Source organism: Geodermatophilus sp. FMUSA9-8, assembly GCF_037034165.1.
GTDB lineage: Bacteria > Actinomycetota > Actinomycetes > Mycobacteriales > Geodermatophilaceae > Geodermatophilus > Geodermatophilus nigrescens.
Genome location: NZ_JBAGKE010000008.1, coordinates 171,146 through 228,816 on the forward strand (window position 1 = coordinate 171,146; position 57,671 = coordinate 228,816).

Annotated in this window: 50 protein-coding genes and 2 pseudogenes (2 of these 52 running past the window's edge); 29 read left to right on the top strand and 23 right to left on the bottom strand. The window is 75.6% G+C overall.

All coding sequences use genetic code 11. The annotated features are described in order from the left end of the window. Nucleotides 1-360, top strand: the final stretch of a protein-coding gene (locus WA616_RS17245) for an HDOD domain-containing protein (protein ID WP_336031743.1). The gene continues 456 nt to the left of window position 1, outside the view; 360 of the gene's 816 nt are visible here — the last part of the coding sequence; its start codon lies off the left edge, out of view; the stop codon is at nucleotides 358-360. A gap of 10 nt (nucleotides 361-370) precedes the next feature. Here WA616_RS17245 and WA616_RS17250 read toward each other — a convergent pair whose 3' ends face one another. Next, nucleotides 371-1,663, bottom strand: a complete 1,293-nt coding sequence (locus WA616_RS17250; protein ID WP_336031745.1) for a PP2C family protein-serine/threonine phosphatase — start codon at nucleotides 1,661-1,663, stop codon at nucleotides 371-373. Between the two features lie 131 nt (nucleotides 1,664-1,794). Here WA616_RS17250 and WA616_RS17255 point away from each other — a divergent pair, with 131 nt between their 5' ends. After that, the gene (locus WA616_RS17255; protein WP_336031746.1) at nucleotides 1,795-2,166 is read left to right on the top strand and encodes a thioredoxin family protein; all 372 of its coding nucleotides are present in this window, start codon (nucleotides 1,795-1,797) and stop codon (nucleotides 2,164-2,166) included. Here WA616_RS17255 and WA616_RS17260 read toward each other — a convergent pair. Genes WA616_RS17260 through WA616_RS17275 form a run of 4 tightly spaced genes read right to left on the bottom strand, consistent with a single transcriptional unit; the run spans nucleotide 2,163 to nucleotide 6,101 of the window. Beyond that, complete coding sequence (locus tag WA616_RS17260) at nucleotides 2,163-2,783, bottom strand: LutC/YkgG family protein (protein WP_336031748.1); 621 nt, start codon at nucleotides 2,781-2,783, stop codon at nucleotides 2,163-2,165. The genes WA616_RS17255 and WA616_RS17260 overlap by 4 nt on opposite strands. Then, nucleotides 2,780-4,303 carry a LutB/LldF family L-lactate oxidation iron-sulfur protein gene (locus tag WA616_RS17265; RefSeq protein WP_336031750.1) on the bottom strand — a complete coding sequence of 508 codons (1,524 nt, stop codon included), beginning with the start codon at nucleotides 4,301-4,303 and terminating at the stop codon, nucleotides 2,780-2,782. Before WA616_RS17265 ends, WA616_RS17260 begins: the two co-directional genes overlap by 4 nt. After that, nucleotides 4,300-5,073, bottom strand: coding sequence for a (Fe-S)-binding protein (locus WA616_RS17270; RefSeq protein ID WP_336031752.1), 774 nt, complete (start codon nucleotides 5,071-5,073; stop codon nucleotides 4,300-4,302). Before WA616_RS17270 ends, WA616_RS17265 begins: the two co-directional genes overlap by 4 nt. Continuing rightward, the gene (locus WA616_RS17275) at nucleotides 5,070-6,101 is read right to left on the bottom strand and encodes a LacI family DNA-binding transcriptional regulator (protein WP_336031754.1); all 1,032 of its coding nucleotides are present in this window, start codon (nucleotides 6,099-6,101) and stop codon (nucleotides 5,070-5,072) included. The genes WA616_RS17270 and WA616_RS17275 overlap by 4 nt, the downstream gene beginning before the upstream one ends. A 159-nt stretch (nucleotides 6,102-6,260) precedes the next feature. Between WA616_RS17275 and WA616_RS24530 the strand changes: the two are divergent. From WA616_RS24530 to WA616_RS17325, 12 genes and pseudogenes are all read left to right on the top strand, one after another. Continuing rightward, nucleotides 6,261-6,548: pseudogene (locus WA616_RS24530) on the top strand (ATP-binding cassette domain-containing protein); the annotation flags it as partial. 35 nt (nucleotides 6,549-6,583) lie between these two features. Further along, nucleotides 6,584-6,847: pseudogene (locus tag WA616_RS24535) on the top strand (ATP-binding cassette domain-containing protein); the annotation flags it as partial. Next, the gene (locus WA616_RS24540; protein WP_442902010.1) at nucleotides 6,842-7,861 is read left to right on the top strand and encodes a sugar ABC transporter ATP-binding protein; all 1,020 of its coding nucleotides are present in this window, start codon (nucleotides 6,842-6,844) and stop codon (nucleotides 7,859-7,861) included. The pseudogene WA616_RS24535 and the gene WA616_RS24540, both read left to right, overlap by 6 nt. Then, a complete protein-coding gene (locus tag WA616_RS17285; RefSeq protein WP_336031761.1) occupies nucleotides 7,858-8,934 on the top strand; it encodes an ABC transporter permease in 1,077 nt (358 codons plus the stop codon). Before WA616_RS24540 ends, WA616_RS17285 begins: the two co-directional genes overlap by 4 nt. Further along, on the top strand, nucleotides 8,924-9,937 hold the full coding sequence (locus WA616_RS17290) for an ABC transporter permease (RefSeq protein ID WP_336031764.1): 1,014 nt from the start codon (nucleotides 8,924-8,926) through the stop codon (nucleotides 9,935-9,937). Before WA616_RS17285 ends, WA616_RS17290 begins: the two co-directional genes overlap by 11 nt. Before the next feature lie 54 nt (nucleotides 9,938-9,991). Beyond that, nucleotides 9,992-11,080, top strand: coding sequence for a rhamnose ABC transporter substrate-binding protein (rhaS, locus tag WA616_RS17295; protein ID WP_073419248.1), 1,089 nt, complete (start codon nucleotides 9,992-9,994; stop codon nucleotides 11,078-11,080). A gap of 68 nt (nucleotides 11,081-11,148) precedes the next feature. After that, entirely contained in the window at nucleotides 11,149-11,511 is a 363-nt protein-coding gene (locus WA616_RS17300; RefSeq protein WP_336031766.1) for an L-rhamnose mutarotase, read from the top strand. Next, nucleotides 11,508-12,692: an L-rhamnose isomerase gene (gene rhaI, locus WA616_RS17305; protein WP_073419250.1), complete on the top strand. Its 1,185-nt coding sequence runs from the start codon at nucleotides 11,508-11,510 to the stop codon at nucleotides 12,690-12,692. Before WA616_RS17300 ends, rhaI begins: the two co-directional genes overlap by 4 nt. Before the next feature lie 96 nt (nucleotides 12,693-12,788). After that, nucleotides 12,789-14,825: a bifunctional aldolase/short-chain dehydrogenase gene (locus tag WA616_RS17310; RefSeq protein WP_336031769.1), complete on the top strand. Its 2,037-nt coding sequence runs from the start codon at nucleotides 12,789-12,791 to the stop codon at nucleotides 14,823-14,825. Beyond that, complete coding sequence (locus tag WA616_RS17315) at nucleotides 14,822-16,294, top strand: rhamnulokinase (protein WP_336031772.1); 1,473 nt, start codon at nucleotides 14,822-14,824, stop codon at nucleotides 16,292-16,294. Before WA616_RS17310 ends, WA616_RS17315 begins: the two co-directional genes overlap by 4 nt. A 66-nt stretch (nucleotides 16,295-16,360) precedes the next feature. After that, nucleotides 16,361-17,197, top strand: a complete 837-nt coding sequence (locus tag WA616_RS17320) for an SDR family oxidoreductase (protein WP_336031775.1) — start codon at nucleotides 16,361-16,363, stop codon at nucleotides 17,195-17,197. Between the two features lie 55 nt (nucleotides 17,198-17,252). Next, nucleotides 17,253-18,569: a hypothetical protein gene (locus WA616_RS17325; protein WP_336031778.1), complete on the top strand. Its 1,317-nt coding sequence runs from the start codon at nucleotides 17,253-17,255 to the stop codon at nucleotides 18,567-18,569. Nucleotides 18,570-18,636: 67 nt separating this feature from the next. On the opposite strand, the gene WA616_RS17330 is transcribed toward WA616_RS17325, so the two are convergent. The 7 genes from WA616_RS17330 to WA616_RS17360 all read right to left on the bottom strand — a co-directional run bounded on the left by WA616_RS17330 (nucleotide 18,637) and on the right by WA616_RS17360 (nucleotide 26,315). Continuing rightward, nucleotides 18,637-19,893, bottom strand: a complete 1,257-nt coding sequence (locus WA616_RS17330) for a DUF3500 domain-containing protein (protein ID WP_336031779.1) — start codon at nucleotides 19,891-19,893, stop codon at nucleotides 18,637-18,639. Next, nucleotides 19,883-20,734: a fumarylacetoacetate hydrolase family protein gene (locus WA616_RS17335; protein ID WP_073419255.1), complete on the bottom strand. Its 852-nt coding sequence runs from the start codon at nucleotides 20,732-20,734 to the stop codon at nucleotides 19,883-19,885. Before WA616_RS17335 ends, WA616_RS17330 begins: the two co-directional genes overlap by 11 nt. After that, on the bottom strand, nucleotides 20,734-21,909 hold the full coding sequence (locus WA616_RS17340; protein WP_336031781.1) for a glycoside hydrolase family 1 protein: 1,176 nt from the start codon (nucleotides 21,907-21,909) through the stop codon (nucleotides 20,734-20,736). The genes WA616_RS17335 and WA616_RS17340 overlap by 1 nt, the downstream gene beginning before the upstream one ends. A gap of 23 nt (nucleotides 21,910-21,932) precedes the next feature. Continuing rightward, entirely contained in the window at nucleotides 21,933-23,561 is a 1,629-nt protein-coding gene (locus WA616_RS17345; protein ID WP_336031782.1) for an FAD-dependent monooxygenase, read from the bottom strand. A gap of 174 nt (nucleotides 23,562-23,735) precedes the next feature. Further along, nucleotides 23,736-24,641, bottom strand: coding sequence for an alpha/beta hydrolase (locus tag WA616_RS17350; RefSeq protein ID WP_336031783.1), 906 nt, complete (start codon nucleotides 24,639-24,641; stop codon nucleotides 23,736-23,738). Nucleotides 24,642-24,711: 70 nt separating this feature from the next. After that, nucleotides 24,712-25,269, bottom strand: coding sequence for a quercetin 2,3-dioxygenase (locus tag WA616_RS17355; RefSeq protein WP_336031785.1), 558 nt, complete (start codon nucleotides 25,267-25,269; stop codon nucleotides 24,712-24,714). Between the two features lie 233 nt (nucleotides 25,270-25,502). Further along, a complete protein-coding gene (locus WA616_RS17360) occupies nucleotides 25,503-26,315 on the bottom strand; it encodes an IclR family transcriptional regulator (protein ID WP_245794338.1) in 813 nt (270 codons plus the stop codon). 167 nt (nucleotides 26,316-26,482) lie between these two features. On the opposite strand from WA616_RS17360, the gene WA616_RS17365 reads away from it, so the two are divergent. The 9 genes from WA616_RS17365 to WA616_RS17405 all read left to right on the top strand — a co-directional run bounded on the left by WA616_RS17365 (nucleotide 26,483) and on the right by WA616_RS17405 (nucleotide 41,996). Continuing rightward, complete coding sequence (locus WA616_RS17365; RefSeq protein WP_336031788.1) at nucleotides 26,483-28,090, top strand: ABC transporter substrate-binding protein; 1,608 nt, start codon at nucleotides 26,483-26,485, stop codon at nucleotides 28,088-28,090. A gap of 74 nt (nucleotides 28,091-28,164) precedes the next feature. Then, nucleotides 28,165-29,106, top strand: coding sequence for an ABC transporter permease (locus tag WA616_RS17370; RefSeq protein WP_336031791.1), 942 nt, complete (start codon nucleotides 28,165-28,167; stop codon nucleotides 29,104-29,106). Continuing rightward, a complete protein-coding gene (locus WA616_RS17375; protein ID WP_336031793.1) occupies nucleotides 29,103-31,115 on the top strand; it encodes a dipeptide/oligopeptide/nickel ABC transporter permease/ATP-binding protein in 2,013 nt (670 codons plus the stop codon). Before WA616_RS17370 ends, WA616_RS17375 begins: the two co-directional genes overlap by 4 nt. After that, the gene (locus tag WA616_RS17380; RefSeq protein WP_336031795.1) at nucleotides 31,112-32,128 is read left to right on the top strand and encodes an ABC transporter ATP-binding protein; all 1,017 of its coding nucleotides are present in this window, start codon (nucleotides 31,112-31,114) and stop codon (nucleotides 32,126-32,128) included. The genes WA616_RS17375 and WA616_RS17380 overlap by 4 nt, the downstream gene beginning before the upstream one ends. Beyond that, nucleotides 32,125-34,773: a family 78 glycoside hydrolase catalytic domain gene (locus WA616_RS17385; protein WP_336031798.1), complete on the top strand. Its 2,649-nt coding sequence runs from the start codon at nucleotides 32,125-32,127 to the stop codon at nucleotides 34,771-34,773. The genes WA616_RS17380 and WA616_RS17385 overlap by 4 nt, the downstream gene beginning before the upstream one ends. Beyond that, nucleotides 34,770-35,690 carry an alpha/beta hydrolase gene (locus tag WA616_RS17390; protein WP_336031801.1) on the top strand — a complete coding sequence of 307 codons (921 nt, stop codon included), beginning with the start codon at nucleotides 34,770-34,772 and terminating at the stop codon, nucleotides 35,688-35,690. The genes WA616_RS17385 and WA616_RS17390 overlap by 4 nt, the downstream gene beginning before the upstream one ends. Further along, nucleotides 35,687-38,305: a glycoside hydrolase family 78 protein gene (locus WA616_RS17395; RefSeq protein ID WP_336031804.1), complete on the top strand. Its 2,619-nt coding sequence runs from the start codon at nucleotides 35,687-35,689 to the stop codon at nucleotides 38,303-38,305. The genes WA616_RS17390 and WA616_RS17395 overlap by 4 nt, the downstream gene beginning before the upstream one ends. Then, nucleotides 38,302-39,777: a glycoside hydrolase family 43 protein gene (locus tag WA616_RS17400; protein WP_336031807.1), complete on the top strand. Its 1,476-nt coding sequence runs from the start codon at nucleotides 38,302-38,304 to the stop codon at nucleotides 39,775-39,777. The genes WA616_RS17395 and WA616_RS17400 overlap by 4 nt, the downstream gene beginning before the upstream one ends. Next, a complete protein-coding gene (locus tag WA616_RS17405) occupies nucleotides 39,774-41,996 on the top strand; it encodes a glycoside hydrolase family 3 C-terminal domain-containing protein (protein ID WP_336031808.1) in 2,223 nt (740 codons plus the stop codon). Before WA616_RS17400 ends, WA616_RS17405 begins: the two co-directional genes overlap by 4 nt. A 78-nt stretch (nucleotides 41,997-42,074) precedes the next feature. On the opposite strand, the gene WA616_RS17410 is transcribed toward WA616_RS17405, so the two are convergent. The 7 genes from WA616_RS17410 to WA616_RS17440 form a co-directional block, all read right to left on the bottom strand. Beyond that, nucleotides 42,075-42,422 (bottom strand): type II toxin-antitoxin system PemK/MazF family toxin, encoded by a 348-nt coding sequence (locus WA616_RS17410; protein WP_073419267.1) that lies wholly within the window; start codon nucleotides 42,420-42,422, stop codon nucleotides 42,075-42,077. Then, entirely contained in the window at nucleotides 42,409-42,639 is a 231-nt protein-coding gene (locus WA616_RS17415) for a ribbon-helix-helix domain-containing protein (RefSeq protein WP_073419268.1), read from the bottom strand. Before WA616_RS17415 ends, WA616_RS17410 begins: the two co-directional genes overlap by 14 nt. 130 nt (nucleotides 42,640-42,769) lie before the next feature. Further along, nucleotides 42,770-44,440, bottom strand: coding sequence for an MDR family MFS transporter (locus tag WA616_RS17420; protein ID WP_336031814.1), 1,671 nt, complete (start codon nucleotides 44,438-44,440; stop codon nucleotides 42,770-42,772). Between the two features lie 80 nt (nucleotides 44,441-44,520). Further along, nucleotides 44,521-45,123: an acyl-CoA-like ligand-binding transcription factor gene (locus WA616_RS17425; RefSeq protein WP_336031818.1), complete on the bottom strand. Its 603-nt coding sequence runs from the start codon at nucleotides 45,121-45,123 to the stop codon at nucleotides 44,521-44,523. A 158-nt stretch (nucleotides 45,124-45,281) separates the two neighbouring features. After that, nucleotides 45,282-45,851, bottom strand: a complete 570-nt coding sequence (locus WA616_RS17430) for a hypothetical protein (RefSeq protein ID WP_336031819.1) — start codon at nucleotides 45,849-45,851, stop codon at nucleotides 45,282-45,284. Between the two features lie 29 nt (nucleotides 45,852-45,880). Beyond that, nucleotides 45,881-46,699 (bottom strand): IclR family transcriptional regulator domain-containing protein, encoded by an 819-nt coding sequence (locus WA616_RS17435; RefSeq protein WP_336031821.1) that lies wholly within the window; start codon nucleotides 46,697-46,699, stop codon nucleotides 45,881-45,883. A 9-nt stretch (nucleotides 46,700-46,708) separates the two neighbouring features. Continuing rightward, complete coding sequence (locus WA616_RS17440; protein ID WP_336031822.1) at nucleotides 46,709-48,202, bottom strand: amidohydrolase family protein; 1,494 nt, start codon at nucleotides 48,200-48,202, stop codon at nucleotides 46,709-46,711. A 214-nt stretch (nucleotides 48,203-48,416) separates the two neighbouring features. On the opposite strand from WA616_RS17440, the gene WA616_RS17445 reads away from it, so the two are divergent. The 5 genes from WA616_RS17445 to WA616_RS17465 are packed head-to-tail and all read left to right on the top strand — an operon-like array spanning nucleotide 48,417 to nucleotide 52,644. After that, nucleotides 48,417-49,607 (top strand): CaiB/BaiF CoA transferase family protein, encoded by a 1,191-nt coding sequence (locus tag WA616_RS17445; RefSeq protein ID WP_336031823.1) that lies wholly within the window; start codon nucleotides 48,417-48,419, stop codon nucleotides 49,605-49,607. After that, nucleotides 49,604-50,428 carry a citryl-CoA lyase gene (locus WA616_RS17450; protein ID WP_336031825.1) on the top strand — a complete coding sequence of 275 codons (825 nt, stop codon included), beginning with the start codon at nucleotides 49,604-49,606 and terminating at the stop codon, nucleotides 50,426-50,428. The genes WA616_RS17445 and WA616_RS17450 overlap by 4 nt, the downstream gene beginning before the upstream one ends. Further along, nucleotides 50,421-51,299 carry an extradiol ring-cleavage dioxygenase gene (locus WA616_RS17455; RefSeq protein ID WP_073419275.1) on the top strand — a complete coding sequence of 293 codons (879 nt, stop codon included), beginning with the start codon at nucleotides 50,421-50,423 and terminating at the stop codon, nucleotides 51,297-51,299. Before WA616_RS17450 ends, WA616_RS17455 begins: the two co-directional genes overlap by 8 nt. After that, on the top strand, nucleotides 51,296-51,655 hold the full coding sequence (locus tag WA616_RS17460) for a hypothetical protein (RefSeq protein ID WP_336031826.1): 360 nt from the start codon (nucleotides 51,296-51,298) through the stop codon (nucleotides 51,653-51,655). Before WA616_RS17455 ends, WA616_RS17460 begins: the two co-directional genes overlap by 4 nt. A gap of 17 nt (nucleotides 51,656-51,672) precedes the next feature. Continuing rightward, complete coding sequence (locus tag WA616_RS17465) at nucleotides 51,673-52,644, top strand: zinc-binding alcohol dehydrogenase family protein (protein ID WP_336031829.1); 972 nt, start codon at nucleotides 51,673-51,675, stop codon at nucleotides 52,642-52,644. Here the strand turns inward: WA616_RS17465 and WA616_RS17470 are convergent. Further along, entirely contained in the window at nucleotides 52,641-53,234 is a 594-nt protein-coding gene (locus tag WA616_RS17470; RefSeq protein ID WP_336031832.1) for a helix-turn-helix domain-containing protein, read from the bottom strand. The two genes, WA616_RS17465 and WA616_RS17470, sit on opposite strands and share 4 nt — an antisense overlap. 68 nt (nucleotides 53,235-53,302) lie before the next feature. Here WA616_RS17470 and WA616_RS17475 point away from each other — a divergent pair, with 68 nt between their 5' ends. Beyond that, nucleotides 53,303-54,976 (top strand): bifunctional NAD(P)/FAD-dependent oxidoreductase/class I SAM-dependent methyltransferase, encoded by a 1,674-nt coding sequence (locus WA616_RS17475; RefSeq protein ID WP_336031833.1) that lies wholly within the window; start codon nucleotides 53,303-53,305, stop codon nucleotides 54,974-54,976. On the opposite strand, the gene WA616_RS17480 is transcribed toward WA616_RS17475, so the two are convergent. The 3 genes in view from WA616_RS17480 to WA616_RS17490 are tightly spaced (at most 55 nt apart) and all read right to left on the bottom strand, a layout consistent with a single transcriptional unit that may run on beyond the window. Further along, complete coding sequence (locus tag WA616_RS17480) at nucleotides 54,943-55,728, bottom strand: esterase/lipase family protein (RefSeq protein WP_336031834.1); 786 nt, start codon at nucleotides 55,726-55,728, stop codon at nucleotides 54,943-54,945. The two genes, WA616_RS17475 and WA616_RS17480, sit on opposite strands and share 34 nt — an antisense overlap. Nucleotides 55,729-55,783: 55 nt before the next feature. Next, the gene (locus WA616_RS17485; RefSeq protein ID WP_336031835.1) at nucleotides 55,784-56,806 is read right to left on the bottom strand and encodes an acetamidase/formamidase family protein; all 1,023 of its coding nucleotides are present in this window, start codon (nucleotides 56,804-56,806) and stop codon (nucleotides 55,784-55,786) included. After that, nucleotides 56,803-57,671, bottom strand: partial view of an APC family permease gene (locus tag WA616_RS17490; RefSeq protein WP_336031836.1) — the 3' portion only. 574 nt of this gene lie beyond the right edge of the window; only the last 869 of its 1,443 coding nucleotides appear in the window; its start codon lies beyond the right edge, outside the window; it ends in the stop codon at nucleotides 56,803-56,805. Before WA616_RS17490 ends, WA616_RS17485 begins: the two co-directional genes overlap by 4 nt.

Below are 57,671 nucleotides of genomic sequence, written 5' to 3' on the forward strand. Positions count from 1 at the left end.
GAGGACCCGGAGGGCCGTCCCGCGCTCGTGGCCGGGGCGGAGGACGCGCCCGCCCGCCGGCTGGCCGAGACCCGGCGCTACGGCATGCACGCCGAGCGGCTGAGCGCCGTCGCGCTGCGGCACTGGGGGTTCCCGCCGCGGATGGTGACCGCGCTGGAGAGCGCCGACGACCTCACCGCCCCCGAGGGCGCCCTGCTGCGGGTCGCCGCCGAGGTGGCCGCCCGGCTCTCGGGCCGGCCGCACCGGCCGGTACCGGTCGGGCGGCTGTGCGGCGGGCTGCTGGAGGAGGAGCCGCTGACCCTGGTCGTCGACCGGGTGCGGGCCGAGGCCGAGGAGCTGCGGCTGGCCCTGCTGGGCTGACCCGGCCCGGTCAGAGCACGCGGACGGCGAGCACGGCGACGTCGTCGTCGGTGCGGTCGGGCAGGACCCGGGTGAGCAGCCGGTCGCACAGCGCGTCCGCCGGCAGCCGGGACAGCCCCGCCAGCGCCTCGGCGACCGCGGCCAGGCCCTCGTCGATGTCCCGCCGGCCGACCTCCACCAGCCCGTCGGTGACCAGCACCAGCGTCTCGCCGGGCTCCAGCACCACCTCGTGGTCGCGGCGGGTACCCGGCTCGTCGGCGCCGAGCAGCCGCTCGGGCGGCGTGGCCAGCATCCGCACCCCGCCGGCGGCGTCGAGCACCAGCGGCGGCAGGTGGCCGGCCGACGACCAGCGCAGCACCCGGCGCGGTGCGGCGCCGTCGGGCGGCAGCAGGTGGGCGACCAGCGCGGTGGCCAGCGTGCCCACGTGCAGGCCGGCGAGCACCCGGTCGACCCGGTCGAGGGTGCCGGCGGGGCCGTCGGGGGAGTCGTAGGCCAGCGTCCGCACGGCGCTGCGCAGCTGCGCCATCGCCGCGGCCGCCTCCACCCCGTGGCCGACGACGTCACCGATGACGAGCACCGTGGCGCCGTCGGGGCGGCCGAAGGCGTCGTACCAGTCGCCGCCGACGAGGTCCTGGGACACCGCGGCCCGGTAGCGGACGGCGAGCTCCAGCCCGGCGGGCTGCGGCGGCGGGGTGAGCAGGCTGTGCTGCAGCGTCTCGGCCACCCGCAGCTGCCGGCCGAACAGGCGGGCGTTGTCCAGCGCGAGCCCGCCGCGGCGGGCCACCTCGACGGCGAGCGCGACGTCGTCCGGCCCCGCCGGCGGGCGGTCCCCGCACCGCACGAGGGAGAGGACGCCGAAGCCGGAGCCGCGGGCCTGCAGCGGGACGAACAGGCTCGAGCGCGGGTCCAGCCGGTCCCAGGCAGCGCGCACCGGGCCCTCCGGCAGCGACTCCGGGCCGAGGTCGGGCTCGAGCGCGGTGAGGTGGACCGGCTCGCCGGACAGCAGCGCCGAGGCCAGCGCGGACTGGTCGCGCGGAGCGGTGACCCGCCCGGCGAGGTAGGTGTCGACGGCGTCGAGCAGGCCGGGGTCGCGGTGCGCCCGGGCCGAGCTGCCGGGGGCGCCGTCGCCGGCGAGGAGCGTGACGGTGGCCCAGTCGGCCAGCCGCGGCACCACCAGGCGGGCGAGCTGGTCGGCGGCGGTGCCGGTGTCCAGGCTCTGGGTGAGGCACTCGGTGACCTCGGCCAGGTAGCGCAAGCGGTCGCGCTCGACGCCGGCCGCGCCGTCGTCGGTCGGTTCCCTCACCCCGGCTCCGTCCCGGCCCGCGGTCCCCGCACGTGCCGGGTACGGAGGGTACGGCAGCCCGCACCGACCGGAACGAGATCGTGCCCCGCGCCGTCCCCCGGGCCACACTGGACGCGGACGGGAGGTGCGCCATGACCACCGAGGTGCTCGACGCGGACGGCTACGCCGGCGCGGTGGCCGGGCCCGGCATCGTGCTGGTCGACTTCCGCACGGACCGCTCGGGCAGCAGCCGGGCGTTCAGCGCGGTGTTCGACGCGGCCGCCGCGCGCCACCCGGACCTGCGCCTGGCCGCCGTCGACACCGCCGCCGAGGAGGCGCTGACGGCGGAGCTCGGCGTGCGGTCGGCGCCGACGCTCATGGCCTACCGCGACGGCGTGCTGGTGTTCGCCGAGCCCGGCTGGCTCCCGGCCGACTCCCTGGACCTGCTGGTCGACACGATCCGCGCGCTCGACATGCCGGCCGTCCGCGCGGTCTATCCCGAGCCGCTGCGCCAGGAGCACTAGCCGGCGAGCACGACCACCAGCGTCCGGGGGCCGTGGACGCCCTCGACGCGCTGCAGCTCGATGTCGCTGGTCGCCGACGGGCCGCTGACCATCGTGAGCGGCGCGACCGGGTCGAGCCGGCCCAGCGCGTCGGGCACGTCGGGCACCACCTGCGCGGCCTCGACCACGCACACCAGGACGTCGGGCAGCAGCGACAGCGCCCGCCGCCCCGACAGCAGCGCGCCGTCGAGCACCAGCGTGCCGGTCTCGGCCACCGCCGTCGCCACGCCGGTCAGGGTCGCGGCGAAGGCGGCGAGCTCGACCGGCGGCCGGCCGTCGTCCTCCGTCGCGCCGTCGGGCCGCCAGGCGGCCGGCACCCCGGGGGCGACGACGACGCCCGCCGGGTCCCAGCCCCCGCCCAGCGCCGCGTCCAGGCCGCGGGCGACGGTCGCGCCGATCTCCGCGGGCGCGCAGCGCAGCACCGTGGCGCGGTAGTCCTCCACCCGCTCGGCGAGCAGGTCGAGCAGCTCGCCGGCCGGCAGGTCGCGCGGCGCCGGCACCGGCGGGACGGCCACGGACGGGCGCTGCTCGCCCAGCGCCGTCCGGATCCGGCCGAGCACCTCCTCGCGCGCGCTCACGACCGGTGCTCCTCGTTCCACTGCTGCACGAACGTCCTCCCCGGCGGGGTGGGCAGGTCGCGGGTGCGGGTCCAGGCGCTCGCCGGGGGCGGCAGCGCGGCCGGCAGCGTCGGCCTGCCGCGGGACAGCAGCCGGCCGAGCCCGGCGGCGCGCTGGGCGAGGTGCCACAGCCGCGGGCTGCTCATGACCCGCGCCAGTCCCCGGAAGGCGACCGCCTCCGCGGTGGGCCGCGACCGCTCCTCGGCGACCGCCTCGACGTGCTCCGCGCGCAGGTGCACGAGGATCGACGGGATGTCGATCGCCACCGGGCAGACGTCGTAGCAGGCGCCGCACAGCGACGACGCGTACGGCAGCGAGGCGTTGTCCTCGACGCCGGTCAGCTGCGGGGACAGCACCGCGCCGATCGGGCCCGGGTAGACCGAGCCGTAGGCGTGCCCGCCGGTGCGCTCGTACACCGGGCACACGTTCAGGCAGGCCGAGCAGCGGATGCAGTGCAGCGCCTCGCGGCCCACCTCGTCGGCGAGCACCGCCGTGCGGCCGTTGTCGAGCAGCACGAGGTGGAACTCCTGCGGCCCGTCGCCGGGCGTCACGCCGGCCCAGGTCGAGGTGTAGGGGTTCATCCGCTCGCCGGTCGAGGAGCGGGGGAGCAGCTGCAGGAAGACGCCGAGGTCCGCCCAGCGCGGCACGACCTTCTCGATGCCCATGACGGTGATGAGCGTCTGCGGGAGCGTCAGGCACATCCGGCCGTTGCCCTCGCTCTCGACCACCGACAGCGTGCCGGTCTCGGCGACGGCGAAGTTGGCCCCGCTGACGGCCACCCGCGCGCGCAGGAACCGCTCGCGCAGGTGGGCGCGGGCGGCCATCGCCAGCTGCCGGGGGTCGTCGGTCAGCCCGGGGGAGGCGCCGGGACCCTGGAGGTGCGGCAGGGTCCGGCTGAAGATCTCGCGGATCTCCGAGCGGTTCTTGTGGATCGCCGGCACCAGGATGTGGCTGGGGGAGTCCTCGCCCAGCTGCACGATCAGCTCGGCCAGGTCGGTCTCGACCGCCTCGATGCCCGCGGCCTCCAGCGCCTCGTTGAGGCCGATCTCCTGGGTGGCCATCGACTTGACCTTGACCACCTCGGAGCTGCCGGTGGCCCGCACGAGGTCGGTGACGATGCGGTTGGCCTCGGCGGCGTCGCGCGCCCAGTGCACCGTGCCGCCGCGCGCGGTCACCTGCCGCTCGAGCTCCTCGAGGTGCTCGTCGAGCCGGGCCATGGTGGCGGCCTTGAGCGCCTTGCCGGCCTGGCGGAGCTGCTCCCAGTGCGGCACCTCCGACACGACGGCGGCGCGCTTGCCGCGGATCGTGGTCGTGGCGCGGCCGAGGTTGGCGCGCAGCTGCCCGTCGCGCAGGGCGGTGCGGGCGGCGTCGGGGAAGGGCCGGTCGCCGCGCAGGTGGCCGACGCCGGGCGGCGCGGTGGGCAGGCCGAGGAACGTGGTGCCCGACCGCGGGGCGCCGGGGGCCAGCGGGGAGGCGGTCACGCGGGCACCGCGGGGGCGGTGGTCTGGGTGGGGGACACGTGCTCCTCCGTCGAGGCGAGGATCTCGGCCAGGTGCACCGTGCGGGTGCCCGAGCGCAGCCGCGACAGCCCGCCGCCGATGTGCATCAGGCAGGACGCGTCACCGGCGGTGCAGACCTCGGCGTGCGTGGACAGCACGGCGGCCATCTTGTCGGTGAGCATCGCCGTCGAGGTGTCGGCGTTCTTCACCGCGAACGTGCCGCCGAACCCGCAGCAGGACTCCGCGCCGGGCAGCTCGACGAGGTCGAGGCCGCGCACCGCGCGCAGCAGCTGCAGCGGCCGGTCGCCCACCTTCAGCATCCGCAGCGAGTGGCAGGTCGGGTGGTAGGTGACCCGGTGCGGGTAGTAGGCGCCGACGTCGGTGACGCCGAGGACGTCGACGAGGAACTGGCTCAGCTCGTACGTGCGCGCGGCGAGCGCCTCCGCGTCGTCGGCCAGGGCGTGCTCCCCGGCCCGCCGGGCGACCATCGCCTGCTGGTGGTGGATCGAGGCCACGCAGGACCCGGACGGGGCGACGACGGCCTCGGCGCCCGCGAAAGCCCGCACGTGGTTGGCCACGATCGGCACCGCCTCGCGCCGGTAGCCGGTGTTGACGTGCATCTGCCCGCAGCAGGCCTGCGACGGCGGCACGACCACCTCGTGGCCCAGCCGCTGCAGCAGCGTCGCGGTGGCGCGCGCGACCTGCGGCACCATCGTGTCCACCAGGCAGGTGGCGAACAGCGCGACCCTCACGGGGTCCCCTCTCTGTCGCGGAAGACCATGCTCGACTCGCGCACCACCAGCGTGGGCTCGACGACCTCCTGCACGTGCGCGTGCTCCCCGCCGCGGGCCTCGTCGAGCAGCAGCTCGGCCGCCCGCGAGCCCAGCGCCTGGCGCGGCTTGCGCACGCTGGTGAGCGGCACGGCGGCCGAGGCGGCGAAGTCGATGTCGTCGTAGCCGACGATCGCGAAGTCGTCGGGCACCCGCACGCCCTGGCGCACCATCTCCTGCAGCACCCCGAGGGCCATGAGGTCGTTGGCGCAGATCGCGGCGGTGGGCCGGCGCGCGGCGGGCATGCCGACGATGCGCGCGGCGGCCTCGCGGCCGGCGTCGACGGTGAGCTGCTCGGGGGAGAAGACGACGAGCGCGTCGTCGCCGCCGGTCGCCTCCCGGACGGCGGTCTCGATGCCCGCGTGGCGCTCCTGCACCTGCGGCAGGCCCGAGGCGCCGCCGATGAAGGCGATCCGCCGGTGCCCGCGCTCGAGCAGGTGCTCGGCGGCCAGCCGGCCGCCGAGGACGTCGTCGACGGCGACGGCGCACTGGTCGGGCCCGGGCGCCCGCCGGTCGACGAGCACCACCGGGACCCCGCGCCGGCGCAGCGTCTGCAGGTTGGGCGAGAGCTCCGCCGTCGGGGTGATGAGCACGCCCTGCACCCGCTGCTCGGCGAGCACGTCGAGGTAGGCGCTCTCCTTCTCCGGCCGGTCGTCGGAGTTGCACAGGATGACCGCGAGGCCGGCGGAGTTGGCGACGTCCTCGACGCCGCGGGCGACGTCGGTGAAGAACGGGTTGGCGATGTCGAGCACCACCAGGCCGATGGTCCGGCTGTGCCCGGCGCGCAGCTGGCGGGCCGACTCGTTGCGCACGAACCCGAGCGCGGCGATCGCGTCGAGGACCCGCTCGCGGGTGGCCGCGCTGACGACGTCGGGCCGGTTGAGGACGTTGCTCACGGTGCCCACCGACACCCCGGCGTGCTCGGCGACGTCGCGGATGCTCGCGGCCACGGCGCCTCCTCGCGCTGGTCGGACGGGGTGACGGGGGACACCCGCCGGCAGAGATGGTCGCTCCTACGCTGAAACGTGTCAAACAGCGCGCCACGGTGCCGGATCGCGGTCAGGCAACGGCCTCTGGTCGGGCGTTGACACGTTCTCGACCCGACCCCTATGGTCTGCGCCACAGGTCGTCTGAATCGTTTCACAACGGAGGTGGTCGTCGTGGACCACGCCCCGGCGCCAGCGGCGCCGCCGGCGGAGGGCCGGGTCGTCCTGGCCCTGGAGGACGTCGGCAAGAGCTTCGGCGCGGTCGCCGCGCTGCGCGGCGCGCAGCTCGAGCTGCGCGCGGGGGAGGCCCACGCGCTCGTCGGCGAGAACGGCGCCGGCAAGTCGACGCTCGTCAAGATCCTCGCCGGCGTGCACGGTCCCGACACCGGCCGCGTGCTGCTCGACGGGCAGCCGGTCACCTCGCCGACCCCGCCGCCGCGCGGGCCGCCGGCATCGCGGTCATCTACCAGGAGCCGACGCTGTTCCCCGACCTGTCGGTCGCGGAGAACATCTTCATGGGCCGCCAGCCGCTGCTGTCCGGCCGCCGGATCGACCGCCGCGGCCTCACCCGGCGGTGCCGGGCGCTGTTCGACCGCCTCGGCGTCGCCCTCGACCCCGACCGGCCGGCGCGCGGCCTGTCGATCGCCGACCAGCAGATGGTCGAGATCGCCAAGGCGCTGTCCTTCGACGCGCGGGTCCTGGTCATGGACGAGCCCACCGCCGCGCTGTCCGGCGTCGAGGTCGAGCGGCTGTTCGCCGTCGCCCGGTCGCTGCGCGACTCGGGTGCGGCGGTGCTGTTCATCTCCCACCGGTTCGACGAGGTCTTCGACCTGTGCGACCGGATCACCGTCATGCGCGACGGCCAGTGGGTCTCCACCGACCTCGCCCGCGACCTCACCGTCGACGCCGTCGTGCGCCGGATGGTCGGCCGCGAGGTCTCCTCGCTGTTCCCCAAGGTCGACGTGACCCCCGGCGAGGTCGTGCTCGAGGTGCGCGGCCTGACCCGCCGCGGCGTGTTCTCCGACGTCTCCTTCGACGTGCGGGCCGGCGAGATCGTCGCCCTGGCCGGCCTCGTCGGCGCCGGCCGCAGCGAGATCGTGCGCGCCGTCTTCGGCGTCGACCCCTACGACGCCGGCACCGTCCGCGTCGCCGGCAGGGAGCTCAAGGGCGGCAGCCCCGCCGTCGCCATGGCCGCCGGCCTCGCGCTGGTCCCCGAGGACCGCCGCCAGCAGGGCCTGGTCATGGAGCTCTCGGTGGAGAAGAACGCTACCCTCACCCGGCGCTGGAAGCTCGCGAAGGCCGGGCTGCTCAGCTCCCGCACCGAGCGCGCGCAGGCCGCCGAGTGGTCGAAGCGGCTGCAGGTCAAGGCCGGGAAGCTCTCCGACCCGGTGTCCACGCTGTCCGGCGGCAACCAGCAGAAGGTCGTCCTGGCCAAGTGGCTGTCGACCGAGCCGCGCGTCCTCGTCGTCGACGAGCCCACCCGCGGCATCGACGTCGGCACCAAGTCCGAGGTGCACCGGCTGCTGTCGCAGCTGGCCGCCGAGGGACTGGCCGTGATCATGGTGTCCAGCGAGCTGCCGGAGGTGCTCGGCATGGCCGACCGCGTCCTCGTCGTCTCCGAGGGCCGCCTCGTCGACGACATCCCCCGCGCCCGCGCCGACGAGGACAGCGTGATGCTGGCCGCGACCGGCCAGGGCAGCTCCCTCGCGGGAGGTGCCCGGTGAGCGCGCCCCTCACGAAGCCCGCGCCGCTGCCCGAAGAGCTCGCCGCCCCCGAGCGCACCGGCCGCCGCGGCTCGGCGCTCGTCCAGCGCCTCGTCGTCGTCCGCGAGCTCGGCATCGTCGCCGCGCTGGTCCTGCTGGTCGTGGCCACGGTCGTCGCCAACCCGCGGTTCCTGTCGGGGCAGAACGTCCGGGACCTGCTGCTGTCCGCGGCGATCCTCACGGTGCTCGCCGCCGGCCAGACGATGGTGATCATCACCCGCAACGTCGACCTGTCGGTCGGCTCGGTGCTCGGCCTGTCGGCCTACGCCTCGGGCACGCTGATGGTGGTCGCGCCGGGCACGCCGGTCGTCGTCGTGGTGCTCGCCGGCATGGCCGTCGGCGCGGTGTGCGGCCTGCTCAACGGCGCGATCGTCGCCGTCGCCGGGGTGCCCTCGCTGGTGGTCACCCTGGGCACGCTCTACGCCTTCCGCGGCCTGGACTCGCTGTGGGCGTCGAGCGCCGACCGGCTGCAGATCAACGCCGCCGACCTGCCCGGCGGGTTCAAGGCGCTCGGCACCGCCCGCCTGCTCGGGGTCCCGGTGCTCTTCCTCGTCGCCGTCGTCGTGGTGCTGGTCGTCGGCTACTACCTGCGCACCTTCCGCAGCGGCCGCGAGCTCTACGGCATCGGCTCCGCCCCGGAGGCGGCGCGGCTGTCGGGCATCCCGGTCGGCCGCCGCGTGCTCACCGCCTTCGTCGTCAACGGCGCCCTCGCGGGCCTGGCCGGCGTGCTCTACGCCGCCCGGTTCCAGACGCTGGACACCACCGCCGGCACCGGCCAGGAGCTGTTCGTCGTGGCCGCCGCCGTCGTCGGTGGCGTGGCCATCTTCGGCGGCAGCGGCTCGGTCTACGGCGCCGCGCTCGGCGCGCTGCTGCTCACCACGATCGGCACCGCGCTCCCGCAGCTGGGCCTCGACCCGTTCTGGCGCGACGCCGCCGTCGGCGGGCTGATCCTCGCCGCCATCGCCCTCGACCGGGCGCTGCAGCTGCGCCTGGCCGCCCGTCTCCGGGGGAGGAACGCCCGCCGTGACCGTTGAGACCCCGCCCGCGCCGGCCCCGGCCGCCGCGGCGCCCGCCCGCCGCGGGCCGACCCTGCCCAGCGGCAGCGTCATCACCACGTTCCTCGTGCTGTTCCTGGTGGTCGCCGCCTTCTCCGTCGAGGGCTTCGCCAGCACCCGCAACGCCGGCTTCCTGCTGCTCGACGTCGTCGTCATCGCGCTCATCGCGCTGCCGCTGACGCTCGTCGTGGTCACCGGCGAGATCGACCTGTCGGTGGCCAGCACCGTCGGCCTGTGCAGCGCGGTCATGGGCCAGCTGTGGGTGGCCGGCCTGCCGCTCGAGGCGATCGTCCCGCTGGTCCTCGTGCTCGGCGGCGTGCTCGGCGCGGTCAACGGCTTCCTCGTCACGCGGCTCGGCCTGCCCTCGCTGGCGGTCACCATCGGCACCCTGGCGCTCTACCGCGGCCTGGCGTTCGTCGTCCTCGGCGACCAGGCGGTGGCCGACTTCCCGCGGGCCTGGACCACCTGGGCGATCAGCTCGATCGGCTCCACCGGCATCCCGACCGTCGTCGTCCCGCTGCTGGTGCTCGTCGCGGTCACGGCCGTCGTCCTGCACGCCACCCCGATCGGCCGCTCGCTCTACGCCATGGGCAACAGCGAGGACGCCGCCCGGTTCAGCGGCATCGACGTCGCCCGCACCAAGCTCTGGCTGTTCGTCGTCACCGGCGTCGTCAGCGCCCTGGGCGGCGTCTACTGGACGCTGCGCTACGGCAGCGCCCGCGCCGACAACGCCACGGGTCTCGAGCTGCAGGTCATCGCGGCGATCCTGCTCGGCGGCGTGTCCATCTTCGGCGGCAGCGGCGGCCTGCTCGGCGTCATCGCCGGCGCGCTCCTGCTGGCCTCGGTCCGCAACGCGCTGCAGCTGGTCAACGTGCCCTCCGACGTCCTCAACATCGTCACCGGCGTCCTGCTGATCACCGCGGTCGTCGCGCCGCAGGTCGCCGCCCGGCTGAAGGGCCGGCGACGCCGGGCCCCCGCCTGACCCCCAGATCCGCACCACCGCACCACCCCCATCCACCCGAAGAGAGGGACCCCGATGTCGCTGTTCCTGACCAGCCGCCGCGTGCGCGGAGGACTGACCGGCCTGGCGGTGGCCGCCATGGTGCTCACCACGGCCGCCTGCGGCGGCACCACCCGCGGCGAGGACGAGGGCAGCTCCGGCGGCGGCGACGCCGCCGGCGCCTCGGCCGACCCCGACGCCGAGATCCCCGCGGACCTCGCGATCGCCTTCCTGCCCAAGCAGCTGAACAACCCGTACTTCGACGTCGCCGCCACCGGCTCCGAGCGGGCCGTCGGCGAGATCGAGGGCGAGTTCAGCCAGGTGGGCCCGTCCGAGGCCAGCGCCTCCTCGCAGGTCAGCTACATCAACACGCTGACCCAGCAGGGCGCCGACGTCATCCTGACCTCGGCCAACGACCCGAACGCCATCTGCAGCGCGCTCGACCAGGCCCGCAGCGGCGGCGCCAGCGTCGTCACCTTCGACTCCGACACCGACCCCGAGTGCCGCGACCTGTTCATCAACCAGGCCACCGCCGAGGGCATCGCGCAGACGCAGATCGACACGATGGCCGAGCAGATCGGCGGCACGGGCCAGGTGGCGATCCTGTCGGCCACCGCCAACGCCACGAACCAGAACACCTGGATCGAGCTCATGACCGAGTACGCCGCCCAGGAGTACCCGGACATGGAGATCGTCACGACGGTCTACGGCGACGACGAGGACGAGAAGTCCTTCCAGGAGACCCAGGGCCTGCTGCAGACCTACCCCGACCTCAAGGGCATCATCTCGCCCACCACGGTCGGCATCTCCGCCGCGGCGCGCTACCTGTCCGGCTCCGAGTACAAGGGCCGGGTCGCGCTGACCGGCCTCGGCACCCCGAACCAGATGCGCGAGTTCGTCCAGGACGGGACCGTCACCGCCTTCGCGCTGTGGAACCCCGAGGACCTGGGCTACCTCGCCGCGTACGCCGGTGCCGCGCTGGCCGCCGGCCAGATCACCGGCGAGGAGGGCGAGACCTTCACCGCCGGTGACCTCGGCGAGTACGAGATCGGCGCCGACGGCGTCGTCGTCCTCGGCGAGCCCACCGTGTTCAGCGCCGACAACATCGACGACTTCGACTTCTGAGTCGTCTCCCCGCCGCCGCTGGCCCCCGGCGGGCGGCGGCGGGGACCCCCTCCCGAGAGGACCCCCGCGTGCCCCGCGCCGTGTTCACCCTCCAGGTCCGCCCCGACCGGCTGGCCGAGTACCGCGAGCGGCACGCGGCCGTCTGGCCGGACATGCTGCGCGCGCTGCGCGACGCCGGCTGGCACGACTACCGGCTCTACCTCCGCGACGACGGCCTGCTCGTCGGCGTCGTGGAGACCGACGACCTCGCCGCCGCCCAGGCCGCCGTGGACGCCACCGAGGTGAGCGCCCGCTGGGAGGCCTCCATGGCGCCCTTCTTCGTCACCGGCGACGGCTCCGGCAAGGCCGAGCTGTCCCTCGTCTTCGACCTCGACGCCCAGCTGACCGCGCTCGGCGAACCCACCACCGCCGCTCCAGGAGACCCCTCGTGACCGACCCCGGCACCCCCGACCGCAGGGCCGCCGCCCTCGCCGCGCTGGCCGAGCAGACCATCGAGCTGCCCTCCTGGGCGTTCGGCAACTCCGGCACCCGGTTCAAGGTCTTCGGCCAGCCCGGGGTGGCCCGCGACCCGTTCGAGAAGATCGAGGACGCCGCGCAGGTGCACCGCTACACCGGCGCCGCGCCGCGGGTGTCGCTGCACGTCCCGTGGGACCTCGTCGACGACTTCGGCAAGCTCGCCGCCCACGCCGCCGACCTCGGCGTCTCGATCGGCGCCATCAACTCCAACCTGTTCCAGGACGACGACTACCGCCTCGGGTCGCTGACCCACCCGGAGAAGCGGGTGCGCGACAAGGCGATCGCGCACCACACCCAGTGCATCGACGTCATGCGGGCAACCGGCTCCACGGACCTGAAGCTGTGGCTGCCCGACGGCACCAACTACGCCGGCCAGGACGACCTGCGCGGCCGCCAGGACCGGCTCGCCGACTCCCTGCAGCAGATCTACGCCCAGCTCGACCCGGGCATGCGGCTGCTGCTCGAGTACAAGTTCTACGAGCCCTACTTCTACGCGATGGACATCCCCGACTGGGGCACCTCGCTGCTGCACTGCCTGGCCCTCGGCGAGCAGGCGACCGTCGTCCTCGACACCGGCCACCACGCGCCGGGCACCAACATCGAGTTCATCGTCATGCAGCTGCTGCGGGCCGGCCGCCTCGGCGCGTTCGACTTCAACTCCCGCTACTACGGCGACGACGACCTCATCGTCGGCTCTGCCGACCCGTTCCAGCTGTTCCGGATCATGAACGAGATCGTGGCCGCCGACGCGCTGCGCCCCGACTCCGGCGTCAACTTCATGCTCGACCAGTGCCACAACATCGAGCCGAAGATCCCCGGCCAGATCCGCTCGGTGACCAACGTGCAGGAGGCCACCGCCAAGGCGCTGCTGGTCGACCGCGAGGCGCTGGCCGCCGCGCAGCAGTCCGGTGACGTGCTCGGCGCGCACGGCGCGCTGACCGACGCCTTCTCCACCGACGTCCGCCCGCTGCTCGCCGAGCTCCGCGAGAGCAAGGGGCTCGACGCCGACCCGTACGCCGCCTACGCCCGCTCCGGCCACGCCGAGCGCATCGCCCGCGAGCGCGTCGGCGGCACCCAGGCCTCCTGGGGCGCCTGAGCAAGGACCCGACCGCCCCCCACGCCACGCTCCGCGCGCCGCGGGTCCCTGCGGCCGGGCCGTTCCAGCACGTTCCCACCGGAAGGAAGCACCCCCGTGACCAACCCCGTCGTCCGGAAGCTGCTCGAGCGCAGCAACCGGCTGGGCGCCGACCCGCGCAACACCAACTACGCCGGCGGCAACACCTCCGCCAAGGGCACCGAGACCGACCCGGTCACCGGGCAGCCGGTCGAGCTGCTGTGGGTCAAGGGCTCCGGCGGCGACCTCGGCACCCTGAAGGAGAGCGGCCTCGCCGTCCTCCGGCTGGACCGGCTGCGCTCGCTGGCCGACGTCTACCCGGGCGTCGAGCGCGAGGACGAGATGGTCGCCGCGTTCGACTTCTGCCTGCACGGCCGCGGCGGCGCCGCCCCCTCCATCGACACCGCGATGCACGGCCTGGTCGACGCCGCGCACGTCGACCACCTGCACCCCGACTCGGGCATCGCCCTGGCGACGGCGGCCGACGGCGAGGCGCTGACCCGCGAGTGCTTCGGCGACCGCGTCGTCTGGGTGCCGTGGCGCCGTCCCGGCTTCCAGCTCGGCCTCGACATCGCCGCCATCAAGGAGAAGAACCCGCAGGCCATCGGCTGCGTCCTGGGCGGCCACGGCATCACCGCGTGGGGCGCGACCAGCGAGGAGGCCGAGGCCAACTCCCTCGACATCATCCGCACCGCGGAGCGCTTCCTGGCCGAGAAGGGCCCGGCCGAGCCGTTCGGCGCCGTCGTCCCCGGCTACGAGGCGCTGCCCGAGGACGAGCGCCGGGCGAAGGCGGCCGCGCTCGCGCCGGTCATCCGCGGGCTGGCCTCCACCGACAAGCCGCAGGTCGGCTCCTTCACCGACTCCGACGTCGTCCTGGAGTTCCTGTCCCGCGAGAAGCTCGCCCCGCTCGCGGCGCTCGGCACCTCGTGCCCCGACCACTTCCTCCGCACCAAGGTGCGGCCGCTGGTCGTCGACCTGCCGGCCACCGCGCCGGTGGAGGACGTCGTCGCGCGGCTCAAGACCCTCCACGAGGAGTACCGCGCCGAGTACGCCGCCTACTACCAGCGTCACGCGACGCCGGACTCGCCGGCCATGCGCGGCGCCGACCCGGCGATCGTGCTGGTGCCCGGCGTCGGCATGTTCAGCTTCGGCGCCAACAAGCAGACCGCGCGGGTGGCCGGCGAGTTCTACGTCAACGCCATCAACGTCATGCGCGGCGCCGAGGCCGTCTCCACCTACGCGCCCATCGACGAGAGCGAGAAGTTCCGCATCGAGTACTGGGCGCTGGAGGAGGCCAAGCTGCAGCGGATGCCCAAGCCGAAGCCGCTGGCCACCCGGGTCGCGCTCGTCACCGGCGCGGCGAGCGGCATCGGCAAGGCCATCGCCGAGCGGCTGGCCGCCGAGGGCGCGTGCGTCGTCGTCGCCGACCTCGACCTGCAGAAGGCCACCGACGCCGCGGCCGGGATCGGCGGTCCCGACGTCGCGATCGGCGTGGCCGCCGACGTGTCCGACGCCGGGGCCGTGGCCGCCGCGTTCCGCGAGGCGGTGCTCGCCTTCGGCGGCGTCGACCTGGTGGTCAACAACGCCGGCCTGTCGATCTCCAAGCCGCTGCTGGAGACCACCGAGCGCGACTGGGACCTGCAGCACGACGTCATGGCCAAGGGCAGCTTCCTCGTCTCCCGCGAGGCGGCCCGGATCATGATCGAGCAGGGGATGGGCGGCGACGTCGTCTACATCTCCTCGAAGAACGCCGTGTTCGCCGGCCCGAGCAACATCGCCTACTCCTCGACCAAGGCCGACCAGGCCCACCAGGTCCGGCTGCTGGCCGCCGAGCTCGGCGAGCACCAGATCCGGGTCAACGGCATCAACCCCGACGGCGTCGTCCGCGGGTCGGGCATCTTCGCCGGCGGCTGGGGCGCCCAGCGCGCCGCCGTCTACGGGGTGCCGGAGGAGGAGCTCGGGCAGTTCTACGCCCAGCGCACGCTGCTCAAGCGCGAGGTGCTGCCCGAGCACGTCGCCGACGCCGTGTTCGCCCTCACCGGCGGGGAGCTCAGCCGGACCACCGGCCTGCACGTCCCGGTCGACTCCGGCGTCGCCGCCGCGTTCCTCCGGTGAGCCCGCGGGAGCTGACCCTCGCGGCCGTCGACCTGGGCGCCTCCAGCGGCCGGGTCATGGCCGCGCGGGTCGGCCCCGGCCGGCTCGACCTCACCGAGGTGCACCGGTTCCCCAACCGGCCGGTGCGCACCGCGGGGACGCTGCAGTGGGACGTGCTCGGCCTGTACGCCGGCGTGCTCGACGGCCTGCGGGCGGCCGGGCACGAGGCGGACGGGCGGGGCCTGGACGGGATCGGCATCGACAGCTGGGCGGTCGACGTCGGGCTGCTCGACGCCGACGGCGCGCTGCTCGGCAACCCCGTGCACTACCGCGACGCCCGGCACGAGACGGCGGTGCCGGCCGTGCACGCGCTCGTCCCGCCCGACGAGCTGTACCGGGTCAACGGGCTGCAGCACCTGCCGTTCAACACGGTGTTCCAGCTCGCCGCGATGCGCGGCACGGCGCGGTTCGCCGCCGCCCGGCAGGCGCTGCTGGTCCCCGACCTGCTGGCCCACTGGCTCACCGGGGCGCGGGTCGCGGAGGTCACCAACGCGTCCACCACCGGGCTGCTCGACGCCACCACCCGGCAGTGGGCGACCGGCCTGCTCGACCGGCTGGACCTGCCGCGCGACCTGCTCCCGGCCCTCGTGCAGCCGGGGGAGGAGATCGGCCGGCTCACCGCCGAGGTGCGCGCCGAGACCGGGCTGGGCGAGGTGCCGGTGCTCGCCGTCGGCTCGCACGACACCGCCTCGGCGGTGGTCGGCGTCCCGGCGCGCGGCGACCGGTTCGCCTACGTCTCCTGCGGCACCTGGTCGCTGGTCGGCGTGGAGCTGGACGGGCCGGTGCTCACCGAGGCCGGCCGGACGGCCGGTTTCACCAACGAGCTCGGCGTCGACGGCACCGTCCGGTACCTGCACAACGTCATGGGGCTGTGGCTGCTGCAGGAGTCGCTGCGCACCTGGGCCGCCGCCGGGCTCCCGGCCGACCTGCCCGAGCTGCTCGCCGCCGCGGCGCGGGTGCCCGCGTTCACCGCGGTGGTCGACGCCGACGACCCGCGCTTCCTCCCGCCCGGCGACATGCCGGCCCGCATCGCGCAGGCCTGCGCCGACACCGGGCAGACGCCGCCGCAGAGCCAGGCGGAGACCGTCCGCTGCATCGTCGACAGCCTCGCGCTGGCCTACCGGCGCACCGTCCGGAGGGCCGTCGAGCTGTCGGGCCGCGACGTCGACGTCGTCCACCTGGTCGGCGGGGGAGCGCGCAACGCGCTGCTGTGCCAGCTCACCGCCGACGCCTGCGGGCGGCCGGTGCTCGCCGGGCCGGTGGAGGCCGCGGCGCTGGGGAACGCGCTGGTGCAGGCGCGGGCGCTCGGCGGGCTCGAGGGCGGGCTGGGGGAGATGCGCGAGCTGCTGCGCGCCACCCAGTCCCTGGTCGAGTACCGGCCGTCGGGCACCGACGCCGGGTGGGCCGCCGCGGAGGCGCGCCTGTCCTGAGCGGGAAGGCGGGGCCGGGCCGGGCGGTTGCACGCGGCGTCCGGCCCCGACCGTCAGGAGACGCCCGTGACCCTCGCCGTGACCGGATCGACCGGGCAGCTGGGCGGGCGGGTCGCGCGCCGGCTCGCCGACGCCGGGGTGGAGCAGCGGCTGCTCGTCCGCGACACCTCGCGCGCGCCCCGGCTGCCCGGCGCCACCGCCGTCGCCGCGCCCTACGCCGACGGGGACGCGGTCCGGGCCGCGCTGGACGGCGCCGGCACGGTGCTCATGGTCTCGGCGTCGGAGACGCCCGACCGCGTGGAGCAGCACCGGACCTTCGTCGACGCCGCGGCCGACGCCGGGGTTGCCCACCTGGTCTACGTGTCGTTCCTCGGCGCCGCCCCGGACGCCACGTTCACCCTGGCCCGCGACCACTGGGCCACCGAGGAGCACGTGCGCGCCCGCGGGCTGTCCGCGACGTTCCTCCGCGACTCCCTCTACGCCGACTTCGCGCCGGTGCTCGTGGGCGAGGACGGCGCCATCCGCGGTCCGGCCGGCGACGGGCGGGTGGCGCCGGTCGCCCAGGACGACATCGCCGACGTCGCCGTCGCGGTGCTGCGCGACCCCGCCGCGCACGCCGGCCGCACGTACGACCTCACCGGCCCGGAGGCGCTCACCTTCGCCGGGCTGGCCGCGACGCTGTCGGCCGCGACCGGGCGGGACGTGCGCTACGTGCCCGAGACGCTCGAGGAGGCGTACGCCTCGCGGGCCTCCTACGGCGCGCCGGACTGGCAGGTGGAGGCGTGGGTGTCCACCTACACCGCCGTCGCGGCGGGCGAGCTGGACGTCGTCAGCCCCGCCGTGCCCGACCTGCTCGGCCGGCCGGCGCGCACGCTGGAGCAGGTGCTGCGCGCACGCGGATGACGCAGGGGCTCGGCGGTCGGGGCGTCAGGGGCACCGGCGCGGGTAGACGACGCCCGTGCGCCTGCCCGGTCCCTCGGACCTCCTCGACCTGCCCTGGACGCTCGCCGACTCGGTCCGCTCGCTGAGCGCGGCCCTGCCGCGCGCGGAGACGCTGCTGCCGCTGGCCGACGACGTCCTGCGCCGCACCCGCGCCCTGCTCGAGGGCGCCGCGCCGGCGGTGTCCCGCGCGGCGGCGGTCGGCCCGGAGGCGGTGGAGGTGGCGGCCGACCTCGTGCGGCGGTTCGCCGCGGTCGCCACGCCGGAGCGGGTCGCGACCGTGGGCGCGCTGGTCGACCGGCTCGGCGCCGCGCTCGCCCCGGAGCGGGTCGAGGCGGTCACCCGGACCGTGGACACGCTGCGCTCGCGCGCCGACGTCGTGCCCCGGCTCCTCGACGCCGTCGACGGCCTGCTGTCCTCGGGCCGGCTGGACCGGCTCGCCGACGGGCTCGACCGGCTGCTGGACGCCGACCTGCTGCCCCGCGTCGACCGCCTGCTCGACCACCTCGCCGACGAGCGGGTGGAGCGCGCCCTGGACCTCGCGGGCGACGACCGCGTCGTGCGGGCCCTCGAGCTCGTCACCGGTGACCGGGTCGAGCGGACCCTGGACGTGCTCACCGACCCGCGGGTCGACCGGAGCCTCGACGTCCTCACCGACCCCCGGGTGGACCGCACCCTGGATCTGCTGACCGGCGACCGGGTGCAGCAGGCCCTCGACCTCGCCGCCGACCAGCGCGTGCGCACGCTGCTGGCCCTCGCGGCCGACGAGCGGGTGCTGCGCCTGCTGGGCCGGCTCGACGACCTGCTGGCCGCCGACCGCGTCCCGCGGCTGGTGGACCGCGCCGGCGCGCTGCTGGAGGACGAGCGCCTCGCGCGGCTGGGCGCCCGGGCGGACGCGCTGCTGACCGACGAGCGCCTCGACCGCGTCGAGGAGGTGCTCGACGGGGGGACCGTGGACGCCGTCCTCGACCTCGTCACCCGGCTGGACCGCGAGCTGACCGACGACGCGGCCCGCGCGCTGGGCACCCTGCTCGGCCGCCTGCCCGGCCTGCTCACCGAGGAGCGGGTCGCCGTCCTCGCGGCGCTCGCCGACCAGGCGCCGCGGCTGCTGCGCGGCCTGGAGGCCGGCACCCTGCCGACCACCGCCGACCTCGGGCGGGTGCCGACCGACCTGCACGCCCTGCTCGAGCTCGTCGACGACGTCCACCAGGTGGTGTCGGGCCTGCCCGGCGCCGGCCGCGCCCGCGACCGCGGCGACGACCCGCACCCGCAGGTCGAGGACCCCCGCCCGCCCGACGACGCGCCGCAGACCCGGGACGCGCAGCCGCAGGCCTGATCACCCGTCCTGGCTCACCGTGGTGCGTCCTGGCTCGCCGCCCACCGTGAGCCAGGACGCGGCACGATCAGCCGGCCTGATCGTGCCCGGCCTGCCACTGCCGCACCCAGGCGCGGCCGTAGTCGTTGCCGTGCGGGGTGCGCAGCACGGTGTGGACGTGGAACGGCTGCGGAGTGGCGTGGTCGAGGAAGACGCCGCAGTGGTGGTCGAGCTCGGCGATCACCACCGGCGACTGCACCCGGTAGTAGAAGACGTCGCCGGGCGCGTGCCCGCCGATCCAGGAGAACCACGTGTCGTCGAGGTGCGCCCCGACCTCGCGCAGCCGCGCCGCCCGCGGGCCCTCGGGGAGCAGCCGCACGAACGTCGACACCAGGTGCAGCACCCGGGCGCGGGCGTCCGCCGAGAGGTCCGCGCCGCGCACGCCCTCGGCCGGGATCACCCGGTTGTCCTGGAACGCGCCGGCCAGGTGCCGCTCGTCGCCGGGGTGCACGCGGCCGGGCGGCATCGCCGGGTCGACCATCCGCTCGTAGACGGTGGCGGCCGCCCGCTGCTCCGGCGTCAGCGCGGCCATGACCGACAGGCCGGCCTCGATGCGGTCGGCGAACAGGCCGGCGACCCCGGCGTGCGGGCCCTCGTCGATCTCGTCGGGTTCGGCGCCGACGAACACCGGCGAGACCACCATCCGGCCCTCGACGACCAGCACGTTGACCGCGCAGTGGTGGCCGTAGAGCTGCCAGCCCCACGGCGCGCGGAGGTCGGGGGCGCCGTAGAGCGCGAGGTTGTAGCTCCACTCGCCGAGCACGGTGGGCAGGTCGACGACGTCGCCGAGGAAGCCGTTGACCAGCATCGCGGCGTGCACGAGGCCCGCGCCCTCGGGCGACAGCGACGCGCGCACGAGGCCCAGCGCCGCCTCGCGCACCTCCTCGGGCTGGGACTCCAGGCGCAGGCCGGTGTCGAACTGCATGAACTCCGGGTTGGCCCAGGTCTGCCACTCGGGCGCGTCGACGGGGAAGCACACGCGCGCGCGGTCCTCGGCCGACAGGAGGGAGAGCAGGGACCCCGCGGCGGCCACCATCGCGGCCACCGGCGCCTCCTCGCCGGGGCGCGCGGGCTCTAAACGGTGCACCTCCGGGCGCAGCGTGCCGTCCTCGGTCACCCCGCGGAACGGCGCCAGGTACAGCGGCGTCCAGCCCTCGACCAGGCCGCCGGTGAACGTCCCGGGCGTGCGGGCGTGCTCGCGGTAGGCGTACGGGTCCATCCCGCGGACCTCCGCCAGCCGCGGGTGGTCGTGCGGGAACAGGTACCGCCGGAACTCACCGGGCACGGCGCGCCCCGCTCCCCACGATGCGGTTGGTGAGCACGCCGAGCCGCTCGACCTCGACCTCGACGACGTCGCCGGGCTGCATGAGCCACGGGGGCGTGCGGGCGTAGCCGACGCCGGACGGCGTGCCGGTGGCCAGCAGGTCGCCCGGGCGCAGCGTGAACGTGCGCGAGACGAGGGCGAGGGTGTCGCCGACCGTGTAGACCATCTCGTCGGTGCGCCCGTCCTGGACGGTCTCCCCATTGACCCGGGTCCGGACCCGCAGGCCCTCGCGCAGGTCGCCCACCTCGGCGGCGGGGACCAGCGGCCCGAGCGGGCCCGACTCGTCGCCGTTCTTGCCGAGGATCCACTGGCTGGTCAGCTTCTGCGCCCGCCGCGAGGTGACGTCGTTGAAGGTGGAGTAGCCGACGACGGCGGCCAGCGCCTCCTCCGGCGTCGCGTCGGTCAGCGTCGAGCCGACGTAGGCCACCACCTCGCCCTCCCAGTCGAGGCCGTCCTCATCGGCGGGCACCGGGATCTCCGCCCCGTCGACGGTGAGCGACTGCGTCCAGCGGGCGAACAGCGTCGGGTACGGCGGCACGCCGTCGCCGGCGAAGGAGCCTTCCGCGACGTGCTTCAGGTAGTTCAGCCCGATGCAGACCACCCGGGCGCCGGGCAGCACGGGCGGCACGAACTCCACGTCGCCGACCGGGACCGGCTCCCCGTCCACCTGGCGCGCGAGGTGCCCGGCGGCGTCGGCCCAGAAGTCCTCCAGCCCGGCGAGCACCGTCACCGTCGCGCCGTCCTCCGAGAGCGCCGCCACCTCCACCGGCCCGCCGTCGCGGCGGATGCCCACGACCCGCATCAGGCGAGCCCGTTGCGGCGGGCGACCTCGCCGAGCCAGATGAGGCTCGGCTTGGGCGTGCGGGCGAAGGTCCGCCGGTCGACGGCGACCAGGCCGAAGGTGGGCCGGTAGCCGAGCATCCACTCGAAGTTGTCCAGCAGCGACCAGTGCAGGTAGCCGCGGACGTCGGCACCGCCCTCGACCGCGCCGGCCAGGGAGGTCAGCGCGTCGCGGGTGAAGGCGATGCGGTCGTCGTCGTCGGCGGTGGCGATGCCGTTCTCGGTGACCAGCAGCGGCAGGCCGGGCAGCACCTCGGCGGCGCGGGCGACGGCGGCGCCCAACGCCTGCGGCCGGCGCTCCATCCCGTGGGCCAGCGTCTGCAGCTCCGGGGCGGGCGCGACCAGGCCGCCGCCGTCGAAGCGGGCGGCGGTGTAGACCTGCAGGCCCAGGAAGTCGTCGTCGCGGGCCACCTCGAGGAACTGGTCCTCGAACGCGGCGCGCTCCTCGCGCATCCGCTCCTCCCCGCCGGGCTCCGCGAGGTGCTCGCGGCCGACGAGCGTCATGCCGGCGGCGCGTACGTTCCCGCGGAGCACGTCCATCGCCCGGCCGTGCAGGCCGAGCAGGGCCTCGGCGACGCCCTGGTCGGGCCGGGGGAGGCCGCGGATCTCCTCGCCCCGCATCGCCATCGCGCCCATCACCGGCTGGGCCGCCATGAGGTTGGGCTCGTTGAGCGTGCAGACGTACTCGGCGTCGGCGAGCACCGGCAGCGCGTACTCGGCGAAGCGGGCGAGCCGGTCACCGGTCTTCTGCCCGGTCCAGCCGCCGTCGCGCAGCAGCCAGCGCGGCTGGGTGAAGTGCACGAGCGTCACGACCGGCGCCAGGCCGCGGTCGCGGCAGCCGTCGAGGACCCGGCGGTAGTGGTCGAGGGCCGCGCGGGAGAACTCGCCCTCCTCCGGCTCGATGCGGCTCCACTCGAGGCTGAACCGGTAGGCGGTGAGTCCCGCGCCGGCGACCAGGTCGAGGTCCTCGGGCCAGCGGTGCCAGGAGTCGCAGGCGTCGCCGCTGGGCTCGGCGAACGGCGAGTGCGGCGAGTGCTCGGCCTCCCAGTGGTCGTTGTTGACGTTGCCGCCCTCGACCTGGTGGGCGGCGGTGGCGGCACCCCAGAGGAAGCCCTCCGGGAACTGTGCGGCGGTCATGGGCGGATCTCCTTCGGGGAGGGTCAGCGGAGGGCGGGGACGGCGGCGCCGAGCACGCGGGCCAGCAGCGCGTCCGGGTCGGGGACGGACGCGCCGCGCCAGGCGACGTGCTGGTCGGGCCGCACGAGCACCAGGTCGGCGTCCACCAGGTCGCGCAGGCCCGGCTCGCCGGCCAGGTCCACGACGGCGAGCGGCACGCCGCGGGCGGCCGCGGCGGCCGCGAGGGCGCCGGGGTCCGCTGCGGGGTCGAGCCGCAGGAGCGTGAACCCGTCGCCGAGCCGGTCGAACAGCGAGTCGCCGCCGGCCAGCCAGGCGTGCGGCAGCCGCGCGCCGGGGTGCGCCGACGGGGTGAAGGTCGCGAGCGCGGGCCCGGGCACCGGCCGGCCGTCGGGGACGACGACGGGGGAGTCGGGGTAGTCGTAGCCGAGGACCAGGCCGAGGCTGTGGAACTCGGGGTCCTTGACCTGCAGCGCCTCCGCCAGCGCGGCGCGCAGCTCCACGCCGGTCGGGCCGTCGTCGTCCAGGTCGCGGCCGGTGAAGGCGGGGGCGAGGAACGCCTCCTGGCTGCCGGCGGCGTCGATGGTGCGCCGTGCGACCGGCCGGCGCTCGGGCTCGTAGCTGTCGAGCAGTGCGGCGGGCGCCCAGCCCTGCAGCACGGCGGCGAGCTTCCAGCCGACGTTGACCGCGTCGCCGACGCAGGTGTTGAAGCCGTGGCCACCCCACGGCGGGTTGAGGTGCGCGGCGTCGCCGACGAGGAACACCCGCTCGCCGCGGTAGCGGTCGGCGAGCAGCATCCGCGCCTGCCACGGGTCGGTGGCCAGCACCTCGACGTCGATGTCGTCCCCGACCATCGCGCGCACCAGCGCGGCGGCGTCGGCGTCGCCGGCCACCGTGTCGACGCCCTGGACGATCGCCCACCAGGTGCCGTCGAGGTCGAGGCGGCCCATGAGCCCGCCGCGCTCGGTGCCGATCACCCAGTGGTGCACGCCGTGCGCGCACAGCGGCCGCTCCTCCAGCGCGCGCGAGCGGAAGGTGACGCTGAGGTTGGGCAGCGCGCCGGATGAGCCCTCGTAGCGCACGCCGATCGCGCGGCGGGAGACGCCGGCGCTGCCGTCGCAGCCGAGCACGTACCCGGCGGTCACCTCGGCGGTCCCGCCGTCGCGTCCCTCGACGACGGCGCGCACCTCGTCGGGGCCGTCGGTGACGGCGGTGACCCGGGAGCCGAGGAGCAGCGTGACGGCGGGCAGTTCCGCGGCGGCCTCGCGCAGCAGCCGCTCGACCTCCGACTGCGGCGCCTGCTGGCCGGCCTCGGCGGCGATCTGCCGCGGCCGGGTCCACAGCCCGAACGCCTCCGGGAAGCGGGTGATCTCGTGGCCGAACAGCCCGGTGCAGAAGACGACGTCCTGCGCGTACGAGACCGGCAGCGGCGCGGCGGCGCGCAGCCGGTCGGCCAGGCCCCAGCGGCGCAGGTGCTCCATGGTCCGGACGCTGGTGGTCTTGGCGCGGGGGCGCAGCGGGTCCAGCGCCGTGCGCGGCTCGACGACGAGGACCTCGATCCCGCGCCGGCCCAGCTCGATCGCCGCGGCCAGGCCGCTGGGACCGCCGCCGGCCACGAGGACCGGGACCCGCGGGGGGACGTGCGCTTCGGTCACGGGGGACTCCTGTCGAACAGCGGTGCGGGAGCAGCCTCTGGCGCGATGGAGGCCGAGGAGGGGGGCCGCCGGGCTCGGGGGGCCGCGTCCGGACGGGGACGAGCATCCGTGGCGCGGGTCACCCTGCCGAGTGCCGATTCCATTGACCGGCAAGCGGACCCCGGCCGTTCCGGATCAGCCGCCGAGCAGCCGCGCGCGGAGGAAGGCGACGGTCCGGTCGAGGGCGTCGGCCGCCGCCTCGGGGGCGTCGAGCCACATGTGGTCGGCGCCGGGGTAGGTGTGCAGCGCGACGTCCGCGCCTGCCGCGCGGAGGGCGTCGGCGAGTCGCTCGGACTGCACGCACGGGACGAACCGGTCGGCGCGGCCGTGCAGCAGCAGGAACGGCGGCGCCCCGGCCGACACGTGGGTGAGCGGGCTCGCCTCCGCCGCGGCGTCGGGGGCGTCCGCGGGCGCGGCGCCGAGCAGCTGCGCCTCGCGGGTGCCGGCGTCGGCGGGGTCCGCGCCGGCGTCCCCGGCGAAGCCCACGAGGTCGGTCGGCGGGTACCAGGCGGCCACCCCGACGACGGCGCTGGACGGGCCCGTCACGCCGACGTCGCCCTCCAGCTCCGGGTCGGTGACCAGGCCGAGCAGCGCGGCGAGGTGCCCGCCGGCCGACTCGCCCCACGCGGCCGGCCGGTCGCCGTCGATCCCGAGCTCGTGCGCCCGGGACCGCAGCCAGCGGACGGCGGCCTTCGCGTCGGACAGCTGTGCCGGCCACACCGCCTCGCCGGAGAGCCGGTAGTCCGCGCTGGCGACGGCGATCCCGGCGGCGGCCACGCGCTCGAACAGCGTCCGGCCGGGGAAGGCCGGCCCGCCGGAGCGCCGGCTGCCGAGCCGCCAGCCGCCGCCGTGCAGGAAGAGCACGACCGGGTGCGGGCCGTCGCCGGCCGGCAGGTACAGGTCGAGCTCGAGCGGGCGGGCGCCGGGGAGCGCCGCGTAGGGGACCCCGGGGAGGAGGCGGGTGCCGTCCGGGCCGGGCAGGGCCGGCGGCAGCGGGGCGGCGTGTGCCGGCGGGGGCAGCGGCAGGGCGGGCGTGGGCACGGGGCCTCCTCGGGACGCGCGACGGGCGCGGCTCCACGCAGGAGCCGCGCCCGGTGAGGGGATGCGGGACTCAGCCCTGCTCGGGCCAGGTGTAGTCGCGCAGGAACCGCATCCGGTGCTGCTGCGCCGCCGCCTGCATGCGCGGGAAGTCCGGGACGAACGGCGGCTGGTCCGTCGCCGGGGAGTCGGTCGGGGTGCCCATGTGCTGGAAGAACCGCTCGAAGCCGCCCGACAGCGTGCCCATCATCCGGGCGTCCTCGACGATCTGGTACGCGTGGGCGAAGCCGGCGGGGACGTAGCCGAAGTCGCCGGGGGTGAGCAGCTGGGACTGCTTGCCGCCCTCGGCGTCCTCGAAGAACAGCCGCACCTTCCCGTCGAGGACGAAGAACGTCTCGTGCGTCGCGTCGTGCGAGTGCGTGGGGATGACGTCGCCGGCGGGGGAGTCGCTGACGACGATCCCGAACTGGTTCTCCGTCTCGTCACCGGAGAGCAGCACGGTGAACAGGTCGCCGAAGAGCTTCGCGTGCTCCCCCTCGCCGCGCCGGAGCACGTAGGGGACGGGCTTGCCGGGCAGGACCCCCTGCCACTGCGGCCCCTTCTCCGGGTCGATCAGGTACTCGAAGCTCATCTGCACTCCCGGGTCGGGTCGACGCTGACCGGTCGAGCATCCGTGACCCCGGTCACCCGACCAACGGCCGTGCCATTGAGCGGCACACGTCGCTGTGGCTCCCGCGATCATGGAGCCGGCGTGAGGACGCGCCGGCGCCCGCCGGGGTGTCGCCACCGCAGCTCCATGATCGCGGAGGTACGGCCCGCGGCGGGACAGCGCGGCGGGGAGGGGTCGCAGCCTGAGGTGCTCGCTCAGCGGCCCGGACCGAGGGGGCGGCGCGCGCCCAGGCCGCGGGAGATCGCGCGGGCGGCGGTGCGCACCGCGGGCCCGAGCACCCGCGCATCGGCGCCCTCCTGTGGCACGACCACCGAGACGGCGGCGGCGAGCCGGTCGGCGGCGTCGAACACCGGCGCGGCCACCGACACGATCGGCCGCGGCACCTTCCGGCGGAAGTGCGCCATGCCCTCGCGGCGGACGTCGGCCAGCGTGCGCCGCAGCGCCGCCTCCGACACCGGCGTGCGCTCCGGCTCGTGCAGCAGCGGCCGGGACAGGTACTCCTCCTGCACGTCGGCCTCGGCGTAGGCGAGCAGCACCAGGCCCACGCCCGTGGAGTGCAGCGGCAGCCGGCCGCCCACGCTGTAGAGCACCGGGATCGCCGCGTGCGCCGACAGCCGCTCGAGCAGCACGGCGTCCCCGCCCTCCCGGACGGCGAGCAGCACGTGCTGGCGGGTGACCTCCTCCAGGTCACCGAGGAACGGCATCGCCACCTGGCGCAGCCCGCGGGCCCGCGGGGCCAGCGAGGCGACCTCCCACAGCCGCAGGCCCACCGTGAACCGGCCCTCGGCGTCGCGCTCCAAGGCGCCCCACGCGACGAGCCGGCCGGCCAGCCGCAGCGCCGAGCTGGTCGGGATGCCGCTGCGCCGGGCCAGCTCGCCGAGGGTCAGCGACGGGTGGGCTGCGTCGAACGCGGACAGCAGCGCCAGCGCCCGGTCGACCACCGGATCGCCCTGCGGCGGGCGCTTGCCCCGCACCCGGGGCACGTCCCCGGGCGACGTCTCCGACACCTGTCGGCCACCTCCCCGTCAGCTGAGGCGCGCACCACACTCGCGTGCCATTGGCCGGAATTGTGCCTGACGCCACAGGGGAGACGTCCGCATCGTCTTGGGGCAGTCGGGCGGAGCAGCCCGCACGGCCGCCGGTCGGCCGTCCAGACCCCTCGCGTCCGTCGAGGATGAGGAGCCAGGACACGATGAATCGATTCACCACGCGGACCTCCCGGCAGACCCGGCCGGCGACCGTGCGGATCGGCGCCGCGGTGCTCGCGACGGCGACCGCGGCCACGCTCGCGGCCTGCGGCGGCAACGGCAGCGGCGGGGGTGGCGGCAGTCAGAGCGCCGACGGCACGCTCACCATCGCCTTCGACGCCGACGCCGCCCCGACCGGGTACGACCCGCTGCTGTACTCCCAGCGCCAGTTCGAGTTCTTCGCGTCGCTCTACGACTCGCTGTTCGTCACCCAGCCCGACGGGTCGGTGGAGCCGAGCCTGGTGACGGAGTTCTCCAACAACCCCGAGAACACCCAGACCACCCTCACCCTGCGCGAGGGCGTCACCTTCACCGACGGGTCCCCGCTGGACGCCGAGGTGGTCAAGGCCAACCTCGACCGGCGCAGCGACCCCGACCTGGAGGCGTACGGCTCCCTGGCGCCGGGCCAGGCGTCGGAGATCACCGACGTCACGGTCCAGGACCCCCGCACGGTCGTCATCACCTGGGCGCAGCCGCAGGCGACGCCCGAGCAGAACCTGGCCGACACGACCGGCGTCATCGTCGGACCCACCGGCGTCGCCGACCCCTCCTCGCTGGAGACCACCCCGGACGGCTCGGGCGCCTACGTCCTCGACGAGGACGCGACCACCCGGGCGAGCACCTACACCGTGGTCAAGAACGACGACGCCTGGGCCGCCGACGAGTGGGTCTGGGACACCATCGAGTACGACGTCATCACCGACCCGCAGTCGCTGGCCAACGCGGTCGTCTCCGGCCAGGCCGACATCGCCACCCAGCTGGACCCCACCACGATCGACCTGGTCCAGTCCCGGCAGAGCACCGTGGACGTCGGCGGCACCATCGTCGGCTTCCCGGTGATCGACAAGCTGGGGAGCAGCACCCCGGCCTTCGGCAGCGAGCAGGTGCGCCAGGCCCTGCTGTTCGCCACCGACCGCGAGTCGCTGGTCAGCGACCTGCACGACGGCTCCCGACCGACGTCGCAGTTCTTCCCCGAGGACGCCCCGGGCTTCGACCCCGCCCTCGACGAGGAGTTCGCCTACGACCCCGACCGCGCCCGCGAGCTGCTGACCGAGGCCGGCTACCCGGACGGCATCGACGTCGACCTGACCGTGCTCGGCCAGCCGGACGAGGACGCCGTCGCCGTGCAGAGCCAGTGGGCCGAGGTCGGCATCCGGTTGAACTTCGTCACCGCGACCTCGACCGACCAGGTCTTCGCGGCCGTCCGCACCGACCCGGTGATCTTCGGGCCCTTCTCCGTGGGGTCCAACCCGGCCGGCTTCGTCGCGGGCGTCCTCTACGGCGGGTTCATGAACATGCAGCAGGCGCAGGAGCCCGACATCCAGTCGGCCCTCGGCGCCGCGCTCGGCGCGACCGGTGACGCGCAGCAGCAGGCGCTCACCGACCTGAACCGGGCCATCACCGAGCACGGCTGGTTCATCCCGGTCTACGAGGACGTCACCTACGCCGGCTACAACGCCGACTCGGTGAGCGAGCCCGCCTTCGCCGGGACGAACAACTACCTCGTGCTGTCGGCCGTCCAGCCGGCCAGCTGAGGTCCCCGGCCGGTGGCCGCGGTCCCGCCGCGGCCACCGGCCCCCTCCTCGACACCCCTGACACGAGGACCCAGATGCTCGCCTACGTCGCCCGGCGACTCGCCCTGGCGGTCGGCACCCTCCTGGCCGCCGTCCTGATCACCTTCCTGCTCGTCCACGCCAGCGACAGCTCCCCGGGAGCGGTCCGGCTGGGCCCCGGGGCCACCGCCGAGGCGGTGGCCGCGGAGAACGAGGCCCTGGGCTGGAACCGCCCGCTGTACGCGCAGTTCCTCGACTACGTGGGCGCCCTGTTCCGCGGGGACCTCGGCACCTCCCTGATCGACGGCCGCGACATCGCCGCGGACCTCGCCGACCGGCTGCCGGTCACCGCCTCCATCGCCTTCCTCGCCACCCTGCTGTCCGGTGTGGTCGGGGTGCTGCTCGGCGTGACCGCCGCGGTGCGCGGCGGCCGCCTGGGCAAGGGCATCACCACCGGCAGCGGCGTCGCCCTGTCGCTCCCGGCGTTCTGGGTCGGGATCCTGCTGGTCTACCTCCTCTCCCTGCAGCTGGGCTGGCTCCCGGCGACCGGGTACGTCGACTTCTCCGCCGACCCGGCCGCGTGGCTGCAGAGCCTGCTGCTGCCGGTGCTCACCCTCACCGTCGGCGGCGCGGCGATCGTCGCCCGGACCGCCAACGCCGGCATGCGCGAGGCGCTGGCGCAGGAGCACGTCCGCACGCTGCGGGCGATGGGGACGCCGCCGTGGCGGATCCGCTACGTGCACGCGCTCCGCTACGCCAGCGTGCCGGTCGTCTCCACGCTCGGCATCCAGTTCATCGCGCTGTTCGGCGGCTCGGTGATCATCGAGAACCTCTTCGCCCTGCCGGGCCTCGGACAGGCCAGCCAGGCCGCCGCCACGGCGAGCGACTTCCCGGCCCTGGTGGGCGTGGTCGTCGTCGCCACCGCTGTCGTCGTCGTCATCAACCTGCTGCTGGACCTGCTGGTCGCGGCGCTGGACCCGAAGGTGCGTGCGGCATGAGCGTGCTGCCCCTCCCTGGCGCCGAGGCCGCGGCCGACGAGGTCGCCACCGAGCCCGTCCCGCAGGCCCGCCGCCGACGCGGCCTGCCCGGCTTCCTGCGCCGCCCCGGCGGGGTCTTCGGCGCCGGCTGGCTGGTCCTCGTCGTGGTCGCCTCGCTCAGCGCGCCGCTGTGGCGGCCCTACGAGCCGGGGCAGCAGGACACCGCGAACCGGCTCGCGCTGCCGTCGGCCGAGCACTGGCTGGGCACCGACCCGCTGGGCCGCGACCTGCTCAGCCGGATCTTCACCGCCGGCGCGCTGCCGCTGCTGGCGTCGGCGCTGATGCTCGTCGTCGCCTTCGGCATCGGCCTGCCACTGGCTCTGGTGGCCGCCGAGCGCGGCCGCCGCGTCGAGCGGGTCATCAGCCGGGCCACCGAGGTGTTCCTCGCGCTGCCGGCGACGATCCTGCTGCTCGCCGTCATCGGCGTGATCGGCAACCGGCTCTACCCGGTCATGGCGGTCATGGGCGTGCTCATCTCGGCCGCCGTCTACCGGGTGCTGCTCGGCGTGGCCCAGTCGGTGCGCCAGCGCCTCTACGTCGACGCCGCCCGCGTGAACGGCCTCGGCTCGCTGCGGGTCAACCTCGTGCACGTGCTGCCGTCGATGTCCACGGTGGTCGCAGTGCAGGCCGCGCAGCTGTTCGGCATCGGCCTGCTGGTCGTGGCGGGACTGGCGTTCCTCGGCTTCGGTCCGGGGGAGCCGGAGCCGAGCTGGGGCTTCATGATCCAGGACGCCTCGGGCTACATCTACAACGCGCCGTGGCTCATGGTGCCCACCGGCCTGGTGCTGGCGCTGACCGTCGTCGCGGCCAACGAGCTCGCCGACGCCCTCGCCGGCCGGGCCGCCGCACCGACCGTGCGGCGCCGCCGCCGGCCGCTGCGCCGGGCCGTGCAGGCGGTCACCCCGGCGACCCCGGCCGACCCCGAGGCGGTGCTCGAGGTCCGCGACCTCACCGTCTCCGTCGACGACGGCCCCGACCTGGTCACCGGTGTCTCCTTCTCCCTGCGGCAGGGGCAGGTGCTCGGCCTGGTCGGCGAGTCCGGCTGCGGCAAGACGATGACCGCGCGCTCGCTCCTGGGCCTGCTGCCCGACGGCGTGGCGGTGACCGGGGGCTCGATCCGCTGGCAGGGCCGGGAGCTGGCCGGGCTGACCGAGCGGGAGATCGACCGGGTGCGCGGCCGCGAGATCGCGATGATCTCCCAGGAGCCGATGGTGGCGCTGGACCCGATGTTCTCGATCGCCACCCAGCTCGTCGGGCCGATCCGCCGCTTCCGCGGGGTGGGCCGGAAGCAGGCGAGACGGATCGCCGCGGAGCTGCTGCGCAACGTCGGCATCGTCGACGCGCAGCGGGTCCTGAGGAGCCACCCGCACCAGCTCTCGGGCGGCATGGCGCAGCGGGTCTGCATCGCGCTGGCGCTCACCGGCGAGCCGCGGCTGCTGGTCGCCGACGAGCCCACGACGGCGCTCGACGTCACCGTGCAGGCGGAGATCCTGTCGCTGCTGCGGGCGCTGGTGCGCGACACCGGTCTGTCGGTGGTCCTGGTCAGCCACGACCTCGGCGTCGTCGCCGACATCTGCGACACGGTCGCCGTCATGTACGCCGGCGAGGTCGTGGAGTCCGGGACCGCCGCCGCCGTGCTCGACGCCCCCGCGCACCCGTACACGATGGCCCTGCTGGGGGCGAACCCGCACGTGCCCGAGGGCGAGCCGGTCCCCGAGCGGCTGGCCTCGATCGCGGGCACGGTCCCGCCGCCGGGTTCCTGGCCGGCCGGCTGCCGGTTCGCCAGCCGCTGCCGCTTCGCGGAGGAGCGCTGCACCGCCCCGTTCCCGGCACTGCCCGCGCACGACACCGGGTCGGTGCTCTGCATCCGGGTCGACGAGCTGTCCCGCGAGCACGCCACCTGGGAGCCGGAGTCCGCCGGCGACGAGACCCACGTCCAGCCCACCCCGACCGCCGGAGTCCCCGCATGACCGCCCCCGCCACGGCCGCGCCCGCCACGGCCACCACCACCCCTGCGCTGGAGATCCGCGACCTCGTCGTGCGCTACGGCTCGGGCCGCAGGGCGCGGCAGGCGCCGCCGGCGATCGACCGGGTCAGCTTCGACATCGCCCCCGGCGAGACCGTCGGCCTGGTCGGCGAGTCCGGCTCGGGCAAGTCGACGATCGGCACGGCCGTGCTCGGCCTGCAGCCGGCCGCCGGCGGCACGATCCGGGTCAACGGCACGGACGTCACCGCGATGTCGCTCAAGCAGCGCAGCCGCCAGGTCGCCGACCTGCGCGTCGTCTTCCAGGACCCGTACTCCTCGCTCAACCCGGCGCGCACCATCGGCCAGACGCTCGCCGAGCCGCTCCGGCTCATGGGCGTGCGGGGCCCGGAGGCGGCGGCGCGGGCGCGCAGCGGCCTGGAGTCCGTCGGCCTGCCCGGCGACGCCGTCGACCGCTACCCGGCGCAGTTCTCCGGCGGCCAGCGGCAGCGCATCGCCATCGCCCGCGCGCTGGTGTGCGACCCGAGGGTCGTCGTCCTCGACGAGCCGGTCAGCGCGCTGGACCTCTCCACCCAGGCGCAGGTGCTCAACCTGCTCGCCGACCTGCGCGACCAGCGCGGCCTGGCGTTCCTGTTCATCGCCCACGACCTCGGTGTCGTCCGGTTCCTCTCGCAGCGGACCGTCGTGCTCTACCGCGGCCAGGTCATGGAGACCGGGCCGGTGGAGGCGGTCAGCAGCGCGCCGCGCCACCCGTACACCGTGGCGTTGACCGCCGCCGCGCCGGTGCCGCGTCCCGCCGAGCAGGCGGCCCGCCGGGCGGCCCGCGAGGCCGCCGGCTTCGGCACCGCCGGCGTCGCCCAGCCGTTGGCCACCGGCTGCCCGTTCGTGCCGCGCTGCCCGCTGGCCACCGACGTGTGCGTGACCGAGCGGCCGGCGCTGCGGCTGGTCGAGGGCACCGAGGCGGCCTGCCACCACGCCGACCGGGTCCCCGCCCTGTGACGGGTGCGGCACCGCACGGCCTGCGCGTCGAGCACCTCGACGAGCCGCTCGGCCTCGGCACGACGTCGCCGCGCCTGTCCTGGCGGCTCCCCGACGGCGCCCGGGAGCAGCACGCGTACCGGCTGACGACCGACGACGGCTGGGACTCCGGCTGGGTGGAGGGCGAGGAGCACGTCCTGGTCCCGTGGCCCGGCCCGGCGCTGTCCTCCGCGCAGCGGGTGGCCTGGCGGGTGCGGGTGCGCACCGACCTCGGCGCGAGCCCGGTGTCGGTCCCGGCGTGGTTCGAGACCGGACTGCTGCACGCCACCGACTGGTCGGCCGACTGGATCGAGCCGGGCACCATGCCGGCAGGCCCGGCGGGGGAGCGGGCGGCCGCCCTGCTGCGGTGGGAGTTCGACGCGGACCGGCCGGTCACCTCCGCCCGGCTGTACGCCACCGCGCAGGGGCTCTACGAGGCGTTCCTCGACGGCGCGCGCATCGGCGACGCCGAGCTGACCCCGGGCTACACCCAGTACGACCGGCGGCTGCAGGTGCAGACGCTGGACCCCGGCCCCGTCGCGCCCGGGCGGCACGCGCTGGCCGTCGTCCTCGCCGACGGCTGGTTCCGCGGACAGACCGGCGTCACGCGCTCGGCCGACCAGTGGGGCGACCGCGTCGCGTTCCTCGCGCAGCTGCACCTCACCCACGACGACGGCACCGTCACCGTGCTCGGCACCGGCCCGGGCTGGCGCAGCGCGACCGGCCACGTCACCGCCGCCGACCTCATCGCCGGCGAGCGGTGGGACCTCACGCGGCTGCCGCGCGGCTGGGACGCCCCCGGCTTCGACGACGCCGGCTGGGACCCGGTCACCGTGGCCGAGCACGGCTCCGGCGGGCTGGTCGACAGCCCGGCCCCGCCGGTGCGCCGGGTGGAGGAGATCGTGCCCGTCTCGGTGACCCGCGTGCCCTCCGGCGCCCAGGTGGCCGACCTCGGGCAGGACGTCAACGGCTGGGTGCGCCTGACCGACCTCGGCCCCGCCGGCACGACGCTCACGCTCACCCACGGCGAGTGGCTCGGCCCCGACGGCGACGTCACGGTCGAGCACCTGCGGCCCGACCTGCCGTTCCTGCCGCACCCGCTGCCGGCCGGCCAGGTCGACGTCGTGGTCTCCGCCGGCGTCGCGGGTGAGGCGTTCGAGCCGCGCCGCACCACCCACGGGTTCCGGTACGTGCGGATCGAGGGCCATCCCCGCGACCTCAGGCCCGACGACCTGCGCGGCGTCGTGGTGCACACCGACCTGCGCCGCACCGGCACGTTCACCTGCAGCGACCCCCGGGTGGACGCCCTCCACGAGGCGGCCGTGTGGAGCTTCCGCGGCAACGCCTGCGACATCCCGACCGACTGCCCGCACCGCGAGCGGCACGGCTGGACCGGCGACTGGCAGCTGTTCGTGCCGACGGCGGCGTTCCTGTACGACGTCGCCGGGTTCTCCACCAAGTGGCTGCGCGACGTGGTGGCCGACCAGTGGCCCGACGGCACGGTCGCCAACGTCAGCCCCTGCCCGCGCGCGGAGGGGCGGGAGAGCCCGGTGTCGTTCCTCAACGGCTCGGCCGGGTGGGGCGACGCGGTCGTCGTCGTGCCGTGGGAGCTGTACCGCGCCTACGGGGACACCCGCGTGCTGGAGGAGACCTGGCCGGCGATGGTGCGCTGGCTGGACCGGGCCGAGCGGATGGCCCGCGAGCAGCGGCACCCCGACCGCGCGGCCCGGCGGCCGGAGCCCGCGCCGCACGAGCGGTGGCTGTGGGACACCGGCTTCCACTGGGGCGAGTGGCTCGTCCCCGGCGAGGAGGTGGGTGACTTCGGCGCGTTCGTCGCCGCCGACGAGGGCGTCGTCGCCACCGCCTGGTTCGCGCACAGCGCGGGGCTGCTGGCGGAGATCGCCGCCGTGCTCGGCCGCGACGACGACGCCGCCCGCTACGCCGGGCTCGCCGCGCGGGTGCGCGCCGCCTGGCAGGCCGAGTACCTCGACGGCGACGGGCGGCTGGTCAGCGACACCCAGGCCGACCACGTGCGCGCGCTCGCCTTCGGCCTGGTGCCCGGGGAGCTGCGGCCCGCCGTCGCCGAGCGGCTGGTGGAGCTGGTGCGCGAGGCGGGCACCCACCTGGGCACCGGCTTCCTGGCGACGCCGTACCTGCTGCCCGTGCTGGCCGACGCCGGACACCTCGACGTCGCCTACGAGCTGCTGCTGCAGGACGCCGAGCCCGGCTGGCTGGTGATGGTCGACCGCGGCTCGACGACGGTGTGGGAGCACTGGGACGGCGTGGACGCCGAGGGCAGGCCGCGCGACTCGCTCAACCACTACTCGAAGGGCGCGGTCGTCTCCTTCCTGCACCGGTACACCGCGGGCATCGAGCCGCTGGAGCCCGCGTACCGCCGGTTCCGCGTCCGGCCCCGGCCCGGCGGCGGCCTCACCTCCGCCGCGGCCACCCACGAGTCCCCGTACGGCCGGATCGCCTCGTCCTGGCGGGTCGACGGCGACCGCTTCGCGCTGACCGTCGAGGTCCCCGCCGGCACGCAGGCCGAGGTGGTGCTGCCCGACGGCACCGCGACGACGGCCGGCCCCGGCACCCACACGTTCCCGAGCGCCCTGGAGGACGCCGCATGAGCACCACCGAGTGGGCCGGTCCGGCCCGGTTCCTGCCCCCGCCGCCGCCGGTCCGGCGCGCGGACGGCGCCCGCCACTTCTCCGGCGTCACCTACGCCGTCGCCTTCGGCTACCGCCCGCTGCAGCTCGACGTGTGGGTGCCCGACACCCCGGCGCCCGCGCCGCTGGTCGTCTGGGTGCACGGCGGCGCGTTCATGATGGGCGACCGCCGGTACCTGCCCGAGACGCTGCGGGTGGACCAGGTCTTCGACGCGTTGCTCGCCGCCGGGCTCGCCGTCGCCACCATCGACTACCGGCACGCGCTGGAGGCGCCGTTCCCCGCGCTGCTGCACGACGCGAAGGCCGCCGTCCGCTACCTGCGCCGGTTCGCCGGCGACCTCGGCGTCGACACCACCCGGATCGGCGCGTGGGGCGAGTCGGCCGGCGGGCACGTCGCCGCGCTGCTCGGCCTCACCGGGCACCGGCCCGACCTGGAGGGGACGCACGGCGTGGTCGGGGAGTCCAGCGCGGTCGACGTCGTCGTCGACTGGTACGGCGTCTCCGACCTCGCCACCATGCCCCGGCAGGAGCCGCCGCCGGAGATCGCGGCCCTGCTCCCCGAGGAGCTGCGGGGACCGCCGGAGGAGCACCTGGTCGCGGGCCTCACCGACGCCACCCGCGCCGACGCCAGCCCGGTCACCCACGTGACCGCGGACGCGCCCCCGTTCCTGCTGCTGCACGGCACCGCCGACTGGCTGGTCCCGTACGCGCAGAGCGAGGCGCTGCACGCCGCGCTGCAGGAGGCCGGCGCCACCTCGGAGCTGGAGCCGGTCGAGGGTGCCGGGCACATCTGGCTCGGGTGCGACGACGTCGACGGGATCGTCGACCGTTCCGTCGCGTACCTCGCCGACGCGCTGCTCGGGGACCGGGTCCGATGAGCGACGTGACCGTCGCCCCCGTCACCGCCGAGCACCACCGGGAGCCGCTGGGCATCGGCGAGACGACGCCGCGGCTGTCGTGGGTCACCTCCACCGACCTGCCCGGCTGGCGGCAGGTGGCCTACGAGCTGGAGATCGGCACCTGGTCCTCGGGCCGGGTCGACTCCGCCGACTCGGTGCTCGTGCCGTGGGACGCACCGCCGCTCGCCTCCCGGGAGGGGCGCACCGTCCGCGTCCGCGTGTGGGGAGCGGACGACGCCGAGCCGTCGGCGTGGAGCGAGGAGGTCGCCGTCGAGGCGGGCCTGCTGTCGCCCGCCGACTGGAGCGCGCGGCTGGTGCGCCCGGTGCTCCCCGCCCGGGAGGAGGCCGTGGCCCTGCTGCGGCGCGAGTTCGTCCTCGACCGGCCGGTGGCCCGCGCCCGGCTGTACGCCACCGCGCAGGGGGTGTACGAGGCCGAGCTCAACGGCGCCGCGGTCTCCGACGTCGTGCTGGCGCCCGGCTGGACGAGCTACCGGCACCGGCTCCGCTACCGGACCCACGACGTCACGGGACTGCTCACCGAGGGCCCCAACGCAATCGGCGTGCACCTGGCCGAGGGCTGGTTCGCCGGGTACCTCGGCTTCACCGGCAAGCGCGGGTGGTACGGCGACCGCACCGGCGCCCTCCTGCAGCTGGAGGTCGACCACCCCGACGGCTCGCGCACCGTGGTGACCACCGACGGCGCCTGGCGCTCGACGACCGACGGGCCCACCGTCCGCTCCGGCCTCTACTCCGGCGAGACGGTCGACTTCCGCCGCGACCTGCCCGGGTGGTCCGCGCCCGGGTTCGACGACGCCGCCTGGACGCCGGTCGAGGTCGCCGACCTCGACGCCGCCACGCTGGTGGCCCCCACCGGACCGCCGGTGCGCCGCACGCAGGTCCTCCCCGTGCGGGCGGTCACCACCTCGCCGTCGGGGAGGGTGCTCGTCGACCTCGGCCAGAACCTGGTGGGCCGCCTCCGGCTGTCCCTGCCCGACGGTCCGGCCGGCACCGAGATCACCGTCCGGCACGCGGAGGTGCTCGAGCACGGCGAGCTCGGCACCCGGCCGCTGAAGGCCGCCCGTGCCACCGACGTCGCCGTCCTCGACGGGCGCGGCCCGCGCACCTGGGAGCCCCGGTCGACGTTCCACGGCTTCCGGTACGCCGAGGTGACCGGCTGGCCCGGCGAGCTGCGGCCGGAGGACCTGCAGGCGGTGGTGCTGCACACGGACATGCGCCGGACCGGCACGTTCACGTGCTCGGACCCGGACGTCAGCCGGCTGCACGAGAACGTCGTCTGGGGGATGCGGGGCAACTTCCTCGACATCCCGACCGACTGCCCGCAGCGCGACGAGCGGCTGGGCTGGACCGGTGACCTGCAGGTGTTCGCGCCCACCGCGTCGTTCCTCCACGACACCACCGGCATGCTCCGCTCCTGGCTGACCGACCTCGCCGCCGAGCAGCGGGAGCTCGACGGCGTCGTGCCGATGTACGTGCCGTTCCTGCCGCTGCTGCCCTTCCCGCAGCAGCCGGAGACCGGGTGGGGCGACGCCGCCGTCGTCGTCCCGTGGGTGCTCTACCAGCGCACCGGCGACACCGGGCTGCTCGCCGCCCAGTGGGACTCGATGACCGCGTGGATCGACGCGTTCGCCGCGCGGGCGGGGGAGCACCTCGACTTCCCCGGGGGCGGGTTCTCCTTCGGCGACTGGCTCGACACCGCCGCCCCGCCGGACAACCCGGCCGCCGCCCGCACCCCCTGGCAGTGCGTGGCCACCGCCTACCTGGCCCGCTCGGCGCGCACCGTGGCGCAGGTGGCGGAGGTGCTCGGGCGCGACGGCGCCCGGTTCGCCGAGCTGGGGGAGCGGGCCGCGGCCCGCTTCCGCGCCGAGTACGTCTCCCCGAACGGCCGGGTCGCCTTCCCGTCGCAGACGGCCTACGCCCTGGCGCTGGAGTTCGACCTGCTCGAGCCCGGGCAGCGGGAGCACGCCGGCCGGCTGCTGGCCCAGCAGGTGCTGGCGGACGGGTTCCACATCGCGAGCGGCTTCCTCGGGACGCCGCTGGTCACCGACGCCCTGACGAACGCGGGCGAGCTGGCCACCGCCTACGAGCTGCTGCTGCAACGCGGCAACCCGTCGTGGCTGTACGCGGTGACGATGGGCGCGACGACGATCTGGGAGCGCTGGGACTCCATGCTCCCCGACGGGACGATCAACCCCGGCGAGATGACGTCGTTCAACCACTACGCCTTCGGCGCGGTCGCCGACTGGCTGCACCGCACGGTGGCCGGGCTCGCGCCGGCCGCGCCGGGCTACCGGCGGATCCGGTTCGCCCCGCGCCCGGGGCCCGGCCTCACCTCGGCGGCGGCCACCCACGAGACGCCGTACGGGACGGCGTCGGTGTCCTGGGCGCTGACCGGGGGGACGGCGTTCGCGCTCGACGTCGTCGTCCCGCCGAACACGACGGCGGAGGTGGTGCTGCCCGACGGCAGCGCGCCGCGGGAGGCCGGCCCGGGCCGGCACGCGTTCACCTGCACGATCGAGGAGCCGCGCCCGGTGGAGAGGCCGGCACTGTTCTTCGACCCGGACGCGCACGCGTGACGCCGCGCCCCGTCGTCCCCGGCTTCCACCCCGACCCGAGCGTCGTCCGGGTCGGGGACGCCTACTGGATGGTGCACTCGTCCTTCGAGTACGCCCCGGGCGTCCCGCTGTACCGCTCGGCCGACCTCGTGTCCTGGGAGCAGGTGGGGCACGTGCTGGCCCGGCCCTCGCAGCTCGACGTCTCCGCGGCGCCCGGGTCGGGCGGGATCACCGCGCCCACCCTCCGCCACCACGACGGCCGGTTCTGGCTGGTCACCACCAACCTCGCCGACGGCGGGTGGCAGCTGCTCACCTCCGCGGAGGACCCGCTGGGGGACTGGTCGGACCCCGTGCGGATGCCGGACGTGCGTGGCATCGACCCCGACCTCACCTGGGACGACGACGGCACGTTGCTGGTCAGCTACGCCGGCTTCGGGGCGGGCGGCCCCGCCGGGCTGGTGCAGCAGGCGGTCGACCCGGCCACGGGGACGCCGCTCACCGGGCGGCGGCGGCTGTGGCAGGGCACCGGCGGGCGGTTCCCCGAGGGGCCGCACCTGTACCGGGTGGGCGGCCACTGGTACCTGCTGATCGCCGAGGGCGGCACGGAGCGCGGGCACGCGGTGACGATCGCCCGCGGCCCGTCGCCGGCCGGGCCGTGGGAGCCCTGTCCGCACAACCCACTGCTCACCCACCGGGGCGTCGAGTCGCCGGTGCAGAACACCGGGCACGCCGACCTGGTGCAGCGGGCCGACGGCTCGTGGGCGGTCGTCTTCCACGGCGTGCGCCCGCGCGGCACCAGCCCCCAGTTCCACGTCCTCGGCCGCGAGACCTTCGCCGCCGAGGTCGAGTGGGCCGACGGCTGGCCCCGGCTCGGGGAGTGGCTGACCCCGCCCGGCGGCGCGGTCGCGGTGACCGAGGACCTCGCGGGCCCGGCGTGGGCGGCGCCTCGGCGCTTCCCCGGCGACGTGCTCACCCGGGTGGAGGGCGGCTGGCGGCTGGCCGCCGCCGACCCCGACCCGGCGTCGGAGGACGTGGCCTTCGTGGGACGCCGCCAGGAGCACGAGCACGCGCTGTTGCGCGCCGTCGTGCGGGCCTCCGACGGGGTCGGCGGGCTGACGCTGCGGATCGACGCCCGCCACTCCCGCGACGTCGAGGTCGAGGGCGCCCGGGTGCGCGCGGTGGCGCAGGTCGGCCCGCTGCGGGAGGTCCTGGGGGAGGCGGAGGTGACCGGCGGCGACGTGACCCTGGAGATCCGGACGCTCCCCGGCGAGGGCCACTTCTCCTCGACGGCGCTGGCGCCCGACGTGCTCGTGGCCGGCCTCGTCGGCGCGGGCGGCTCCGTGGAGCTCGGCCGCCTGGACGGGCGCTACGTGTCCACCGAGGTCGCCGGCGGGATGACCGGCCGGCTCGGCGGCGTCTGGTGCGCCCGCGGCTCGCTCGTGGTGCGCTCGTTCGCGTACGCCGGCGCCGACGACCCGCAGGAGGTCCCGTGACCGACCCCGCCGACCTGCCCCTGGAGCGGAAGGCGACGCTGCTGTCCGGGCAGGACTTCTGGTCGACGCCCGCGGTGGAGGAGGCCGGGCTGTCGTCGGTCGTCCTCACCGACGGACCGCACGGCGTCCGCCGGCAGGCCGACGACTTCGACCGGATCGGCCTGCTGCAGAGCCTGCCGGCCACCTGCTTCCCTCCGGCCGTCGCGGTCGGGTCGAGCTGGGACCCCGACGTCGCCGAGCGGGTCGGCGCGGCGGTCGGCCGGGAGGCGCGCGCCCTCGGCGTGCCGGTCGTCCTCGGCCCGGGTGTGAACATCAAGCGGTCCCCGCTGTGCGGGCGGAACTTCGAGTACTACTCCGAGGACCCGTTGCTCACGGGCGTGCTCGGCGCGGCACACGTGCGCGGCCAGCAGGCGCAGGGCGTCGGCGCCTCGGTCAAGCACTTCGCGGCCAACAACCAGGAGACGCAGCGCATGCAGGTCAGCGCCGACGTCGACGAGCGGACCCTGCGCGAGATCTACCTGCCCGCCTTCGAGCGGATCGTGACCTCGGCGCGGCCGGCCACGGTCATGTGCGCCTACAACCGGGTCAACGGCGTGTACGCGTCGCAGGACCGCTGGCTGCTCACCGAGGTGCTGCGCGAGCAGTGGGGCTTCGAGGGCGTCGTCGTCTCCGACTGGGGCGCCGTGGACGACCGGGTCGCCGCGCTGGCCGCCGGCCTGGACCTGCAGATGCCCGGCGACTCCGGTGCGGGCAATGGGCGCGTGGTCGAGGCCGTCCGCGCCGGGGACCTCGACGAGGCGCTCGTCGACCGCAGCGCCCGGCGGGTGGCCGCGCTCGCGGACCTCGTCGCCGAGCCGGCCGACGGCTTCGACGCCGACGCGCACCACGCGCTGGCCCGCGAGCTCGCGGCGCAGTGCGCGGTGCTGCTCAGGAACGACGGCGCCGTGCTCCCGCTGGCCCCGGGGACGAGGGTGGCCGTCGTCGGCGAGTTCGCCCGCACGCCGCGCTACCAGGGCGGCGGCAGCTCGCACGTCAACGCCACCCGGGTCGACGACGCGCTGACCGCGCTGCGGGCGGCGCTCCCGGCGCTGTCGTTCGCGCCCGGCTTCTCCCTCGACGGCTCCGGCGACGCCGCCGCGCTCCGCGAGGAGGCCGTCGCCGCGGCCGGCGACGCCGAGGTCGCCGTCGTCTTCGCCGGACTGGCCGAGGACGACGAGTCCGAGGGCTTCGACCGCACCACCCTCGACCTGCCCGCCGTGCAGGTCGAGCTCATCCGGGCGGTGGCCCGAGCCTCCCCGCGCACCGTCGTCGTGCTGTCCTCGGGCGGCGTCGTGTCCCTGGAGGGCTGGCACGACGACGTCGACGCGGTCCTGGCCGGCTTCCTGCTCGGCCAGGCGGGCGGCAGCGCGCTGGCCGACCTGCTCACGGGAGCGGTGAGCCCCTCCGGGCGGCTGGCCGAGTCGATCCCGCTGCGCCTGGAGGACACCCCCAGCTTCCTGACCTTCCCCGGTGAGCAGGGGCACGTCCGCTACGGCGAGGGCGTGATGGTCGGCTACCGCCACCACTGCACCGTCGGCCGCCCGGTGCGCTACCCGTTCGGCCACGGGCTGGGGTACACGACCGTGGAGACCTCCGGCTTGCGGGTGGCCGTCACCGGCGACGACGCGGCGAGCGTGTCGGTGACGGTGACCAACACCGGCGAGCGGGCCGGCCGGCACGTGGTCCAGGTCTACGTCGCGACGACGGCCGGCCCGGTCCGCCGCCCCGCCCGGGAGCTGCGCGCCTTCACGAAGGTGCCGCTGGAGCCGGGGGAGTCGCGGACGGTGGAGCTGGCGCTCGACCGGAGGGCCTTCGCCCACTGGGACGTCCGGGAGGGCGGCTGGGTCGTCGCGCCGGGTCAGTACACGGTGCAGGTCTGCGCGAACGCCGCCGAGGTCCTGGCCGAGGAGACGGTGACGCTGACCGGCGACACCGTCGTCCCGGAGCTCACGCTGGGCTCGTCGGTGGCCGAGTGGTTCGAGCACCCGGTGGTCGGGCCGCCGCTGCTCGAGGGGTTCCTCGCCGCCATGCCGGACGGCGCCGCGGAGATGCACGCCGGGATGCTGCAGATGATCGGGTCGATGCCGATGCGCCGGTTCGCCGCCGACTTCGGTGCCGCCATCCCGCCCGCCGAGCTCGACCGCCTGGTCGCCGTCGCCCGGGCCGCCCGCGCCGGCTGACGCGCCCGGGCCAGGGAGTGCTGGACCCCGGGGGCACGGGATCCGCACGGTGCCGGGCCACCGGGGTACAGCGGTCGGTCAGAGTTGCAAGTGGAGCCGGAGCGCGTCGTCGAGGGCGGCCATCGCCGCCGCGGGGACGCGGCCCAGCACGGCGCCCACGCGCTCGACCGCGACCGCGCGTACCTGTTCTGCCTGCGCCTTGCTGTCGACCCGGAGGCCGGTGTCCTCGGCAGAGAGCAGGGTCTGGAAGGGGAAGACCCTGGTGGTGTTGCTGGTGACCGGTACGACGGTCACCACACCCCGCCGGAGCCGGTCGGCCACCGCGTTCGCCCGGTCGTTGCTGACGACCACCGCGGGTCGGCGCTTGCCCGCCTCGCTGCCGCGGACGGGCTCGAGGTCGACGAGCCGGATCTCACCGCGGAGCATCGTCCAGCCCGTCGCCCGTCGTCGTCTGCCACACGGCCTCCTCGCCCGAGGTCTGCCACTCCTCCCACGCCGCGGCGTAGTCGTCCTCGAGGTCCGGATGGCGGAGCAGCCGGATCGCGTGGTGCAGGGCCGCCGATCGGGACCGCAGGCCGGCCGACCGGGCGTAGTCGTCGAGGACCGCGACGTCCTCCTCGGTCAAGCTCACGCTCAGCTTCACACCGCGATGCTACCCGGGTAGCACGAACCGCGGCGGTGGATGCAACCGAGGGGTGAGGTGATGTGCAGCCGGGGCGTGTCCGGGGTCCGCACCGCACCCCAGCCGCACATCCCCTCCGGTCAGGACGCGCTCAGACGCGCAGCTGGTCGTCGTCGCAGGGTCCGTGCAGGGGCGGCTCGGGCGCCGGGACGGCGGCCTGCGCGCCCGACCGCAGCAGCGTCGCGAGTTCCTCCTCGGACTCGACCGCCTCGCCGCGGGCGACCATGCCGGCGTGCTCGGCGAGCGGGATCTCGCGCAGCAGGAACGACAGCAGCAGCGCGACGGCGAGGACCGGCACCAGGTACCAGAACACCGGGGCGAGGGAGCCCGCGTAGGCGTCGACGATCGCCGTCCGCAGCGGCTCCCCGGCCGCCTCGACCGCCGAGGGCACCAGGGTGTCCGGCGAGGTGATGCCCGCGGCGGCCGCCTGCTCGGCGTTGCCGGTCAGCGCCCCGGTGAGGTTCTCGGCCAGCCGGCTGGTGAACAGCGTGCCGAAGACGGCGACGCCCAGGGTGGCGCCCACCTCGCGGAAGTAGTTGTTCGTGGAGGTGGCGGTGCCGATCTGGGTGGCCGGAACGGCGTTCTGCGCCGCCAGCACGACGTTCTGCATGATCAGCCCGAGCCCGCAGCCGAGGGCGAAGAACATCGCGCCGATCACCCACAGCGACGTCCCGCCGGTCAGCGTGGTCATCCAGACCATCGTCGCGAGGATGACCGCCACGCCAGCGACCGTGAACCGCTTGTACCGGCCCGTGCGCAGGATGACCGCCGCGGAGGACTGGATCGTGAGGATGATCCCGGCGGTCATCGGCAGCATGAGCAGGCCGGAGCCCGCCGCCGAGAGGCCGGAGCTCATCTGCAGGAACGTCGGCATGAACGCGATGGCCGAGAACATGCCGAGGCCCACGGCCATGCCCATGGCGGTGGCGACGACGAAGGTCGGGTTGCGGAACAGCGTCAGCGGCACGATCGGCTCGACCGCGCGCCGCTCGACGAGCACGAACACGACCGCGCAGACGACGAACGCCGCGGCGAGCGCCAGCGTCCACGGGTCGGTCCAGCCGTCGCTGCCGCCGAGGTCGGTGAACAGCACCAGCGACGTCGTCGTGGCCGACAGCGCGACGATGCCGGCGACGTCGAGCGGGGTGGTGCTGCGCCGGCGCGGCAGGGACAGCGCGAACCACCCGATGAGGAAGGCGCCCACGCCGACCGGCACGTTGATCCAGAAGCACCACTCCCAGCCCAGGGCCGCGGTGTCGGTGAAGAAGCCGCCGACCAGCGGGCCGGCGACGGCCGACAGCCCGAACAGCGCGCCGATCGGGCCCATGTACCGCGCGCGCTCCCGCGCCGGGACGATGTCGGCGATGATCGCCTGGGACAGGATCATCAGCCCGCCGCCGCCGAGGCCCTGCACCCCGCGCCAGAAGACGAACCAGCCGAAGTCGGGCGCCAGCGCGGCCCCGATGCTGGCCACGGTGAACAGGCCGATCGCGACGAGGAACAGGGTGCGGCGGCCCCAGAGGTCACCGAACTTGCCGTAGACGGGCATGACCAGCGTGGTGGCCAGCAGGTAGGCGGTGGTCACCCACGCCATGTGCGAGACGCCGCCGAGCTCGCCGACGATGGTCGGCATCGACGTCGAGACGATCGTCTGGTCGAGGGCGGCGACGAGCATCCCGGCGAGCAGCGCCGAGAAGATCACGTTGATGCGGCGCCGGGTCAGGACGATGGGCGGGGCGGTGCCGTCGGGCGGCGGGTTCACTCGTTCTCCACGGGTCGTGCGACGGGGCCGCGGGCGCGCGGCACCGAGGGGCGAGCGGACGGCGGCGGCCGCTCGGGGGATCAGGGGCGCGGGGCGGGCAGCCCGGCGGCGAGCACGACCCAGGCCTCGTCGACGAGGGCGGGCAGGGACTCGGTGAAGTCGCTGGCGAGCCAGGCGTGCAGGGCGGCGCGCACGGCCACCCCGGACACCGCGGCGAGCAGCGTCGGGTAGAGGTCGGCACCGACGGTGGTGCCGGTGCGGACGGCGATCGCCTCGGCCAGGGCCCGCTCGGCGGAGCCGAAGACCGCGTGCAGCCGGGCGATCAGGACCGGGTGCTCGTCGATGACCCGCAGCCGCAGCGGCCACAGCGTCTCGGGCTCGCCGGCCATCTCGGCGGCCTGCTGGGCGTGAACGGCGCGCAGCGCCTCGACCGGGGACTCGTGCGCCGGCCGCGCGGCGAACCGCTCGGCGGCCTGCCCGACGGCGGAGGCGTCGATCCCGACGACGGCGTCGTCCTTGGTCGGGAAGTAGTTGAAGAAGGTGCGCGGGGAGACGCCGGCCCGGCCGGCGATGTCGTCGACAGAGACGCCGTCCAGGCCGCGCTCGGCCACCAACTGCAGCGCCGCCTGGTGCAGCGCCAGGCGGGTGGCGAGCTTCTTGCGCTCGCGCAGGCCGGAGGTCACCCGCTCATCATCGCCCGAAAGGTGCAGTCAGTGCAAAGTTGCGCGCACTGCACGGCGTGTCGACCGACGTCCTGGCTCACCGCCGCGCGTCCTGGCTCACCGCAGACCGCGAGTCGGGACGCAGCAGGATCAGGCCGCCTGATCCTGCTGCGTGTCGCTCAGTCCCGGTCGCGCTGCCGCTCGATCGCCTCGAGCACCGTCTTGCGGCCCTTCCCGAGGTCGCGCTCGGCCTTCTCCGCGCGGTCGAGCTGGGAGTCGCCGTGCATGCGGCCCACCGCGCGCCTCGCCTCGTCGGCCTTCGCGTCGAGCAGCTCGGCGGCCTTCCGCGCCTCCCTGGCGGCGTCGGTGTTGGCGACGTGCTGCTCCTCGCCGTGCCGCTTGCGGGAGTCGGTGGCGCGTTTCTCCTCGTCGGACAGCAGCTCCCAGGCGGCGTCGGGCAGGTACCGCTTCGTGCCGCCGGAGCCGCGGGCGCGGTCGCCGCCGTCGGCGGTGTGCCAGTCCTGGCCGGTCCACTCCTGCAGGTGCCGCTGGGACTCGGTGCGCTCGCCCTCGTGCACGTAGCCGCCGCCCTGGGCCTCGTACTCGTGCGCGAGGAGCTGGCTCTTGCGGGCGCTCCACTGGCCGGGCTGCCCGCCCCTGTCGCCGGCCTTGATCTCCTCCTTGAGCCGCTCGCGCAGCTCCGGGTCCGTGTAGTCCCTGGCGTAGTCCTCCGCCGACTTCCCGCTCATGGGCCGGGGGTACCCGATCCCGCCGCGTCTCATCCGGCGGACCGCGACCGGTCCACCTCCACGTGCGGCCGGGACTGCCACCGCGCCCAGTCGGCGCTCACCTCGCCGGCGGTGCGCAGCAGCGCGGGCAGGTGCTCGGCGAGCAGGACCTCGGTGGAGGTCTCCGCGGCGTGCACGGTCACGTTCATCGCCGCCCGCACCGCGCCGTGCCCGTCGCGCACCGGGACGGCGACCGACCGGACCCCGGGCGCGAGCTCCTCGTCGGCCAGCGCCCAGCCGCGGGCGCGCACCTCCGTGAGCTCCTCGCGCAGTTGCTCGGGCGAGCGCCCGATGTAGGGCGGCAGGCCCGAGCGGCTCGGCTGGGCGAGGACGGCGTCCAGCTCCCCGGCCGGCAGCGCGGCCAGCAGCACCTTGCCCTGCGACGTCTGCGCGGCGGGGAAGCGCGTGCCGATCTCCACGCGCAGGGTGATCAGCTTGGGTACCGACACCCGGGCCACGTAGACGATGTCGGACCCGTCGAGCTGCGCCATCGACGACGACTCGCCGGTGCGCGCGACCAGCGCCTCCAGGTGCGGCCGGGCGACGTCCCACAGCCCGAGCGCGCCGACGTAGGCCATGCCGAGCGCCAGCACCTTCGGCGTCAGCGAGAACGTCCCCCCGGCCGACCGGACGTAGCCCAGCTCCTCGAGCGTGAGCAGCAGCCGCCGCGCCGTCGGGCGGGCGAGCCCGGCGGCCGCGGCGACCTCCGACAGGGACATCGCCGGCCGGTCGGCACCGAAGGAGGTGAGCACGTCCAGGCCACGGGCCAGCGCCTCGACGAAGTCCGGCCCCTCACCGCGTCCGGCCACGGCGGTGCCTCAGTGCTCCCCGGCCAGGTGCCGCTCGAAGGCCTCCTCGCGGGCGGCGTGCGTGGTCTCCGAGCGGTAGTCGGTGTACTGGTACGGGTTGTCGAGCACCTTGCCCTCGGGCAGCTCCGGGTCCATGCCGGACACCCAGACGTCCGCGCCCATGTCGGCGCGCAGGTGCTCCACGGTCGCCTCGACCTCGCGCCGCACGGCGGCCAGGTCGACGCCGACCAGCCGGTGCTGCGACTTCACGACCCGCCCGTCGACGAGCACCGTGTGCACGTCGCCCCGCTGCGCCTGGAAGGCCACGTGGCCGTAGGGGTGCAGCAGCGGGAACGACACCGGCGAGGCGTCGTTCTTGAGCAGCACGACGTCGGCCTTCGCGCCCGGCACGAGGCGCCCGAGGTCGTCGCGGCCGAGCGCCGCCGCCCCGCCGCGGGTGGCCCACTGCACGACGTGCTGCGCGCGCAGCGCCAGGTGGGTGACCGTCTCGCCCTTGAGGTGGGCCTCGAAGTGCTCTCGGGAGCGGTCGGCGCCGAGCGTCGTGCGCATCGCGGAGAACAGGTCGCCGCTCCACCACACGCTGGTGTCCATCGACAGCGACACCGGGATGCCGTGGGCGCGCACCTGCCAGGTGGGCGGGTAGCCCTGGCCGGCGCTCTGCTCGGACTCCGTGGACACCGAGATCGACCCGCCGGTGGCGGCGATGCGGTGGTAGCTGTCGGGGGACAGCGACGCGGCGTGCACGTAGACGGTCTCCGGGGTGGCGAAGCCGTGCTCGTGCATGAGCCGGATGCCGTCGTCGTTGGTGGCGCCCCAGACGCCGGCGTGCGTAGTCACCGGCAGGCCGAGGTCGCGGGCCACCTCGAACGCCGCCTTCTCGGGGAAGGCCGGGTCGCCGGTGACGTCGAAGGCGAGCTGGACGTCGAACAGGTCACCGGCACCGGTGCGGCGGCGCTCGAGGAAGGCCTGCACGGCCTTGTCGGCGGTCCACTCCCACGGTGCGGCCTGGATGTTGCCGTAGGCGAGCACGTACCGGCCGGGCACCGACTGCAGGGCGTCGACGGCGGCCTCCGCGTGGTCGACCGTCTGCAGCCCGTGCGACCAGTCGACGACGGTGGTGACGCCGGCGTCCAGCGCCTCGACGGCGGCCAGCCAGTTGCCGGCGGCGACGTCCTCGGGGCGGAAGCGGCGGCCGTGCTCGAGGTAGTACCAGACGAAGTACTGGGTGAGGGACCAGTCGGCGCCGTAGCCGCGCATCGCCGTCTGCCACATGTGCCGGTGGGTGTCGATCATCCCGGGCATCACGATGCCGCCCGCGGCGTCGACCTCCTCGGTGCCCTCGGGGACCTCCAGCGCCGGCCCGACGGCGGCGATGCGGTCGCCGACGACGAGGACGTCGGCGTCGCGCAGCACGGTGCCGGCGTCGTCCATGGTGAGCACCGTGCCGCCGCGGAGGACGACGGGGCGGCCGGCCCGCGGGGCGGGGGTCTCGGGCTGGGTCACGGAGGTCTCCTCGGACGTCGGGCGACGAGAGCGGACGAGCGTCCGTCCAGCGGACGCGAGCTCGGATCGGCGTCACCCTGCGCGTGACCTGCCGCACATGTCAAGCGCAGGGCAGTGCGGTTGACACAGGTCAGCACCGGTGCCCAGGATCGGCGCCACCGGCGGACGCCCGTCCGTGTCAGCGGCACCCGAGCACGAGGAGCGCGGAGCGACGATGACGGCAGGACCGGCCGGAACCGGCGCACCGCCACCCTCGGGCCCGCTCGCCGGGCTGCTGGTGGCCGACTTCTCCCGCATCCTCGCCGGCCCCTACGCCACGATGTTGATGGCCGACCTCGGCGCCGAGGTGGTCAAGGTCGAGGGGCCCGGCGGTGACGACACCCGCACCTGGGCGCCCCCCGTCCGGGACGGCGTGTCCACCTACTACCTGGGCGTCAACCGCAACAAGCGGTCGGTGGCCCTGGACCTGAAGGACGACGCCGACCTCGCCGCCGCGCGCGAGCTCGCCCGCCGCGCCGACGTCGTGGTGGAGAACTTCAAGCCCGGCGGCCTGGCCCGCTTCGGCCTGGACTACGACTCGGTCGCCGCGACCAACCCCGCCGTCGTCTACGCCTCGATCAGCGGCTTCGGCAGCGGCCCCGGCGGGCGCTCGCTGCCCGGCTACGACCTCATCGTCCAGGCGATCTCGGGCCTGATAAGCCTCACCGGCGACCCGGACGGCGACCCGTACCGCGCCGGCGTCGCCGTCTTCGACGTGATGGCCGGGCTGCACGCCACCATCGGCGTGCTGTCGGCGCTCAACGCCCGGCACGCCACCGGGCGGGGCCAGCACGTCGAGGTCAACCTGCTCGCGAGCGCCCTGTCGGGGCTGGTCAACCAGTCGTCGGCGTTCGTGGCCGGCGACGTCGTCCCGTTCCGGATGGGCAACAGCCACCCGAGCCTGTTCCCCTACGAGCCGCTGCCCTGCGCCGACGGCGACCTCATCGTGACCGCCGGCAACGACGGCCAGTTCCGCAGGCTGTGCGAGGTGCTCGGCCTCCCGGAGCTGCCCGAGGACCCGCGCTTCCTGCACAACGAGGACCGCACGGCCAACCGCGAGGAGCTGCGGCCGCTGCTGGTCGAGCGGCTCTGCACCCGCACCAAGATGGAGTGGTTCCGCGACATCATCGCCGCGGGCGTGCCGTGCGGGCCGATCAACACGATCGACCAGGGCGTCGCCTTCGCCGAGGAGGTCGGCCTCGACCCGGTCGTCGTCGCGGGCGAGGGCGCGGCGGCCGTGCCGTCCATCCGCAACCCGATCCGCTTCTCCGCCACCGCCGCCGAGTACCGGCTGCCGCCGCCGGGGCTCGACGAGCACGGCGCGGAGATCCGCCGCTGGCTGGCCGAGGGGGAGGAGACGCCGTGAGCGCGGAGGAGGGCTACCCGACGGCGCTGGGCGCCTCGAGCCGGGAGTCGATCACCCTGCTCGGCACCGACCTCGCCCGCGACGTCATGGGCAACGTCGGCTTCGGCGAGCTCGCCTTCTGGCTGGCCACCCAGCGCCGGCCCACCGCGGGGGAGACGCGGGTGTTCGAGGCGGTGCTCGCCGCGCTCGCCGACCACGGTTTCACCCCGACGGCGATCGTCACCCGGCTGACCTGGCTGTCCGCGCCGGACTCGGTGCAGGGCGCGCTGGCCGCAGGCCTGCTCGGCGGCGGCTCGCGGTTCCTCGGCGTCACGGAGGACTGCGGCCGCTTCCTGCACGGGGTCCTGGCCGCCACCGGGGAGCTGCCGACCGACGACGCCGGCTGGGACGCCCTCGCGCTGGAGACCGTCACCGCGCAGCGGGCCGCCGGCCGGTTCGTCCCGGGCCTCGGGCACCACGTGCACAAGGACGGCGACCCGCGCACCCCGCGGCTGTTCGAGATCGCCGCCGAGGAGGGCCTGGTCGGCCCGCACCTGTCCCTGTTCGCCGCGATCGGCCGGGCGCACCCGCAGGTGCTCGGGCGGACGCTGCCGCTCAACGGCGCCGGCGTCTGCGGGGCGGCGCTGGCCGACCTCGGCCTGCCGCTGGAGCTGCTGCGCGGCTTCGCGCTGCTCGCCCGCACCGCCGGGCTCATCGGCCAGCTCGCCGAGGAGATCCGGCACCCGGTCGCCAACGAGGTCTTCCTGTCGGTCGACCTGCACAACCGCTCCGTCGCCCCGGACCCGTACGAGCCCGAGACCCTGGGAGGCAGTCGTGGCTGAGCTGGCCGCGGTCATCGCATCGACCCACCACCCCTTCTACTACCGGGCGAGCACCTCGACCGGTGCCGACCGGCCGCCGTTCGCCGACGAGTGGGTGGCCAAGATCGAGCGGTTCCGGGAGACCCTCACCCGGGCCGAGCCCGACGTGCTGGTGATGGTCGGCAGCGACCACTTCCACCAGCTGTGGCTGGACAACATGCCGCAGTTCCTCGTGGGCAAGGCGCCGTTCTTCGACGCCAACTTCTACAACGAGGAGCGCGAGTTCGGCCTGCCGCGGATGACGCTGCGCGGCGAGGAGGACCTGGCCGCGCACCTGCTGCGCGACGGCCTCGACCGCGACTTCGACCTCGCGTTCTCCAACGAGCTGCGGATCGACCACAGCATCACGTGCCCGATCATCACGCTGCGCCCGCAGGCCGACCTGCCGATCGTGCCGGTCTACACGAACATCTTCGCCCCGCCCCTGCCGCAGCCGAGGCGGTTCGTGCAGCTGGGCCGGGCGATCCGGGAGATGGTCGAGTCCTGGGAGTCCGACAAGCGGGTCGCGGTCATCGGCACCGGCCACCTGAGCCTGGAGCTCGGCGGCCCGCGCCAGTTCGGCGAGCACGGGCCCGACCCGGAGTTCGACCGCAAGGCCGTCGAGTGGATCGCCTCCGGCGACATCGAGGGCTGCCTGGCCGAGGTGTCGCTGGACTCCCTGCACCAGCCGGGCAACGCCACCCACGGCTTCATGGACTTCATGCTGATGATGGGCGTGGCCGGGGAGGGCCGGAAGGCCGACCACGTGGACACCCTCGACCTGTTCCACACCATGGAGGCGTACTTCACCTGGTACCCGAACGGCGTCCCCGGAGAGGCGGCCTCGGCATGAGCCGGTACCTGCTGGACAAGTTCCTCTACACCGTCGACCGCGACCCCGAGCTGGTCGAGCGCTACCGCGAGGACCCGGCCGGCACGGTCGAGTGGTGGGAGGCCGAGATGGCCAACCGCATCCTCAACTGCACCTCCGACGAGCGCTCCACCTGGCTGGAGTTCACCGAGGACGAGCGGCGGGCGCTGCGCGAGCACGACCACGTGACGCTGTTCCAGATGGGCGCCCACCCGTTCCTCACGCTCACGCTCTTCATCGCGATGTTCGAGCGCGACCACGGGCCGCTGGAGTACCAGAAGGCCTACGGGAAGGCGATGGAGCACATCACGCTGCCCTATCCCGACATCGCCACCTGACGTGCGGGCGACCTGACGTGCGCGCCGCCGTCGTCCGCGCGCCCGGGACGCCGCCCGGGCACGCCGAGCACCCCGACCCGGCCCCGGCGCCCGGCCGCAGCCTGGTCCGGGTCACCGCGGCGCCGATCGTGCCGCTGGACCTGCTCTGCGCGTCGGGCACCTCCTACCTCGGCGCCCCGGCCGTGCCGTACGTGCCGGGCGTGCAGGGGGTGGGGGTCGTCGAGGAGGGTGGCCGGCTGCCGGCCGGCACCCGGGTGTGGTTCGCGACGTCGGCCGGCATGGCCCCCGGCGACGGCGGCCTCGCCGAGCGGTGCTCGGTGGCCGACGCCGACCTCGTGCCGCTGACCGCCGACCTGCCCGACGCCGCCGTCGCCGCGATCGGCCTGTCCGGCGTGGCCGCCTGGATGGCGCTGACCTGGCGCGGCCGGCTGCAGGCGGGCGAGCGGGTGCTCGTCCTCGGCGCGGGCGGCGCGGTCGGGCAGGCGGCGGTCGGCGCGGCGCGGGTGCTCGGCGCCTCCCGGGTGGTGGCGCTGGCGCGGTCGGCGGCCGGGCAGGAGCGGGCCCGCGCGACCGGGGCGGACGCCGTCGTGCCCGCCGGGGGCGACGCCGGCGCGCTGGCCGCGGCGCTCGGGGACGCGCTCGGCGGCGGGGCGGACGTCGTCGTCGACCCGGTCTTCGGCGTCGCCGCGACGGCCGCCGCGCGGGTGCTCGCGCCCGGTGGGCGGCTGGTCAACCTCGGCGGCGCGTCCGGCGACGAGGCGGTGTTCTCCTCCGCGGTGCTGCGCGGCCGGTCGGCGGAGGTGCTCGGCTACACGAACAACGCGCTCACCCCGGCGCAGCGCCGCGCCGCACTCGACGCCGTCCTCGCCGCCGCCGCGGCCGGGCGGGTCGCCGTCGCGCACGAGACGGTGCCGCTGGCCGAGGTGACCCGGGCGTGGGAGCGCCAGGCCGCCGGCGACGCGGGGACCCGCCTGGTCGTGACGCCCTAGCGCCCGGCGGGGGCGGCGCGGACGTGGATGCGCTCGCCCTGCGGGCCGAACAGGGCGAGCACCTCGGCGGCCCGGTCGTCGGGGTTGCCCAGCCAGTGCGGGGTGCGGGTGTCGAACTCGGCCACCTCGCCGGGGGTCAGGGTGACGTCGGCGTCGCCGAGCAGCAGCCGCAGCCGGCCCGAGAGCACGTAGACCCACTCCCAGCCCTCGTGCGAGCGCAGCTCGCCGGGCTCCCCGCCCCACCGCGGCGGCAGCACCATCTTGTAGGCCTGCAACCCGCCGGGGCGCCGGGTGAGCGGCAGGAACGTGGCGCCGTGCCGGGTGAGCGGGCGCAGGCGCACGCGGGGGTCGCCGGTCTCGGGGGCGTCGACGAGCTCGTCGAGCGGCACCTGGTGGGCGCGGGCCAGGGGCAGCAGCAGCTCCAGGGTGGGCCGGCGCTGCCCCGACTCCAGCCGCGAGAGCGTGGACACCGAGATGCCGGTGTCGTCGGCGAGCTGCTGCAGCGTGGCGCCGCGCCGCCGCCGCAGCTCGCGCAGCCGCGGGCCCACGGCGTCGAGGACGGCGTCGAGGCCGGGGTCGAGGTCGGTCACGCCGCCCACTTTGCCACTATGGCAACGGGATTTGTCGAGACGGCACGAGCGGGTGCACCGTCTCGGGCATGGACGAGACGTACGACGTGGTGGTCATCGGCGGGGGAGCGGCCGGCCTGTCCGGTGCCCTCGCCCTGGGACGGGCGCGCCGCTCCGTGGCGGTGGTCGACGAGGGGACGCCGCGCAACGCGCCGGCGCACGCGATGCACAACTACCTGGGCCGCGACGGCACGCCGCCCGCCGACCTGCTCGCCGCGGGGCGCGCGGAGGTCGCCGGCTACGGTGGGGTGCTGGTGCCCGACACGGTCACCGAGGCCGGCGGGGAGGTCGGCGCGTTCACGGTGCGCACGGCCGGCGGGCGGACGCTGCGGGCGCGGCGGCTGCTGGTCACCACCGGCCTGACCGACGAGCTCCCCGACATCCCGGGCGTGCGGGAGCTCTGGGGCACCGACGTGCTGCACTGCCCCTACTGCCACGGCTGGGAGGTGCGCGACCAGGCCATCGGCGTCGTCGCCACCGGCCCGCTGTCGCTCCACCAGGCGCAGCTGTGGCGGCAGTGGAGCGCCGATGTCGTGCTCTTCCAGCACACCGTGGGAGAGCTGCCCGCCGAGGCCGCGGAGGCGCTGGCCGCGCGCGGCGTGCGGGTCGTCCCCGGGGAGGTCGCGGGCCTGGAGACCGACGGCGGCCGGCTCACCGGCGTCCGGCTGACCTCCGGCGAGGTCGTGCCGCGCGCGGCCGTCGTCGTCGCGCCGCGGTTCACCGCCCGCTCGGCCGTGCTGGCCGGGCTCGGCATCGAGGCGGCGCCCTTCGCGATGGGCGAGGTGGTCATGGGCTCGCACGTGCCCGTCGACGCCCGCGGCGCGACGTCGGTGCCCGGCGTCTGGGCGGCCGGCAACGTCGCCGACCTGGGCGCGCAGGTCATCTCCTCGGCCGCCCAGGGCCTCTGGGCTGCGGGGCAGATCAACGCCGACCTGGTCGCCGAGGACACCCGCTTCGCCGTCGAGGTGCTGCGCGCGCAGACCGACCCGGAGTTCGGCGAGCAGTGGTGGGAGGACCGCTACCGGTCCACCGACCGCGCGTGGAGCGGGCGGGTCAACGACGTGCTGGCCACCGAGGCCGCCGACCTGCCGCCGGGCCGCGCGCTCGACGCCGGGGCCGGCGAGGGCGGCGACGCCGTGTGGCTGGCCCGCCGCGGCTGGGCGGTCACCGCGCTCGACCTCTCCCGCGTGGCGCTCGACCGGGCCGCCGCGGCGGCCGCGGCGGCCGGGGTGCCGCTCGACACCCGCAAGACCGACATCTCCACCTGGGAGCCGGGCGAGGAGCGGTGGGACCTGGTGACGGCGTCGTTCCTGCACTTCCTGCCCGCCACCCGCGACGACGTGCTGCGCCGGCTCGCCTCCGCGGTGGCGCCGGGCGGCACGCTGCTGGTGACCATGCACGACGGCAGCGACGTCTCGCACGGCGTGCAGCGGCCCGGCCTGCCCGAGTGGTACGCCACCGGCGAGCAGCTCGCGGCGGTCCTCGACGGCGAGGAGTGGGAGGTCGAGGTGGCCGAGACCCGGCCCCGGGCGGCGCGGGCCCACGAGCACCGGGCCGGGCACGGTCAGCACGGGCAGGGCGAGCACGCGCAGGGCGGGCACGGCGAGGGCGGCCAGGGCCACGGCGGCCACGCGCACGTGGCCGACGCCGTGCTGCGGGCGCGGCGGCGTCAGCCGGCCGTGTCGCCGTCCTCGCGCGGGTAGAGGAACCGCAGCCGGGCCGGCGGGCGGAACGGCTCCCAGCCCTCCCGGGTCTGGGCCAGCCGGTCGGCGACCAGCCACAGCACCGCGGGGTCGTGCCCCATCCCGAGGTGGCTGGCGTGGACGCCGACGTTCTCCGCCCGCGGCCCGGCCTGCTGGCGGCAGGCGCGCCAGTCGACGACGCCGTCCCACCGCGAGTAGACGGCGGTGCTCGGGACCGGCAGCGCGCCGCCGAGCCCGCCGCGGCCGCGGGGGACGGCGTGCAGGTGGCGGTAGCGGGCGTAGGCGCGGGCGCCGGGGCTGTCGTCACCGGCGCCGCCGCCGCCGCCGCCGGCCAGCCCGAAGGGGGAGCCCAGGCTGATGACCTGGCGGACCAGGCGCGGCACCCGCAGCGCGAGCCGCCGGGCGTAGATGCCGCCGAGGCTCTGCCCGACGACGCTCACCGGCCCGGCGTGCCGCTCCGCCAGCCGCTCCACCAGGCGGGGCAGCTCGTCGGTGATCTCCTTCGTCGGGCCGCGGTTGCGGCCGAGCTCCCAGCCGACGACCGGGTACCCGAGGCCGCTCAGCCAGCGGCGCAGGGTGACGGTGGAGACGTCGGAGGCCAGCAGGCCCGGCAGCACGAGCACGCCGTGCGGCTCGCCCCTGGGGGCGCCGCGCAGCAGCGGGTAGGCGAGCGCCAGCGCGCCGGCGCTGGCGGCGGCCCGCACCGGCTCGGTGGCGGCGAGCAGCGTGCGGCGCCGGTCCTGGTCGGTCACGGACCTCCGCTACCCGGCCGGGCGCCCGGGTGCACCCCGGGCGCCCGGACCGGGGTCAGCGCTGGGCCAGGTAGGCCGCGGCGGTGGCCCGCAGCCGCTCGTGCACGCCGTCGGCCGCCGTCGCGCCCGGCAGGTACCGCTTGGCCAGCTTCGCCACCATCGTGTAGTTGGTGTCGACGACGTTGCCCGCCGGCGCGAGCCCCGCCTGGCTGATCAGTTGGAGGGCGTCGAGCCGGTCCCAGCCGGTGAGCTCGGCGGCCCAGGTGACCAGGTCGTGCTGGCTCACCCGGTAGGCGTCCTCCAGCGGGCGCACCGACCCGGTGGACATGAGGAACTCGTCGGTCTCCAGCCGCGGCCAGGCGGGCCCGCCGCCCTTGACCAGGTCCACGACGACGACGGTGCGCATGGCCGACTCGACCGCCGTCCCGCAGACCTCGCCCTCGCCCTGCCGGCAGTGCCCGTCGCCGATGGACAGCTGCCCGCCGGGCACGTTGACGCCGAAGTAGGCGGTCGTGCCGGCCCGCATCTCGGGGGTGTCCATGTTCCCGCCGTGCGCACCCGGCGTGATGCTGGCGAAGACCTCCCCCGAGGCCGGTGCGACGCCGATCGTGCCGTGCATCGGGTCGAGCGGGAGCTCCACCTCCGGCCCGCCGCGGCGCGGCCGGAACAGGCAGGTGCCGCGCTCCCGGTCGATCTCGTAGAGCCAGACCAGCTCCTCGAGCGGCTCGTGCAGCATCGCCGTCGAGTGGGTGGTGGTCAGCGCGCCGAAGTGCGGGAACGTGCTCGACACCGCCCAGTCCCGGGCCGGCGCGATGTCGACCAGGTGCACGGCCAGGGTGTCGCCGGGCTCGGCGCCCTCGACGGCGATCGGGCCGCTCACCGGGTTGAGGTAGGGGAACTGGCAGACCACGCTCGGCAGGTCGTCGACGCCGCGCACCTTGCCGGCGTAGCAGTCCTCGGTGGTCAGCTCGACCACCGTGCCGGGGGCGACGGTCAGCAGCGGCTCGCCGCCGCCGAAGGACCAGCGCCACTGGTCGGGGGTCGGCTCCAGCGAGACGACCTCGAGGGACTGCGTCACAGCTTCTCCTCCGCACGGATCTCGGGCTTCCGGCCGGTGAGGAGCAGGAAGGCCATGAGCCCCAGGCCGACGAGCAGCCAGACGAAGCCCAGCCGCTGCGCCGTCACCTGGGCGTTGACGACGACGTACACCAGGATGGCGAACCCGAGGACCGGGACCACCAGGTGCAGCCACCAGTTCCGGCTCCCCTGCCGCAGCACGTAGTGGACGACGACGGACACGTGCAGCAGCAGGAACGCCGACAGCGCGCCGAAGTTCACCAGCGTCGACAGCAGCGTGATGCCGTCCTCGCGCGTCGTCATGTACCAGCCGAGGACGAGCGAGACGGCCGCGACGAGCAGCGTGGCGTTCACCGGCACCCGGCGGGTCGGGTGCACCTGCTTGAGGAACGCCGGCAGCTGCCGGTCGCGCGCCATGGCGAACAGCAGCCGTGAGGTGGCGGCCTGGGCGACCAGCGAGTTGGCGAAGCCCCACGCGACCGCCGTCGCCACCGCCGTCAGGGTGCCCAGCCACGCGCCGCCCGCGACCTCGGCCGCGTCGTAGAAGGCGGTGCCGGCGGCGTCGCCCTCGGCGATGAGGGTGTCCGGGTCGGGCACGAGCAGGGCGGCGACCCAGGTCTGGACGATGAACAGCGTCCCGGCCAGCGCCAGCGCGGCGATCATCGCCTTGCCGATCGAGCGGGCGGAGTCGCGGTTCTCCTCGGCGAGCGTGGAGATGCCGTCGAAGCCGAGGAAGCTCAGCACCGCGACCGACACGGCGCCGAAGACCAGCTCGAGGGAGAACGTGTCGGCGTCGTAGATCGGGGAGAGGTCGAAGCCGCGGCCCTCACCGGAGGCCAGCGCGACGACGCCGATCACCAGGAAGA

Coding starts and splice junctions, on each gene's coding strand:
- WA616_RS17255 (WP_336031746.1), top strand. CDS start 1,795: ATGACCACCGAGGTGCTCGACGCGGACGGCTACGCCGGCGCGGTGGCC.
- WA616_RS24540 (WP_442902010.1), top strand. CDS start 6,842: ATGGACGAGCCCACCGCCGCGCTGTCCGGCGTCGAGGTCGAGCGGCTG.
- rhaS (WP_073419248.1), top strand. CDS start 9,992: ATGTCGCTGTTCCTGACCAGCCGCCGCGTGCGCGGAGGACTGACCGGC.
- WA616_RS17335 (WP_073419255.1), bottom strand. CDS start 20,734: ATGCGGGTCGTGGGCATCCGCCGCGACGGCGGGCCGGTGGAGGTGGCG.
- WA616_RS17340 (WP_336031781.1), bottom strand. CDS start 21,909: ATGACCGCCGCACAGTTCCCGGAGGGCTTCCTCTGGGGTGCCGCCACC.
- WA616_RS17355 (WP_336031785.1), bottom strand. CDS start 25,269: ATGAGCTTCGAGTACCTGATCGACCCGGAGAAGGGGCCGCAGTGGCAG.
- WA616_RS17365 (WP_336031788.1), top strand. CDS start 26,483: ATGAGGAGCCAGGACACGATGAATCGATTCACCACGCGGACCTCCCGG.
- WA616_RS17370 (WP_336031791.1), top strand. CDS start 28,165: ATGCTCGCCTACGTCGCCCGGCGACTCGCCCTGGCGGTCGGCACCCTC.
- WA616_RS17375 (WP_336031793.1), top strand. CDS start 29,103: ATGAGCGTGCTGCCCCTCCCTGGCGCCGAGGCCGCGGCCGACGAGGTC.
- WA616_RS17380 (WP_336031795.1), top strand. CDS start 31,112: ATGACCGCCCCCGCCACGGCCGCGCCCGCCACGGCCACCACCACCCCT.
- WA616_RS17390 (WP_336031801.1), top strand. CDS start 34,770: ATGAGCACCACCGAGTGGGCCGGTCCGGCCCGGTTCCTGCCCCCGCCG.
- WA616_RS17395 (WP_336031804.1), top strand. CDS start 35,687: ATGAGCGACGTGACCGTCGCCCCCGTCACCGCCGAGCACCACCGGGAG.
- WA616_RS17410 (WP_073419267.1), bottom strand. CDS start 42,422: ATGCTCCGCGGTGAGATCCGGCTCGTCGACCTCGAGCCCGTCCGCGGC.
- WA616_RS17430 (WP_336031819.1), bottom strand. CDS start 45,851: ATGAGCGGGAAGTCGGCGGAGGACTACGCCAGGGACTACACGGACCCG.
- WA616_RS17445 (WP_336031823.1), top strand. CDS start 48,417: ATGACGGCAGGACCGGCCGGAACCGGCGCACCGCCACCCTCGGGCCCG.
- WA616_RS17460 (WP_336031826.1), top strand. CDS start 51,296: ATGAGCCGGTACCTGCTGGACAAGTTCCTCTACACCGTCGACCGCGAC.
- WA616_RS17475 (WP_336031833.1), top strand. CDS start 53,303: ATGGACGAGACGTACGACGTGGTGGTCATCGGCGGGGGAGCGGCCGGC.